A 57671-nucleotide genomic window follows, 5' to 3' on the forward strand; every position below is an offset into this window, starting at 1 on the left:
TTAGTCAAAGGAAGAAAACTTGCTTATTTTGATGTATGTGGCATGTGGTTGGCTTTGAATGAAGAAGTAGATATTCCGAGAAATGAGATTCATCAATCGTATACACATCTTGCATTTTCTGTTGAGCAGAGTGATTTTAAGCAGCTATTACAGCGTCTTGCAGAGAATGAAGTACATATTTTACAAGGGCGAGAGCGTGATGTGAGAGATTGTCAGTCTATTTATTTTATTGATCCAGATGGACATAAGTTTGAATTTCATTCAGGTACATTGCAAGATCGTTTGAACTATTATAAAGAAGCGAAGCCACATATGAAGTTTTATTAACGAGTACATAAGCGGAAGGAAGAGTATGCATGCGCTAATTATTGGTGGAACTGGGATGCTAAAGCAAGTATCTATCATAGAGTTATATTAGGATTCGTTTTACAAGACAAACATTCAAGATGGTTGACCCATGAAGAAATTGCAAACGGAGTAACAGCAGGAATTCAAAGTAAAAAAAAGCGAATAGATTGTAGGGACTTTAGAACCATGGGAATTACGGCCTAGTTGGTAAGGAGGAATAGAGGATGAAAACGACATTATATGTAACGCGTCACGGAGAAACAGAGTGGAATGTAGCAAAGCGCATGCAAGGAAGAAAGAACTCTAATTTAACAGAGAAAGGTATGCTACAGGCAAAGCAACTAGGGAATCGAATAAAAGATATACCGCTTCATGCAATATACAGTAGTCCGAGTGAAAGAACACTCCATACGGCACAGTTAATTAAGGGTGAACGTGATATACCAATAATAGCCGATGAACACTTTTATGAGATTCATATGGGCACATGGGAAGGACAAACAATTGCTGAATTAGAAGAGCAATACCCGAAAGAATTAGATTTGTTTTGGAATGAACCACATCGATTTGTATCAACTTCGGGAGAAAATTTTGCTGTTGTAAATAAACGAGTTATAGAAGGAGTAAACCTTATTTTAGAAAGACATAAAGGCGAAAGTATATTAATTGTTTCGCATGCGGCAGCGGCAAAATTACTTGTTGGACATTTTGCGGGTGTTCCAGTTGAAAAAGTATGGGCGGATCCGTTTATGTATAGTGCGAGTCTGAGTGTCATAGAAATAGAAGATGACAAAGGCATTGTTAAGCTCTTTGCAGATACAAAGCATTTTCAAGAAATATAGGCAAAAAAATAGACTGCATAAAGCAGTCTATTCATAAAATGGCTAAGATTAATCGTTACGTTTTTTATACCAAAAATGATCGCATTTTTTCTTTTTGCGTAACGTAAGTTTATCAATATCCCAGTTAGGGCATGATGGATGTTTGTGATTATTCCAATTATGACAGTGTGATTTCTTGCCATCATCGCATTTGTGGTGGCGTGATTTCTTGTCATCATCGCATTTGTGGTGGCGTGATTTCTTGTCATCATTGCATTTGTGGTGGTGTGATTTCTTGTCATCATTGCATTTGTGGTGGCGTGGACGCTTGTCACCATCACATTTGTGGTGGCGTGAACGCTTGTCACCATCACATTTGTGGTGGCGTGAACGCTTGTCACCATTGCATTTTGTAACAAATGTACGTTTTTTTACACGAGTACATTTTGTTTTAGGACGTTTGTGATCTTTTTTACAATGGTCCTCGTCGTCATCAAAAGAAATAGGATCTTGATTTAAAAATTCTTCCATTCCCGCACTCTTGATTTCTTCTACAGCTTTTTGGATATCACGTTTCATAGAAACCCTCCTTAACTTTTATTAGCATGAAAAGGCATCCCTTTTACACTACTTATCATATGAAGTTAGGTTTCCATCTGTATGAGACAAGTGTTTAATTTTGTAGAAATAGATATATAGCGGATGTATGGTAAAGGAAATGAGCATACATTACATGGAGAGAAAAAGAAGGGAAGGGAGAACATGTTACCTTCTTATGATTTTTTTATTCATCCGATGTATCTTGTTGAACTTAGGAAAGATATTTGGTCTGACGGTCCAGTACCTGCTAAATTAACATATGAGAAAAGAAAATATGATATTGATATTGTCTACCGAGGAGCTCATATTCGGGAGTTTGATAAAAAATCATATCGTATTATGTTTTATAAACCGAAACGATTTCAAGGTGTAAAAGAATTACATTTAAATTCGGAGTTTAACGATCCGTCGCTCATACGAAACAAATTATCACTTGACTTTTTTAACGATATCGGTGTGCTATCGCCAAAATCGCAGCATGTTTTTATTAAAATCAATAATCAAATACAAGGCATATACTTACAATTAGAATCTGTTGATGAAAATTTTTTGAAAAGTCGTCATTTGCCAGGTGGTTCTATTTATTATGCGATTGATGATGATGCGAATTTTTCTCTAATGAGTGAGCGCGATCAAGGTGTTAAAACAAATCTCTCTGCTGGTTATGAATTTAAATGTGCAAATGCCAATAGTGAAGAACATGTCAGTGAATTTGTCTATCAACTAAATACCCTTCCCCGGATAGCGTATGAAAAAGAAATTGTGAAATATGTTAATGTTGACAAATATTTAAGATGGCTAGCAGGCGTTATTTTGACACAAAACTTTGATGGATTTGTCCATAATTATACGCTGTATCGTAATGATGAAACAAATTTGTTTGAAGTGATTCCTTGGGATTATGATGCAACGTGGGGGCGTGATGTAGAAGGCAGACCGCTCAGTTATGAATATATTCGTATTCAGGGATATAATACATTGAGTGCAAGGTTATTAGATACACCAGTATTTCGAACTCAATATCGAAACATTCTTGAGGAGATTTTAGAAGAGAAATTTACAGTGCCTTTTATAAAGCCAAAGGTGGAGGGAATGTGTGAAGCAATCCGCCCTTATCTTCCTCAAGATCCTTACATGAAGGATAAAATAGATAACTTTGATCAAGAAGCAGAGCTCATTTTTCAATATATAAAGGATCGTCGGCTATATATACAAGAGCACTTACATGAGTTGTCATAAAATGAAACTTTGATCAGTAGGGGGTTTCTTCATTACCCACTAATCATTAGCCCTCACCAATCGGGCTGAATGAAAAAAGAGATTGAGATGTTATCAATCTCTTTTTTCATTATATAATAAAGTGAAACTATATAAATGCAAATTAAAAAACGACATAAAGCCCTTCTTTTTAGGTGGAAGAGAGCATCCGGCCATGCATAGAAGCGGTCAAATCCTTTTCCTGCCCCAGACATAGTGAAAACAAAGAGAGAAAACGAGTACAGGTCACCTTTTGTTATCCACAGCCGCGGCTTATATGTCGAAAAATCAAAATGAATCTATATAACCAATCGGGTTCTTATGTGCATTTATCCTTTACCTAAACTTCATAGTTTTCTCTGAATTTTGAGGTGGGGGATTTTTGCCCGTTGGAGTGGAATCCATATAAAGTTAAATATATCTTGTAGGATGGTGAGAAAATGGAAACGAAATGGATTGAGTGGGTAAAACAAATACAAGCTATTGCTCAGGCTGGGTTAACGTATTCGAAAGATGTGTATGATATAGAACGTTTTCAACAATTACGAGAGCTTTCTGTTTCAATGATGTCTCATTATACGAAAACAGATTGGGAAGTGGTGGAGAAGTTATTTGCTAGTGATACAGGCTATCAAACACCAAAAGTGGATATTCGGGCTGTTGTTTATCAAAACGGGAAAATGTTATTTGTGAAAGAAAAAAGTGATGGGAAATGGGCACTTCCAGGTGGCTGGGCGGATATTGGCTACACACCAACGGAAGTAGCAGCAAAAGAAGTGTGGGAAGAATCTGGTTATAAAGTAGATCATTTTCGTTTATTAGCTGTATTTGATAAAGAAAAACATCATTCTTCACCATCAGCAATCCATGTTTATAAAATATTTATAGGCTGTGAAATTGTTGGGGGAGAAAAACAAACGGGTATTGAAACAGATGATGTGAATTTCTTTGCAGAAACAGAACTTCCCGCATTATCAATTGCTAGAAATACCGAGTGGCAAATTCAGCAAATGTTTGCTTATATGAAAGATAGCAACAAAAAAACACTGATTGATTGAACAAATGAAGCGCGTAATGTAAGAAAATAAAATTTCTAACTATTTTCTTTTGGAATATTTTTTGATAAGCTATACTGCATGTAGGAATCTTTCACTGCTTCTAAAAATATTCGGTATGTTTATCCCGCATTAACGGACAGTAAAACCCCCACTGATTATATCGTAAACCTTGTATATTTTTACTAGAGGAGTAGTAATATATTGGCATGTGCATAGCTTTGTGTGATAATAGGAGAGTATGTGAACAGAAAAGGAGATAAGGAAATAAAATGCTAGCAAACTTAATAGAGCAATTGTTACAATTCTTTGCGAGTCTAGGATACTTTGGAGTTGCCTTGGGACTTATGATTGAAATCATCCCTAGTGAGATCGTCCTTTCATATGCAGGTTTTTTAGTTGCGCGAGGGGAAATTAACTTCATGGGAGCTGTAATTGCCGGTACAATTGGCGGTACATTAGCACAAATCTTTTTATATTGGCTTGGCTATTACGGAGGCCGTCCGGTCGTTGAGAAGTATGGTAAATATTTATTAATAAACAAGAAACATTTAGATACTGCTGAAGGTTGGTTTAACCGCTATGGTGCTGGGGTAATATTTTCCGCACGTTTCATACCAGTTGTACGTCATGCGATTTCAATTCCAGCAGGTTTAGCGAAAATGTCACTGAAGCGTTTTACAATTTATACAGTACTAGCGATTATTCCGTGGTCTATCCTATTTATTTATTTAGGAGAAAAGCTTGGTGGGAATTGGCGTCATATTAAAGAGTATGCAGCTGATTATACACATTACATAATTATTGGAGCGGTGCTCTTTATTGCTCTTTATTTTGGTTTAAAGGTCTTGAAAAAAAGAAAAACAGTTCGGTAAAGTCAATGATGTTCATTGGCTTTTTTTTATGGATTTCAGTTCTAAAATAAAGGAGTTGTCCATAATGTGTAATAATACAACGTAGCGGGGGAATGAAATGAAAGGGTCACCGTTTTTACGTGGAACACTGTTCTTAACTATGGCAACGATGATATCTAAAATGCTCGGCTTTATATATGTCATTCCGTTTACGGCGATGGTGGGGACAAGTGGATATGTGTTATATACATACGCATATCGGCCTTATACGATTATGCTCAGTATTGCAACGATGGGACTACCTCTAGCTGTTTCCAAAATGGTTTCAAAATATAATGAGCTAAATGATTATCATACGGTAAAACGGGTGTTAAAAAGCGGACTGGTCTTTATGATTTGTATGGGTGTTGTTTCATTTCTAATGTTATATATGTTAGCTCCGTATCTTGCAAAGCTTGTCATTGACGGCAGTGATCAAACGGGGAATAGCATAAAGGCAGTTACATATAACATTCAAATTGTTAGCTTTGCGTTATTGATTGTACCAGTGATGAGTTTATTACGCGGCTTTTTTCAAGGGTTTCAATCTATGGGACCATCTGCATCTAGCGTTGTTGTGGAGCAGTTTTTTCGCGTATTAACAATTTTAATTGGAAGCTTTATCGTTTTGCATCTGTTAAAAGCTCCTGTTTCACTTGCTGTTGGTGTTTCAACATTTGGAGCATTTATTGGTGCTGTAGCTGGATTAACGGTTCTGATTGGATATTACATGAGAAGAAGGAAGTACTTGAAGAAAAAAGAAATAGCAAGTATTCCACAAACAACGCAGTCTTTTTTTTCACTATATAAAGAGCTCTTTACCTATTCGATTCCGTTTGTCGTCGTTGGATTAGCAATCCCGATGTATCAAACAATTGATACGTTTACAATTAATAAACTATTAATGCAGATAGGTTATGTACAAAGTGAAGCAGAGAAAATCAATGCAATCATCGGACTCGTTCAAATGGTTGTGCTCATTCCTGTATCTGTCGCAACAGCTTTTAGTATGTCACTTGTTCCTGAGATGACAAGAGCTTACACAGCGGGAAATGTACAACTACTATACAAACATTTTACAAAAACAAATCTACTTGTTGTTGGCATTACCATACCAGCGGCGATTGCAATGATAGTATTGGCTAAGCCTGTATATACGTTATTATTTGGAGTGGGAAATGACCCGAATATGGGTAGTGTCATTTTACAGTATTATGCACCAGCATGTATCCTATTTTCGCTGTTTGCTATTACTGCTGCGATGTTACAAGGAATTAATCAACAACGAAAAACGGTACTTGGTTTAATTGTGGGTGTTATAGTTAAAATTGTATTAAATCTCATGCTATTACAGCACTTTGATTACACAAGTTTTATTATCGCAACGTATGCAGGCTATACGGTTTCTGTTTCATTTAACTTGTGGATGCTTTCTAAATATGTTATAAAGGCAACATGAGCTTTTGAAAAGACAGAGCAATCTCTGTCTTTTTCTGTTTGAAAAAAATTATGAAGAAAAGCGTTTTCAAAATAATTTCCTATTGAAATTTGAACGTTTGTTTCATATGCTGAAAATGGCGGTTCAAAAACTGTTGTTTAAGTGAGGTAGATTCCCACATGTAAAAAGAATCGGGGTGATAGTATGTTAAATATATATTTAACAGACCGAAACGGAAAACTACAAGAAATAGAAGAGATTCAAAAAGGGTGTTGGATTAATGTACTTCATCCAACAGAAGAAGAAATTCAATTTCTGGTGCAAACATTGAATGTAGAATTGGATTTCATTAAAGACCCTTTGGATGATGAAGAACGTTCGCGTATTGAAAAAGAAGATGATAATGCCTTAATTATCGTGGATATCCCTACAGTAAGGCATGATGAAGAGGGGAATTCGATATACGATACGATTCCAATTGGTATGATTGTAATGCCAGAATGTTTTGTTACAATCTGTTTAGAAGAGAATCCGATTTTTGAGCGCTTTATTAACCAACGTATTAAAGAATTTTATACTTTTAAAAAGACGCGTTTTGCGTTGCAGCTCTTATATACAATTTCTACTTATTATTTACGTTACTTAAAACAAATTAACCGAAAAACAATCGACTTAGAACATCAATTAAATAAGTCGATGAAAAATAAAGAAATTTTCACATTGCTAGGTCTTGAAAAAAGTTTAGTGTACTTTACGACATCTTTAAAAGCAAATAAAATCGTGATTCAAAAATTAATGCGTAATAATACCTTTATAAAAATGTATGAAGATGATCAAGATTTGCTAGAAGATGTATTGATTGAAAATAAACAGGCTATTGAAATGGCTGAAATATATAGCAATATTTTAAGTGGTATGATGAATACGTTTAGTTCGGTTATTTCAAATAACTTAAATAGTGTCATGAAGCTGTTGACTTCTATTACCATTATTTTGTCATTGCCAACGATGGTTTCAAGCTTTTTCGGAATGAATGTGACGATTCCGTTGCAGGATAATCCACATGGTTTTGTAATTGTTATGATTATATGTATAATGTTATCTTGCACTTTAGCCTTTATTTTTTGGAAAAAACGTTATTTTTAAAGAAAAAGAAAGCTGCTCTAGCATAGTTATAAAACTACGCTAGAGCAGCTTTTTTATTATAAATAAAGGCTTTTTATATACGAAATATGTATTGTTAACAATTCAGATACCATTATTTTGAAATTATATAAGACTTGTTCAAATTGTTATTTGACGTTAAAATTACATATTGTTAATGAAAAAATGGAGGAATACATCATGGAAATGTTTCAGTTACCGAAAGCATTCCTGCAAATGAATACGATTTTTATCTCAATTTTAATTGAAGCACTACCATTTGTGCTAATTGGTGTATTTATTTCAGGATTCATTCAAATATTTGTGACAGAAGATATGGTGGCAAAGTGGATGCCGAAAAATCGATTTCTGTCAGTATTATTAGCGACTTTTCTTGGCATGATGTTTCCAGGGTGTGAATGTGGAATCGTTCCAATTGTGCGCCGTCTTATTGGGAAAGGTGTACCGCCTTACGCTGGAATTGCATTCATGTTAACAGGTCCGATTATTAATCCGGTTGTATTATTTGCAACGTATGTTGCATTTGGAAGTAGTATGCATATGGTTTGGTATCGATCAATCGTTGCCATCATTGTAGCAATTATCGTTGGACTTATCTTATCGTTTATGTTTAAAGATCATCAATTACGTAATGAACAGTTTCCAGAGGTGGATAATCAACGTCCATTGCGAAAAAAAATGTGGGATGTTTGTACACATGCGGTCGAGGAATTTTTCTCAATGGGTAAATACTTAGTAATGGGGGCATTAATTGCAGCTGCCGTCCAAACGCTCGTACAAACGTCAACATTACTCGCAATTGGACAAGGACCGTTTTCTTCATCAGCGGTTATGATGGGACTTGCTTTTATTTTATCTCTATGTTCAGAAGCGGATGCTTTCATTGCATCTTCGTTCCAAAGTACGTTTTCAACAGCATCACTTGTCGCGTTCCTCGTATATGGACCGATGGTGGATATTAAAAATATGTTTATGATGCTTGCGACATTTAAAACGCGATTCGTAATCGTTGTGACAGTTACTGTTACACTCGTTGTTTATGCAAGCTCACTACTCATTTATGCGATGGGGTGGTAGGTTATGTTTCGAGCATACATTTTACTTGGTTTTACAATTTTAATTGCACAGCTCCATATTTCGGGAAATATTACGAAGTATATTAATATGAAGTATGCATATTTATCAAAAACAGCAGCGATTATTTTAGGTTTTTTAACAATTATTCAGATCATTGTTGTTTTCCAAAAAGAGCACCAAAAGGGAAAAGAAAAAGAGCAGCACACTTGTGGTTGCGATCATAGTCATTGTGGACATGATCACTCGAAAGATGAAAACACATGGTGGAAACGTATTTTTGCTTATACGTTATTGAGTTTCCCTATTATTTCAGGACTATTCTTTCCGATTGCGACGCTAGATTCGGATATTGTTAAAGCAAAAGGGTTCCATTTTCCGGTTGCACAGGCAGAAAGCACAGATCCATTTATTACAAGGCAGTTTCTAAGACCAGATACAAGTATTTATTACGGAAAAGAAGGCTATCGTGGTGTGATGGAAAAAGGAAAAAAACAATATGTAACAAAAGATAACATTGCTTTAAAGGATGAAGACTTCTTAAAAGGAATGGAAACAATCTATAATTATCCTGGGGAATTTACAGGGAAAACACTATCCTTTAAAGGGTTTGTGTTCCGAGATGATTCTTCTAAAAAAGAGCAATTCTTCTTATTCCGATTTGGTATTATACATTGTGTAGCCGATTCAGGAGTGTATGGTATGTTAGTGAAAAAGCCAGAAGGAGTAGAGTGGAAGAATGATGATTGGGTTGAAGTAGAAGGTACAATTGCAACTGAATTTTATCAACCATTCCACGCAAATATTCCAGTTTTAGAAGTAACAAAGTGGAATAAAGTAGAAGAGCCAAAAGAACAATATGTATTTAGAGGAGCCGATTGATCACAATCGGTTCTTTTTTATGGACGGAAAGTTCGGAAAATTGTTAATATATAACATGTAGTTCACTTGGTGTAATTGTTTTTATTGCAAGATGAACAAGAAAATAGGAGGAACTTGCCTAAATCAACAGCCACTAGATGTCCATGAATTATAGAAGGGGTGAAGGAAATGGAAGAAGCAAAGGGGAAAACTGTAAACGAATCAAGGGTTTTTAAAACGAGTCGTGTCTTTCCAACAGATTTAAACGACCATAACACATTATTTGGAGGGAAGATATTAGCTGAAATGGATATGATTGCATCCATCTCAGCAACGAGGCACTCGCGAATGGAATGTGTAACCGCATCGATGGACTGGGTCGATTTTTTACATCCAGTACGCTCGACAGATTGTGTGAATTATGAGTCATTTGTCATTTGGACGGGGAGAACATCGATGGAAGTGTTTGTAAAAGTGGTAGCAGAAGATTTAATTTCAGGCGCAAAACGGATTGCAGCAACATCTTTCGTTACATTTGTGGCGCTTGGGAAAGAAAATAATCCAGTTCCAGTTCCTCATGTGATTCCGGAAACAGAGGGTGAAAAGAAACTGCATGAAATTGCTGTTTTACGTGCGCAGCAACGTCATATTCGTAAGGCGGAAAGTAAGAAAATTGCTACATTATTAACTTTATAAATAGTAGGAAATGAAAAGCGGACACCTAAAAATAGGTGTCCGCTTTTATAGTTTTTTCATCTGCATATCGTTATTGGATAGCTAACTAGCAAAAGCAAGCAGCACCGACGATAATTAAGAGGATAAATAATACGACAAGTAACGCAAATCCATTGCCATGTCCGAAACCCATTGTTTTTTCCTCCTTTAAAATTAAGATACAAGATACAATATGCAACTCAGCTATTGTTTGACAGGACATATATCACGATGTTCATGACTTTTTTGTATGTTAATTTGAAAAAGAGGGAAAATATAGAAATAGTGACTTTTGAAGGAAGGGTTATATCAGTGAAATACTTTATCCTCATCTTATTATGGATCATAGGTGTATTTGTATGGATGAAAGTTGATGTAGAGACGGGGAGGAAAATGATTAATCAACAGGAAACATCGCAAATTCGAGTTGGGAATTTTCAATTATATACAAATGGTGAAGACTTGTATCAACATTTGTTTGAAGATATAAATCGTGCGGAAAAGTTTATTTATCTTCATTTTTATATTGTAGGTAAAGATAAAGTGAGCCGCGATTTTTTGCAACTATTAGAGCGAAAAGCATCGAGTGGTGTGGATGTGAAATTATCAGTGGATCGAGTTGGTGGTTTTAAAATAAAGAAAAAAGTGATAAGGCAATTAGAAAAGAAAGGTGTCAAATTCACTTTTAGTAATAAACCTAAGCTGAAAAATCTTTTTTATTCACTACATCATCGCAATCACCGCCGCATTGCAGTGATTGATGGGGAAATTTCCTATATAGGTGGTTTTAATATTGGAGAAGAATACCTCGGAAAAGATCCTAAGTTCGGAAAATGGCGTGATTATCAAATGCGTATTGAGGGAGACGGGGCAGAAGATATGGAGCGTCAATTTGCGAAAGATTGGTACGCGGATACAGGTGAAAACCTTTCTTTACATAAAGGTTCATTTGTACAAGGAGACTTAAAGTATCAATACGTATTTTCTGAGGGGAAAGGGTTATGGCAAGAATATAGTGGGTTATTAAAGAAGGCAAAACGGTCAATTGTCATTGCAACGCCATATTTTGTACCAAGTCAAGAAATGATGAACGGTTTGCAAGAGGCACTACGAAGAGGAGTTGACGTAAAGCTTCTCGTCCCCTTTAAAAGTGATGCACTGTTACTAAAGCAGGCTGCTTATCCGTATTTAAAGAAGATGCTGGATTCTGGTGCAAAGATCTATCAATACCGGGATGGCTTTTTTCATGGAAAGGTAACAATAATTGACGAGAAAGTTGCCGACGTAGGAACAGCTAACTTTGATAATCGTAGCTTTTATATTAATGATGAGTCAGAATGTTTTATATATGGAGAGAAAGCTGTTATGGAAATATGGCAACGAGTGCAGAAAGATTTTCATGATTCTAAACAATTGACAGATAAGGATTTTGAAAAAATTGGTAGCTGGGACTGGTTTCTGGCAAAGATAGCAAATGTTCTGTCGTTCTATTTATAGCATATATTTAAAGAAGAAAGGAGGACTGTAATATGAGATGTATGCATGAGTTAATGGATTGTAGTTATGAAATGATATATAGGATTGGTGAGTATATGAAACAGGTGCAAGATGAAGAGTTGAGAGATTTATTGCAGCAGCATTTACCATACATTTTACAAGCCTACAATGAACAGGTGAATTTTCAAGAGGGTGAAAATGTACAGCATATGATCGGTGAACAACTTGCTTCTCCTTTTTTTCAAATCGACATAGCGATGCGAAATACGAATAAAAGTGATATTGAAATCGCGATTTCCTATATTTCGCATTTGAAAAAAATAACTCTTGGCTATGCCCAAGTTGCTGTGGAAGTTGCGAATCCAGAATTTCGGTCTTTTTTGGAAAACTGCTTTGTTAAGATGAATCGTTATGCATATAGTGTGTGGCAATATATCGTGAAAAAAGAATATAAGATAGAAAATATATACGAAGACGAGAAATTTGCATAGAATAAAAAAACAAGACGGTATAGGAGCCGTCTTGTTTTTTTATTCATAAGCTTTTAACCATACCACCATCAACGAGGAAAGATTGTCCTGTCATATATGTATTTGCATCCGATGCAAGGAATGCGGCGAATGTTGCGAATTCACTTGGATGGCCGTAACGACCAAGTGGTATAATAGCTTCAAATTGCTTCTGTACATCCTCTACGGCAATGCCTCGTTTTTCAGCAGCTATTTCATCTAAAGAAGCAATGCGGTCCGTTGCAATGCGTCCTGGTGCAATTGTATTAATTAAAATATTATAGGGAGCAAGTTCGGACGCTAATGTTTTTGATAAGCCTGTAATTCCTACGCGGAATGTATTCGATAATAGTAAACCAGGAATTGGTTCTTTAATAGACGACGAAGCAATATTGATGATTTTTCCGCCTTGCTGTTTCATATGTGGAAGTACTTCACGGATCATACGAACGTAGCTTAATAAATTCAGTTCAAATGAACTGTACCAATCATCGTCTGTTAATTGTTCAAATGTGCCTGGTTTTGGTCCGCCAGCATTGTTAACTAAAATGTTGATCGTTCCAAAGGTTTGTACGGTTTGTTCTACAGCTTGTTTTATGTTTTCTTTATTTGTAACATCACAAATTGTATAAGCGATAGTACCTTTGTTAAGGGCAGTAAGTTCTTGTTGTAAGGATGCGAGCTTCTCTTCATTACGGCTGAGCAGCATTACATTTGCTCCTTCTGTTACAAGCTGCGTAGCAATTGCTTTTCCTAAACCTTGACTAGAAGCAACGATAAGGGCTGTTTTTCCAGCTAATCCAAGTTCCATATGTATCAACCTTTCTCTCGTAGATTACTTTTTATTATAAATGAAAATGTGCAAAATAAAAAATATACGGTTTATCCCGCTATTCGCGAGCAGTAATATCCCACCTCAAAGTTCGGTGTAAATTGCCCGTAAAAGCCCGATTGGTGAGGGCTAATAATCAGTGAGGGATGAAGAAAGCCCCATTGATTAAAGTTCCACTTTATGTTGTCAGAAAATTTACAAACATTTACCGTTTCTTTACTCTTTTCTCATATTTACTTCAAGAAAGAGAAGTAATATGAGATTGTACATATTCTATCAAAAGGGGGATAAGCAAATGAATAAATGGGTTAAATCTTTAACTACTATGGCACTTGCGAGCTCTTTGTTTATGGTAGGTTGTAGTAATAGTGATGACAAGAAGACGAAAGACGAGCCAACGCAGCAAGATGAGGAAAAGAAAGATAAGGAAACAAGCACAGATAGTAACTCTTCTGATTCAAAGGAAAAGAAATAATATCGTTCATAATGTGGCTTCCTCGGTAGATGAGGAAGCTTTTTTGTTGTTTATTTTTTTATTTTGCGGAACAATAGAGAGGGAAGTAGAAAGGAGAGATAATATGAAAATATGTTTATTTGGAGCAACTGGAAGAGTTGGATCCCAGTTGCTGAAACGAGCATTGCAAGATGCACATGATGTAACAGTATTAGTCCGTGATAGAAAGAAGATTGATGTGCAGTGCGAGAATCTACATGTAATAGAAGGAAATGTATTACATGAGAAAGATGTGAAGGCTGCTCTAAAGGGAAATGACGTCGTTATAAGTGCTCTTGGGACAGATGGGAATGGAACTTTATCAAAAAGTATGCCGGAAATCATTCAATATATGCAAGAGGAGGAGATAGAAAGGATAATTATGGTTGGAACAGCTGGTATTTTGCAGGCAAGGTCTAATCCGAAAATATATCGATTTCAATCAGAAGAATCAAGAAGAACAACAACAACCGCTGCAGAAGATCATGTAGCAGCATATGTAGTTTTAAAAGATAGTCTAGTTACATGGACAGTTGTTTGTCCCACACATTTAATTGATGGGGAAGAAACAGGAGAGTATCGGACAGAGTCTCATATGTTACCATTAGAAGGATCAAAAATTACAGTAGGAGATACTGCACATTTTACTTGGTCTTTATTATATAAAAATGAATATGAAAATAGTCGCGTAGGTATTGCATACTAAAAAAACCATCCCTCTAGAGGGATGGTTAAAAAATAATATAACAAACAAAAATGATAATCATAATGATTTGTAAAATCGCTTTTGCTACGGTGCTGCTTAAAAAGCCAACAACTGTAGCGATTCCGACCATAAACGCTTCTTTTGGTGTTTTTTTATGCATAAGTTCTGTCACAAAAACAGACAGGAACGGAATAATAATCAGACCAAATGGTGGAAAGAAAAAGGAACCGACAATAATAGAAACCATACCCACTCGTTCGCCCCATTTTGTACTTCCATATTTTTTTAAGAAGTAGCTATTTGCGATAAAGTCAGCCAAGAAAATAATCGCAGTAAAAATGATTTGAATGATCCAAAAAGTCGTTGTTAGTTCCGCTCCGTTTATGCCAAAATGATAAATCAAATATCCAGCCCATAATGCGAATATTCCTGGGATAATCGGGTAGATAAACGCAATGAACGAAATAATAAAACAAGCAATTATACAAAGTGTTAATAGAACAGTCACTTTATATCTCCTTTTTAATATCTAGTTTTTGTACAGCAATTTTCTTAATTTGATGTCCATCAATCACTAACGCCTTGAATTGGAGACCACCGTATTCAATTGTATAGCCAGGTTCAATATTTAAATCGATTGCTTGAGAAAGAAGCCAACCACCGATTGTATCTAAATCACTTTCATCAATATGAATACCAAACATATCATTCACTTCAGAAATGAGCACTTTTCCATCGAGTACTGTAAGCTTCGGTGTACGCTTTTCAATCATTGGTGATTCATCTGCATCGAACTCATCTTGAATTTCACCGATAATTTCTTCGATAATATCCTCCATTGTTAACAGACCAGCTGTTCCGCCGTATTCATCCATGACGATTGCCATTTGAACACGATTTTTTTGAAGGTGAATTAATGTTTTTCGAATTGGAACGGTTTCAAAGACAGTTAAGACAGGATGTATGTATGCTTCTAACGGTTTATGAATACCTTTTGTTTGATCATGAAAAATTTCTTTTGTATTCAGCATGCCGATAATGTCATCCTTATCTTTTTCAATAACAGGATAGCGTGTGAATTTTTCTGATGCGACAATATCCATATTTTCTGCCAACGTATTTTCAGTAGATAAACAAATCATTTCTGTGCGTGGCACCATAATTTCTTTTGCAACGCGATCATCGAACTCAAAAATATTGTTTACATATTTATATTCGGTTTGGTTAATTTCACCGCTTTTATAGCTTTCACCTAAAATAAGTCGTAGTTCCTCTTCTGAGTGAGCAAGTTCGTTTTCTTTTGCTGGTTCTAAACCAAACAGTTTCGTAAAGAATAAAGCGCTATGGTTTAGTAACCAAATGAAAGGATACATGATCTTATCAAACCAAATAAGTGGTTTGGCAAACTTTAACGTAATCGCTTCTGCTTTTTGAATCGCAAATGATTTCGGAACGAGTTCGCCCAGCACGACGTGGAAAAAGGTAATGATGCTAAACGCAATAATGAAAGATAATGTATTAGCCATTGCTCCGGTTACGTTTGCTTTTTCAAATAATGGCCTTAATAAATGTTCTACAGTCGGTTCACCAAGCCAACCCAGTCCTAAAGATGTAATTGTAATACCGAGCTGACAAGCTGATAAATATACATCTAAGTTAGATACAACGCTTCTAGCAGCTAGCGCTTGTTTATTTCCTTCGTTTGCTAGCTGGTCAATTCGACTTTTTCGTACTTTTACAACTGCGAATTCTGATGCAACGAAAAAGCCGGAAACGAGGATAAGTACAAAAATGAGAAAAATATTTAATATGTCCAAGTGTGTTCTCTACTCCGAAGTGGGAATAAAGATGTCACCTCCTGCAAGTATGTTATACTTTTATAATAAATCGAAACCAAAATAATAGTCAAAGAAAATGAGTAAATAATGGCATGTTTTGTTAATTGTTCATAATTTTGTTTTTATTTTGCCCTGTATGAACGGGTAATAACCCCGCAACTTAAACTTTAAAGGTGGGGGGTCACTGGTTAATAATAGTGAATGATTGTTACTTTATCCCGCTATTCGCGGGCAGTAATACCCCCACCTCAAGATTTAGAGAGAAACAAAGAAGATAGGTGGAGGATAAACTGCCCGTAAAAGCCCGATTGGTGAGGGCTAATGATCAGTGGGGGATGAAGAAACCCCCCCACTGATCAAAGTTTCACTTTATCATTGTTCTTGTGAAAGCGTATGTCTGTTGTTTCGAATTGTTTGTTGTCCAAACCGATTGAAGAAGGGAGAGAATCATGTAAGGAATATATAAAAGCAATAATCCGATTGCCACAACGGTCGGTGAGCTTCCTCCAAATTGAATGATAAATTGCAGCAATCCTTTCGTGTGAAAAGTACATTCCATATAAAAGAATGAGATAATGATTGAACCTATAATAGATTTATGATTGGTGAGCAGTGCAATAAACAACGTATTGATCAGAAAGGATGGGTCATTTATTGCTTGGTCTTCCGTTTTATATAAAAATGGTAACCATTTCTTTATGGCTTGTATGACGATAATCATAGAAGTACTACATATGATGATAAGAGAAGAGAAGAATGGTATCGTTATGTATTGAGCGACGTATAGAGAGAGTAAAACAATGGAACATTGCATGATAACAGTACTCAATGAGTATGGAATCCAGCGTAGTAGTAAGACGTACTTTTTTAAATGGCTGGATGATTTTAAGAAAGAGCGTCCGATTGCGAAACTAATGAAAAATCCGGCCGCAAGAGTGAAAGTAAAACGAACCATTGATAAAAAATACACCTCCCATAAATAAGGAAATAACAGTGTGGAATGGCCTGGTACATGTAGTGCGGTTGTGGAACTTACAATCGGTTGGGAAGAGAAAAGAATGGATTCATGTATCCAATCAATCATTGGGATGGAAATGGACGGTATATGAACCAAGTTGTGAAAAATCCCAAGTAATCCTTTCAAATAAGATGATTCATGGGTTAATAATATAGAGGGAATGGGGCTTATGATAAGAATAATGAAAAAGCCAATAAACAAGTGATATGTGTAAGAGCGAATTAAAGAAGTCATACTTATTCACCTACTCTTATAAAATTCAGAAAATTCTTATTATTATTATTATTATTGTATCGTTTTTTTAGGAAAGTTACAATCTCTTTTTCGTCCCATATTGTCTGTAGCTGTGGCACTAAGAATCTTTATCCCGCTATTTGCGAGCAGTAAGACCCCTACTTCAAAGTTCGGCAGGAAGCAAAGAAGTTAGGTGAGGGGTGAAGAAACCCCCTACCGATTAAAGTTTCACTTTCTCTAGAGGGGTATTTATATAAATCCATTTTGATTTTTCGACATATAAGCCGCGGCTATGGATAACAAAAGGTGACCTGCACTCGTTTTCTCTCTTTGTTTTCACTATGTCTGGGCAGGAAAAGGATCTGACCGCTTCTATGCATGAACGGATGCTCTCTCCCACCTAAAAAGAAGGGTCTTATGTCGGTTTTTTAATTTGTATTTATATAGTTTCTTACTTTGTATAGAATAGAAATCTACTAAACTTCTAAAATTGAATGATTCATGAATAAATCATGACAATACTATGAAAAATAAAATAAGTATTTATTTTATTCTGAAAATATTATATAGTTATGGCACAGAAAGTATTTCAACATAAGGAGGGTTTTTATGAGAATAAAAGGAAACTATGTGCCCAAAAAAGAAGTTTTATATTGTTCAGAGTCACTTACAATTGGTGAAGCGTTAGATCATTTAAATAAAACAGGATATCGCTGCGTACCAGTTTTAGATGAAAAACAAGAGAAATTTCTAGGCAATGTTTATAAAGTAGATATTTTAGAATATAAAGGTTCATTAGAAGGTAAATTATCAGAAATATTAAATAATAAAGATGGATATGTAAGAGAAGATTCTTCGTTTTTCAAAATATTCTTTGCGATAAAGAAACTTCCATACTTATCAGTAGTGGATGAAAAAGGGGTATTTCTAGGGATTTTAACCCATAAAAAAGTATTTGAGTTATTGGAGGATGCGTGGGGTGTTCAGTCTAGCATCTACTCTGTTATGGTTGGAACCCAAGACTATAACGGAGCGATTCAAAAGCTATCAACAGTACTGAAAAAATATAGCGGCATTCAAAGTTTAATGACGTTCGATAATAATGCGTTATTAATACGTAGAATAATGTTTACGTTAGGTGAAGAATTTCAAGCGGAAAAATTAGATTCGCTTTTAAAAGACTTAGAAGATAGCGGATTTCGCGTTGTGTACGTAGAGGAAATGAATAACCCACGTGAAGTGGAGACGATAGAATAGAAGACAGAAAAGCCATCTATACGATTTAGATGGCTTTTTTTAATCAGCTGATGGCGGGAGATTGCACTTTATAATATATATAGGAAAGGGTTTGATAAAGATATTTTCGAAAAATGAAATGCAAGTATGACTTTTTCTCCTAAAATGTTTTAGTAAGAGAATATAATGAAAAACGAGTGCGTAATATTTTGTTTTTCGAAAAATTCACTATAAAAAATATATTTTTATTTTTCAACTAAATATGTTACTATATGGATGACTGAAGTGAAGAGGTCTGACAAATAAAACTCCATATTTATAGCGTTCTAATGTTTTGAAAATTCAAAAAAATCAATTATTGAACAGGCTGAGTAAGAAAAAGGGTTAAGGGAGAAATTATGGAGAAAAACATTGCTTTTTGAGGGGTATATAAAATCACCATGAACAGAGAGGAGGATGCATAGCATTATTGTGAAAGAGATAAAAACAATAGGGAACATGCTATGCAAATGAGAAATGAAGGGACGATTAAGGCCAGGAGACACATTAGCAATTGGTTTAATGTTGTTTGCACTATTTTTAGGAGCAGGGAATTTAATTTTCCCACCAGTATTAGGACAACAAGCAGGAGAAAATGTTTGGGTTGCTACAATTGGATTCCTTGTAACGGGAGTCGGGCTTCCCCTACTTGCTGTAACTGCTGTAGCTTTTGTAGAGGGAGACCTGAAAGCGCTATCTTCTAGAGTGCACCCTATATTTGCATTTATTTTTCCACTGATTAGTTATTTAGCGATTGGACCATTCTTTGCAATTCCACGTACAGGGGCTGTTTCATTCGAAATGGGAATGAAGCCATTTCTATCGGATGCAATGGCAACAGAGTGGTATATGCTGCTTCTTTACACAGTGATCTTCTTTGGTATTACTTGGTATTTATCATTAAACCCGTCAAAATTGATAGATTGGTTTGGGAAATTTCTTACTCCTTTATTAGTATTAATCGTTGCTGTAATCGTTGGTAAAGCGATGATTGATCCGATTGGAGCACCTGCTGCACCGTTAGAAACGTACAAAGATAATGCATTCTTCGGCGGATTTATTCAAGGATATTTAACGATGGATGCGATTAGTGCACTTGTCTTCGGTATTGTTGTTGTACAAGTTATTCGCTCAAAAGGTATAAAAGAAAGCGGACAAATTGCGAAAACAACAATTATATCAGGGGTTATTGCAGTAATCGGATTAACGTTAATCTATTTATCACTTGCTTATCTTGGTTCAACAAGTACATCTCTTGGAGTTTCTGAGAATGGTGGTCTTATTTTAACAAATGTAGTAAATGAGCTATTTGGAACAAGCGGGAAAGTATTATTAGGTCTTGTCATCACACTTGCTTGTTTAACAACGTCTGTTGGACTTGCTTCAGCTTGTGCGGAGTTCTTTACAGGTCTATTTCCGAAACTCTCACATAAAACAATTGTAACAATCGTATGTTTGTTTAGTTTAGTGGTATCTAATTTAGGATTAACACAACTGATTGCAGTAACATTACCAGTATTGATTATTATTTACCCTGTTGCGATTGTTCTGATTGTACTTTCGTATTTCCATAAATGGATAGGACAGCGAAACACAATATATATAGGGGCGATTTTAGGGGCATTTATAATCAGTCTGTTTAACGGTTTAGAAAGTGTTAATGTGAAGTTTGAAGAACTATCAAACTTACTACAACTGCTTCCATTATATAAAGAAGGAATTGGTTGGTTATTGCCATCGTGTATTGGTGGGGTTGTTGGCTTCTTCCTATATAAACCAAAAGAATCAAGTGAGTTACAAAAGAAAGGTGCGTAAGCATCTTTCTTTTTTTAGAGGAAATTGATATCTTATGTCTAAATGATAGGGGGAGGAGTGATAAAATGGCTAGTTTTGAAGATTTTTTACAGTTAGATATTCGTATTGGAACGATTCGGCAAGCGGAAATTTTTGCAGAAGCACGCGTACCTGCAATTAAGTTAGAAATTGATTTTGGTAAACTAGGTATCAAGCAATCAAGTGCTCAAATAACACAGAGGTATACGCCAGAAGATTTAATCGGCAAACAAGTTGTAGCGGTCGTGAATTTTCCGCCAAAGCGTGTTGCTGGTTTTAAATCCGAAGTGCTTGTGCTAGGAGGGGTTCCTGAAAAGGGTGATGTAATCTTGTTACAGCCTGATATAGAAGTACCAAATGGAACGTCCATTAGTTAGTACATAGGAGGATGTAAAATGGATGTTGGAAAAGCCTATTTACAGTGTGCAATTACAAACTTTCAGGCGATTCAAAAACAAGGAGAGCGGACGCTTTCTCAATTATCATATGAACAAATATGCTGGGCGCCTCATGAAGAAGCCAATAGCATTGGGATTATAATCAAACATTTGCACGGAAATATGCGCTCTAGATGGACAGATTTCTTAACGACAGATGGAGAAAAAAAGGATCGAAATCGCGATGCTGAGTTTGAAGGTGGATATGCGTCAAAAGAAGAGGCATTGATAGCCTGGCGTAAAGGTTGGGATTATGTTTTTCAAGCAATGGAGGCATTAACACCACAAGATATTTTAAAGAAAGTTTATATTCGTGGTGAAGATCAGACTGTTATGCAAGCAATTGAAAGGCAAATTGTTCATTATGCTTCTCATATTGGGCAGATGATTTATATCGGAAAATTACAACAAGAAAAAGAATGGGAGTGCTTAAGTATTCTAAAAGGACAGTCCAATCGCTATCTTCAAAAATAACGTTCAATTCTATAGTAAGATATGAAGCGATACAGTGCTGGTACCAGAGTGGTAAAGGTTCAGTAATCAGTAGAATACTTCCAGCACACACTGTATAGCAAGTGAAGTATAATCCCAAAAGCGCGTTAATGCGGGATAAAATTTTTGTTCAAAACAGTGGTAGTGAAATAAATTGATTCGAATGAAGAGCGTAGCTGTAATAAGACCTTGCCTCTTTACAACCTGTTTTCTACATACATGACATGTGAAAGTATGTTTCATTTTATTACCACATTTTAATAGGAACAGCTATATTTTCCTTATGTTTGTAAAGAGTTTGAAGAGAATAAGATATAATAAATAAACACCGATGTATGCACCAGTGATAAGGAAGAGTGGGTTTATTAAAATACGATGAACAGTCGTCGTAAAGACCATGTTATGTACTAACACATCGTATACTGTGAAAGCAATAATGGTACCAAATCCGTATAAAGAGAAGTATGCACATACGTCTAAAAAGATACGGAATTTAGGATGGGCTGTGAATAAGAGAAAAACAAATGATATAACAATCGGAAGTAAGCTAATGATAAGCTTCAATTCTTTTCACCTCAATGACAATATAGCCGAAATTTAGGTGGTCTATTCTCTACAGCTTGTACATAAGTTGAAATAGAGAGGGTGATGTTATGAATCGAGGCTTTTTCTATGTGAAATTAACAAGTTTCCCAAAGCTTATTTTGGTTTTTTTGGCTACAATGTTAGCTACTTTTTTTCTGATTAGCATGATGGTGACTTCATTGAAAGAGACGAAGTCAGCCTATTTATATAATTGGTTAAACGAGCTGTCTATGACCGGATATATGTATGTTGTTGGGATGGAAAACCATTACTTTACGCAAGAATATCGAAACTTAAATCAAGATTTTTCTATTTCATCTTTTCTTTTTTCGACAGCAACTAATATTCGTTTTGATGATGTGCGCAGTTTTGTTGGAAAAGAGCTTCCTGGATTTGGAAAGTATGATGCGGAAATTCTGATTGCGGGTGAAGGAACAAATTATTCTAACTTACCAATCGAGTCAAGTGTTCCGCTAGAAGAAGTAGTGAAAGAACGGACAGGAGAAACAGGACAAGTGCCTAAAGCAGACAAGAATAAAGAGAAGAAACAGCCTTCACAAACAACGGGCAATAGACAAGTTGCATTTATTTATCATTCTCATAGCTGGGAGTCTTATTTGCCGTTATTAAATTTAACAAATGATCCGAATCCGAATAAAGCTACGAGCTCTGTCACGAATATTTCTATATTTGGAGAGCGATTGCGTGAACAACTAGCAAACGATGGTATCGGTGCTGTCAATGATACAACAGATGTCGGGAAGAAGTTAATTAGTAAAGGGCTCAACAGTAATAGCTCTTATAAAGAGTCTCGTGAAATTGTACAAGAGGCAATGGCCAATAATAAAGAATTACAATACTTTTTTGATTTGCACCGGGATAGTGCTCGCAAAAGTGTAACAACAAAAACGATTGAAGATCAATCTTATGCAAAGCTTGCGTTTGTCGTTGGAAAAGGAAATAAAAATTATGCAAAAAATCTACAACTAGCCACTGCACTGCATGAAGCAATTAACAAAAAATATCCTGGAGTAAGCCGAGGGGTTATTCAAAAAGGATTTCAAACAGGTAATGGTGTATATAATCAAGACTTGTCTGGGCAAGCGATTTTAATTGAGGTGGGCGGTGTAGATAATACCACTGAGGAACTAAATCGTTCCATTGATGCACTTGCAGCAGCTTTTAGTGAATATTTCTGGCAAGCTGAAAAGGTAAATGGCTGAACGTAAGTGAGATACTTACGTTTTTTTATGTCCAAAAAAGAAAAAATAGGAGCTAATCTTTTATTACTACAATTTTTCTTCATTATGTTACTATCGAAATTTGTCTATTTCTCCTAGAGAAAATAGACAGGAATTTCATAAAATAATAGCGAAAATCTCTTTATAAAGAAAAATTTTATACTATAAAATTGACAGGATGATAGGGATGATTCGAGAAATTTTAGTAGAGGATGCAGCAGCATTTTTACAATTAGGAAAACGATTGGATGAAGAAACGACTTTTATGCTATTAGAACCAGGGGAACGGAATACAACAGTAGAGCAGCAAGCGAAGATGATCCAACGTTTTATAGAAAATAATAATTCTACAATATTTGTAGCTACTCATGAAGAACAAGTGGTGGGATTTATTTTAGTTAACGGTGGTAATGTGCAAAGAAAAAAGCATGTTGCAACAATTGTGATTGGAGTTTTACAAGAATATAGTGGCCAAGGTATTGGGACAGCTTTGTTTAAAAAAATGGAAAAATGGGCAAGATTACATGATGTATGGCGTTTGGAATTAACAGTAATGGCCCACAATACAAGAGCGCAGGCACTATATAAGAAAGCAGGGTTTGAACAAGAAGGTGTCAAAAAAGCTTCTCTTATCATCGATGGAAAGAATGTCGATGAGTATTATATGGCCAAATTATTAAAATAAGAGGTCGTTTTATGAAAAAAAGATGGACACTTCTTAGTGTCGTAGTAGTTGCAATTATTATTGGAGTGGCAGGCATTAATTATAAAATGTATAAAGATAAGCAGGCGCAAGAAGTCAATGCTAGTGTAGCATTTCCAAAAGAGCAAGAAACTATTGCTAAAATGGAAGGAGATATCGCAGTTGTTAATAATCCTGATTCCATACTTGTACTTGTAAATAAACACAGACGGTTATCAGATCTCTATAAACCGCAAGATCTAGTCATTCCGAAAGTGCGTTACTCGAATGAAGGAGATCGAGAGAAGAAGAAGATGCGGAAAGAAGCAGCGCAAGCACTTGAGAAAATGTTTGAGCAAGGAGATCAGGAGCGGATTTTTCTCTTTGCAGTCTCTGGCTTTAGGTCTTTTGATCGGCAAAAAGCATTAAATACAATGTATAAAATCCAAGATGGAGAAGCGAAAACAGCGATGTCTAGTGCGGTTCCGGGAACGAGTGAACATCAAACGGGACTTGCAATGGATATTACATCACAATCTGCTAAATTCCAATTAGAGTCTATTTTTGGAGATACAAAAGAAGGGAAATGGCTTGCCCAAAATGCACATAAATTTGGCTTTGTTATTCGGTATACAAAAGAGAAGGAGTCTATTACTGGTTATCGATATGAACCATGGCATGTACGCTATGTAGGAAATCCACAGGCAACCTATTTATATGAAAATCAACTCACCTTAGAAGAAGCAATGAAGTAAACATTTGAGGGGAGACGCCCAAATGACGATGTTATATAAGAAAAAAGTATATGCATATATTACGAGGAAAAAAGATGGTGTTATGCAATTACTTGTTTTTACACATCGCGATATGCCAGATGCAGGTGCACAAGTCCCAGGTGGAACAGTTGACGAGAGAGAAACATTGAAAGAAGCAGTATTACGCGAAGTTTTTGAGGAAGCGGGACTCAGTCATATTTTTATCGAACGTTTTATTGACGATTACATTATTTATGTAAAAGAGAAGCAAGAATATGAAAAACATCACTTTTTCCACATTACGTTATTAACGGATATAAAGGACACCTGGGATCATGCGGTGAGCGCAGGAGAAGAAGATCAAGGTCTTGTGTTTTCTTATAAATGGATCGATGTGACAAAAGCTCCAATTTTAGCAGGAAAACAAGGTGAGTTTGTTCATATGTTAGAAGAAATGTATGTATAACAAGAAAAGGATGTTTCTTACAGAGAAACATCCTTTTCTTGTTATTTCGTGTGCTTTAATAGAAAAAAAGATAAACAAGTGGATAATAAAATAAGAAAAGAAGCAATAACATATATGATGCAGACACCGAAAAAATCAGTGATAATACCGATACTTAACATAGATAGGCCAGAAACAGTGGAAGTAAGTGTGCCATGAGCTGTATACATTTTGCTGTAGCTAAATCAAACAGAACGCTTGGACGTTCTGCTGAAACCCAAGCACGCGTATATAACCAACGTAATAATCTCTAATGATGTGGTTGTTCTATAAAGTCTTGATAACCATAAATTTGCTTAATTTCTTGTGCATGATTACGAGTAGTTCTTTCATTTTTATATAAAGCTAACATGTTTTCATTTATATCAAGTTGTTAGGAGACATATAAAGATACATTTTTGGGTACATCAGTTGGATGAGATAAGAAAGTTCCTAAAAATCTTACAGTTCCTAATTGGATAGCAAAACCTAATTGATTATGCTTGCCGCGCATTTGAAAAATAATAGAACGATCTTGATCATCGGACCAGAAGTATTTATTTAATTGTTCAGGTGTTGGGTTCTCGGAAAATTTTCCATAATTAGCTTTCTGTTCACGAGTCAAAAATTCAACAGGCATGATATCCCCCTTATCAAAAACAACGGTTTTTGATAATTATATTTTTTATAAATGATAAGATTGTGGCTTTCTTTTTATTTGTCGAAATCATCTCATAAATTTTTTTAATTATATAAATATAGAGGCTTCCGTAATAGATAGCCCCTACATGAGTTAATTTTGATTATACGATCTTCATGCGCTAATACTTATTTTTCTAAGTAACGATAAACAGTGGTTCTGGATATTCCCCACATATTTGCAATATCTTTAATAGGTGTTCCGTTTTTAACTAGTGTTTTGAGCATGTCCATATCTTTATTATCGAGTTTCTCAGGTCTACCGCCCAAGCGTCCGCGAGCTCTAGCGGCTGCTCGACCGGCTGCCGAACGCTCTTGAATTAGATTTCTTTCAAATTCTGCAAATGCCGCAAAAAGGTGAAACATTAATTGTCCTGTTGCGCTCGACCGATCCATTGTAATGTTTTCTTGCAAGCTATGGAAACTAATGCCTCGATCATTCAATTCATTCACAATATGAATTAAATCTTGCATATTTCTACCAAGCCGATCTAATCTCCAGACAACCAATGTATCACCTGGACGCACAAAACGAAGTACTTCTTCTAATCCAGGTCGTTTATCTTTTGCCCCACTAATTTTATCTGTAAAAACTTCACTACACCCATAATTCTGTAAAGCATTTAATTGTAAATCTAAATTTTGAATTGCGGTTGATACACGTGCATAGCCAACTTTCATAAAACTACATCCTCTCTTTCACTAATAGTGTAACATAACTTCAGATACGGAGTGATAACTGAACATAGATTTTGTTATGAGTTTTTGAACACATTTAAATCTTAGTAGCCTTGAAAATAGTTTATATTTTTATGTCTCCAGAAAATAGTGACTTTCTGGACGGTGTTAAAGTTTATTTTTTACTTTTCTTAGCTTTTATTTCCTCCAAAATCAAAAATGATACAGCCAATGGGAATAACTATTGATTGTATTAATCTAAGCTTTTTTATGTTTTTTGACTATTTTTTCACCTTCATTTTTATAAGCTTCGAAAAATAATCATAATATATAGTTCTGATGCGATAATTGGACATTATAATACGTGGTACATAAAGAGAGATATGAGCAAGAGTTCCTTTTCAAAAACTACTTATAAGCATATTAGGTCTTTGTACTCGAACTTAATTATATTAGTTTTAATACAAAATGGAACAAACGAAACGTTTACCTTGTCTATATATTGAATCAAGTATAAAAAGAGAGGGAAAGTTTTTATGTATATTCAAATCAGTTTGAGGTGTCAAGATGGAACATAAGGTTATGGAAAATTGTAATCATGATGAAATTGATTATATTATAAAAAAACATTGGCAAGATGTATGGAATTATTCATTTATTATTACGAAAGACACACATTTATCGGATGATATAACACAAGATGTATTTATAAAAGTATTTAAAAATTGGCATTCATTTCGAAATGAATCATCTGTTAAAACATGGTTATTAAAAATTACAAGGAATACCGCACTAAATCATTTGAAATCTTCCTATTTTAAGAGGGTTTCTTTAGTAGGATTTTTTAGGGAGGATAAGGAGTATCCTTCAGCAGAAGAAGAATTTTTTAACAAAGAGGACATAGATGTAATTTGGAATATTGTACTAAAATTACCAAAAAAACATCGTGAAATATTAATATTAGATGCTAAATATGAATTATCTTATGATGAAATAGCCGAAACATTAGGAGTGTCTATTGGAACTGTGAAATCTCGGCTACACCGAGCTCGTGTACGAGTTTCAAAAGTATTAGGGGAGGATAAAAATTATGAAAAATGATAGAAAGCCTGGTTGGTATAAAGAATTAAAAAATGGACCAATGAAACAGCGTAAAGATGAAGAAGAATTTATTTATAAAATAAAGCAATCCATAAACCAAAATCAAGAGGTAGATTCCCCTAAATATAGAAGAATGTTTCCTAAAAAAACACTAACTATTACAGTTGCTCTCGCTTGTGTTTTTATCTTGTTTGCTATTCAACCACTTTGGTTTGATAAAAATAAACCACCTGTACAAAGCAGTACTCAAATTGAGGTTAAAACAAAGGATGAGTCTTATCAAGATCCATCACTAAAACAATTTATGAGTCAATTATATCAGAGCACAAATTTTAAAAATAAGAATGATTTATATAAATCATTAAATGATGAGTTTGTTTTTAAGGGGAGAAAGTATAATAAGGATGAATGGAAGATTGATGAAGATATTTTTCATGATCTGCAAGTCGCTCTTACAATGGGGGGAGAATTTGTCAATGCTACTAAAACACTATATAAAATACCAAGTGGCTTGACAGAAAGTAATCAAACAAAACAGGGACATTATATATATGCGACTGTTACTGGAAAAGAAACAAAAATTTTAGCTGAACCAAAACCTGAAGCCGAAGTTTTATATCACGTATCTAACGAAATAGTAAAAGCTTGGATTCCAGAAAAAGTGGAGAATGATGGATATATAAAAATAACTACAATTAATGGTAATACAGGTTATGTGAAAAAAGATTATATTTTAAGTGACATTGAGTATTCTTTCATTTTTGAAAAAGGTAATGATGGCATGTGGAAAATAAAGAGTATAGATTCTATATGGTAAAAGAGGCAGGTTCATTTTATAGAACCTGCCTTTTATTATTTATTCTCTTTTTGGAGACTATCCCAAACCTTTAATATTTCTACTGCAACAACAGCTGCACTATTTGTTTTAGAATCACCACCAGGAATAATAACAGAAATAGCAATTTGCGGATCCTTGGTAGGAGCATATGCAATGAAAAGAGGATGATTTATAACTCTTTCTTGTTCGTTTGGAGAACCTGTTATTCCTGTTTTACCAGCAACGTCAAATGGCAAGTTTTTAATTTCTTGTATATTATGACTCATTCCATTTTGTAAGACGCTCCAAAAACTTGAAGGATAACGATTTGAACTTTCTAAGATTGGTTTGAATTCTTTCTTTCTTTTACCATCATTATCAATGATAGCATTTACGATTTGAGGTTTGTATTTTTCCCCTTTCCTTGCAAGAGTTGCTGCGTATTGAGCGAGTTGGAGAGGAGTATGTACTTCGTTTCCTCCCCAAGAGGCATTTAATAAAGCTGAAATCCCGCTTTCAAACTTACTAGATGGATGTAATTGATATTGTCCTTCTTCTTCAAAGGGTAAATCAATGCCAGTTTTAGAACGGAGACCGAATTGTTTTAAATAATCTGTCCAGATAGTAGCTACTTTTTCTATATTCCCATTATTTTGGTTGAATAAGGGAAGCGCTACTTTTGCTGTCATAAATGTATTCGATGAATTAATGATAGCTTGACTCGGTGTAATTTCACCGGTTGGAGTCCCAGCAGCATTGGTAATGTTATTTTGATCATTATATTGGAATTTACCTGTATCCAAATATGTATCAGCAGGTTGAAAAAGCTTTTCGTTTAATCCAATCAAAATAGTAAGAGGTTTTATTGTTGATGCCATATTCACATAAGAGTCACCATACTTTAATTTTCGAATTGTTTTATTTTGAGAAAGTAATATCAAATTTTCTTTTTCAGTTGATGATAATTGTGGATTTAGTATATTAGGATCGAAGATTGATGAGTTAGCCATTGTTAATATCTTACCGGTCTTTACATCAATCACTATAGCATATCCACCATCAGCATCAGGTATGTTTTTAATATTAGATCTTAGTACCTCTTCTATTTTATGTTGTAGTTTATAATCTAGTGCTAAATGAATATCCTTCCCTTTTTGTGCCTTTTGGATGTCCCAAGATAATTTTTTATTGTTTATTTTAAATATAAGAGTTTTTCCTAAGGTACCTTTTAAGTCCCTTTCATACTGAAGCTCAATTCCATCCCTCCCGGAAGAAACATCATTAGAATAAGTGGTTAAATCTGTATATCCAATGACCTGTGATGCAATTTCATGTTGTGGGTAAAATCGTATCCATTCGTTTTTTACTATTATATTTTTGTTTTTATTTTTGGCGAAAAATTCAAACTCACTATCATTTAAGTCTGAATATAACAGTATTTCATCTTTATCCTGTTTTTTACAAGAATTTTGTAATTCTAACTGTACATTTTTCAAAGAAATATCATGATGAAATTCTGATGAAAATTGTTTTAAAAAGCTTAATAAGTTCTTTATATCAAGTTTATTTGAACAATCATCATTGTAAGTATAATACAAGGATTTGACCTCTTTATTTGTAGCCAGTATTACCCCATTTTGATCAAGAATTTTACCTCTTTCAGCTAAAGAAGTAGTGATAGTAACTGAAATGAAATTTATTTTAAATAAAATTATCAAAACAACACTAATAATGATAACAATCGCTAAATATATCCGTTTCTTTTGTTTTGTAAGAATCATAAAATCCTCCCTTTTTGAACTCTACTTAATCTTAAATTTAATTTTTTTTTTTGTAAATATGGAACTATTTCATTACTTACATTGTCTATTAAGTGTTACAACATTTTTTAGCTAATATGTTAAGAAAGGAATAATCATTATGAAAAATAGTGTTAAAAGTAGGTATAAGTATAACTCTTTTAGAAGTAAGTCGACTTACCAATGTAGCACTTCCAGTGAAAACTGTAGAAAAAATAGAGCAGGCTTCCAATATAAATCAAGCGAAGGATGTTTCTATCTCACAAATGCATCCATAGGGGTATAGATGCATTATACCGATTGAATAAACTATTATTTTTATGTTTTTCACCGTATTTAATTGATAAGTTTTGGCTAATGCAAGAACTCCATTTAAATTAGTCATTTTCAACCGGAATGGAAAGCATGTAACAAATAAATAGTGAAACAACAGCAGGAAACGCATTAAAGATACAAATGGAGGATATATGAAAAAGCAAATAGAAAAGAAAAAGTCACCATATATACCTTTCCGATTAAACATTTTGTTTGTTTGTATATTTTTATTATTTTCAGCTATTATTGTTCAGCTAGGAAAAGTACAAATTGTTGATGGAGAGACTTATAAAAATGAAGTGGAAAAAAATAATAATAAAACAATAGGTCTTCCAGTACCTCGTGGGAAGATTTTTGATCGAGAAGGGAAACCAGTCGTTGATAATCGCCCCCTTCGTTCTATTACGTATACAAGGTTAAAGGGGATAAAACTTGAGGATATTTTAAAAACGGCGAAAGATTTAGCAAATGTACTTGAAATTCCGGACGAAGACATAAATAAGTTAACTGAGATAGATAAAAAAGATTTCTGGATGCAATTAAATAAGGAGCAAGCCAAAGAAAAAGTTACTAAACAAGATGAAGAAAATCTGAGAAAGAAGGGCATAGAAGGGAAAGAGTTATACAAGAAAATTGAAGAGTTAAGACGAAATCGTATTACAGAAGAAGAATTAGCAGAATTAACGCTGCAAGATTTAAAAGTGTTAGCGATTAAAAGTAAGATGAGTTCTGGTTATCAAATGACCCCTCAAATTATTAAAAGAGATGCGACAGAACAGGAGTATGCACGAATAAGCGAAAACTTAGCAGATTTTCCAGGTGTAGACGCAACAGTTGACTGGGAACGTAATTATGTAAATGGTGATTTATTTCGTTCTGTATTAGGGAATATAACAAGCACGGATGAAGGATTGCCTAAAGAACACTTAGCTTCGTATTTAGTGCGTGGATACAATCGTAATGATCGGGTTGGAAAAAGTTATATTGAACAAAGATATGAAGATGTATTACATGGTACAAAAGAAGAAGTGAAAAATATTACTGATAGATCAGGAAATATTATTAAAACAGAAACAGTGTCGAAAGGGAAAAGTGGTAATAATTTAACATTAACAATTGATATGGAATTGCAAAAGAAGGTGGAAGAAAGTATAGAAAAAAATTTAAGAGCTTTTAAAGGTTCAGAACCATTAATGGATCGTGCTTTTGTGGTTATGATGAATCCGAAAAATGGGCAGATTTTATCTATGGCTGGTAAGAAGTTTGTGGAAAAAGATGGGGATGTAGAAATGGAAGATTTTGCATTAGGTAACATGGTAACTTCTTATGAGTTAGGATCAGCTGTAAAAGGTGCCACCTTATTAACTGGATACCAAACAGGAGCTATAAAGCCAGGAGATGAATTTTATGATGCACCTATGAAATTTAAAGGTACGCAAGCTAAAAAGTCATGGAATGTATCTGGCTTTGGGAACATTAATGATTTAAGAGCTTTACAAGTATCATCGAATGTATATATGTTCCATACAGCGTTACAAATAGCTGGGGTTAATTATGTACCGAATGGTACATTGGATATCAAACAAGATGCATTTGACACAATGCGTTATTATTTTAAACAATTTGGTTTAGGAGTTCCGACAGGGATTAATTTACCGAATGAAACAATAGGACAAACAAGACAGAAAGATACTCAGCCTGGATTTTTACTGGATTTCTCCATAGGTCAGTATGATACGTATACGCCACTTCAATTGGCACAATATATTTCTACAATTGCAAATGATGGATATAGAATGCAGCCACAGATTGTACAAGAAATACGTGAACAAACAGTAAAAAAAGAAGATATTGGTAAAGTAGTTCAATCTATAGAACCTGTTGTATTAAATCGAGTTGATGTGAAGACAGAATACATTGAACGAGTAAAAGAAGGTTTTAGATGGGTATTTCAAGAAGGTGATGGAACTGGTGTAAGGTATTTCAAACAAGCTCCATATAAACCAGCTGGTAAAACTGGAACAGCTCAAACGGTATATGGGGGGGAGAATCCAATTGGTAGGAATGGAAAAGGTGAACGCATTGAGTGTTACAATTTAACATTGGTTGGATATGCTCCATACGATAATCCAGAAGTAGCTTTTTCTGTAGTGGTCCCATGGGTTCATAATGATAAAGGTGGTATTAACTCATTAATTGGAAAAGATATCTTAGACGCATACTTTGATTTGAAAAAGCAACGTATAAATGGTGAAACTACCAATACCGATAGCTCTAATCAGAAACAGTAAAATTTTTGCATATCTCTACCTAGTAAAGATATTGATTATCAGGATTTAAGAGATCCTGTTTAGATCAAAATCTTTACGGACAGGAGAATAAAAGACAGTAGATTTAATGCGTGAAATAGCAGCTATTAGAGTTGTTATTTCACATTTTTTTTGATAATACCTTTTCTAACAAACTATATAAAATTAGCATATCTTAGATTTTTATGGGCCAGTGAAGAGCCAGTAAGGATATTATTTTTTATATTTTATTACCGTTTCTGTTCCGTTACTATACAAATCCTAAATTCTACCTTATCTTAAATTTAATTTTTTTTTGTAAATGTGGAACAAATTTATTACTTAGATTGTCTATTAAGTGTAATCCTAAAAATTAGTGCCCAAATTGGATACAATGTATCCCGTTTGACATCTATTTTAAGTATTGCAAAATATGAAAGGACTGATCATTTTGAAAAGTACAAGGATGTTAAAAATAGGGATGTGTGTTGGAATACTAAGTTTAAGTCTTGCAAGTGTAAAACTTTTTACAGGTGAACCGTTGCAGGTGGAAGCAAAAGAAAAAGCAGAGAAAACTAAACATGCAAATCATGCGACTCATCGAGAGTTCGCGCAACTCGAGAAAAAGTTTGACGCTCGACTGGGTGTCTATGCTATCGACACCGGGACAAACCAGACAGTAACTTATCGACCTAATGAACGGTTTGCTTACGCATCTACCTACAAAGCTCTAGCTGCAGGAGCAGTGCTACAGCAAAATTCAATTGACAAACTCGATGAAGTTATCACCTATACAAAAGATGACCTAGTCGAGTATTCACCAATTACAGAGAAACACGTGGATACCGGTATGACTCTTGGGGAAATTGCGGAGGCTGCTATTCGTTACAGTGATAACACTGCGGGGAACCTTTTATTCAAGAAACTAGACGGACCTAAAGGATTTGAAAAAGCGCTTAGACAGATTGGTGATAAGGTTACCATGGCTGATCGCTTTGAGACAGATTTGAACGAAGCTATTCCGGGAGACATTCGTGATACAAGTACAGCAAAAACACTTGCTACCGATCTTAAGGCTTTCACGGTCGGAAATGCGCTCCCAACTGACAAACGTAAAACCCTTACGGATTGGATGCGTGGAAACGCTACAGGAGACAAACTCATCCGCGCTGGCGTACCAAAAGATTGGGAAGTCGGTGATAAATCTGGAGCCGGAAGCTACGGAACACGAAATGACATTGCCATCGTTTGGCCACCGAATAGAGCACCCATTATCATCGCAATTCTGTCCAGCCGAGATAAGGAAGATGCTACCTATGATAATGAACTAATCGCGCAGGCTGCCAAGGTTACAATCAATGCTCTCAAGTGAGGGCATTGATTGTACCTCAGCTTTCTGATTCCCTATATTTAATACCATCTATAGGATAAAACTAGAAGCCGATTCTTTTTTATATTAAAAGAATCGGTTTTTTTACATTCTTATCATTACGATTATGCTAACAAGAACCATTATATTAGACGGGTGGTCCAAATCGTTGGATACTTACCCTTACCTCAAATTAAAGGATGATATAGCAAGAATCCCACTTTCTCGTTAAGTAGATACGGGAAGCATTACGTACGGTACCCTCTGATAAGAACTAATTTAAAGGGAGTCTGTCCTGTAGGAAACCATCTATTTCATACTGTAGTTGTATTAGAATGGCCAGAAAGTAAGTTAACAGTTTCAATGCAATGCAAAGACGAATGTTATTACTTAATATATCCCTATTGCCGTTTCTGTTCCGTTACTACACAAACCCCTAAGACAGTCGTTGAAAGAATTTTATTTTTTGTAACTTTTATACAGGAATTTTCATGTATAATAAAGAATATATTAATATATCATTTTAATGATTTATTTTGTAAAACAGTGATTATGAATGACCGCTTTTATTGAAACGCTTCATATTTAAATATGAGAGCGTGATAAACAACTCCTTTTTTCATATACATATAGAAAATAGAAAAGTAAGTGAGGGCTGCATATGACTGTATGGGGAATTTGGTTTATCATAGCCGGTATTTTATTTATTGCAGAAATGCTATCAATTACGTTCTACATGCTATGGCTTGGAATTGGGGCGGTTGTCGGAGGTCTTATTGCATTATTTGTTCCAGATGCAGTATTTTTACAAGTTGCTGTAGCAGCGATTGTGAGTTTAACGTTGACTTTCTTTACAAAGAAAATTTCAAAAAACTTTCGAGAAGCAAAAGGATTTACAGATACTGTGGATAAACTCGTTGGTAAAAAGGGGATAATCGTGCAAGCGGTTACGAAAGAAGAAAATGGTATTGTAAAAGTTGATGGTGATATGTGGACCGCTATTTCTAAGGGACCAATCCCAGATGGAGAACGAGTTATTGTTGTAAAGAGAAGCAGCACTGTTTTACATGTGAAAAGGGAGAGTGAATAAGAATGGTTGGTATAACTTTAACTATTATTTTTGCGTTAATTATCATTGTATTTGTTGCTTTAACAATTAAAATTATTCCACAGCAAAAAGTGGGCGTTGTTGAGAGATTTGGGAAATTTCAGCGCATTATGCATCCAGGTTTAAATATGTTAATTCCAATTGTGGATCGCGCCCGTGTTTACCATGATTTACGTATTCAACAAACAAATGTACCACCGCAAAAGGTGATTACAAAAGATAACGTGCAAGTAGAAATTGATACAATTATTTTCTATCAAATTGTTGATCCAGAACTTGCAACATACGGTATCTCTAACTATGAATTTGGTGTTCGTAACATTACCTCTGCAACAATGCGTCAGATTATCGGGAAACTGGAGCTTGATGAAACGTTATCTGGCCGTGAAAAAATCTCAACAGAAATCCGTTTAGCACTTGATGAAGCAACGGAAAAGTGGGGCGTTCGTATTGAACGTGTTGAAGTTGTTGATATTAACCCACCAAAAGATGTGCAAGCAGCGATGGAAAAACAAATGAAAGCAGAGCGTAATAAACGTGCTATTATCCTAGAAGCCGAGGCAGCAAAGCAGGATAAAGTTCTTCGTGCAGAAGGAGAAAAACAAAGTAAAATTTTAATGGCAGAAGGGGATAAAGAAGCACGTATTCGCGAAGCAGAAGGTTTACGAGAAGCAAAAGAATTAGAAGCGTACGGGGAAGCTAGAGCAATTGAAACAATTGCGAAAGCGGAACAAAATCGAATTGAATTACTACGTGCAGCAGATTTAGATGAGCGCGTGCTCGCATATAAATCATTTGAATCATTGATAGAAGTTGCAAAAGGACCAGCAAATAAAGTCTTCATCCCATCAAATGCAATCGAAACACTCGGCACACTTGGGGCAATTGGAGAAATTTTCAAAGAAAAACAAGTAAAGAAATTGCCTTCTTCTGATACACCAAAAGAACAATAAAGTGAAACTTTTCTCAGTGGAGGCTTCATCTTTCACTGAGAATAAGCTCTCACCAATCGGACCTTTACGGGATAACGACGAGAAAGAGAAATGGGCCGCCATTTCTCTTTCTTTTTTTGAGGAGGAAGTGATGAAAGATACGATTTTTCATTCTATATAAATCCATTTTGATTTTTCGACATATAAGCCGCGGCTATGGATAACAAAAGGTGATCTGCACTCGTTTTCTTTCTTTGTTTTCACTATGTCTGGGTAGGAAAAGGATCTGACCGCTTCTATGCATGGCCGGATGCTCTCTCCCGCCTAAAAAGAAGGGCTTTATGTCGGTTTTTTAATTTGAATTTATATAATATGAATGATTCAGTTGAGATGCACCGGTGGTATAAGACAAATAGTAAATGTTTACATGCTTACTCTTTTTAGCGGTCGTATTGAATGTAACGAGAACTGTTAAAATGTATATTACATAAAGCTTGTACATATCCATGTATAGAGAGGGTGATACATTGAAAAAGTATACAACTCACATACATGGGAAGAAATTGATATTTTTAATAATGTCATATGTGTTTGTAATGATAGTAGCGGCGTCTATGGTGACTTCGCTTTTACATACGATGAAGTCATATTACGCAAATCAATGGTTTGGAAGAGTATCCATACAAGGATTTATGCAAATGATTGAGACAGAAAATCGTTATTTTGCAGCTGATTTTTTTGAAACAAACAAACGTGAGTCTGTTGGTAGATTGCTTTTTTCGCTTGCAACCGATCTGCGCCTGCAAGATTTACGTACGTTTGTAGGAAAAGAAGTACCAGGTATGTCAAATTATTATTCTGATATTTTAGTAGCTGGAGAAGGTACAGACTATACAAATGTTCCGAATGAATCGAGTGTACCGTTAGAAGAAGTGACGAAAGAACGTGAGGTAGCAAAGAATAAAGTGGCAGAAGCTGATAAAAAGAATCCGGTGCAAAAAAATAGGAACGGGATTAAAGGAGAAAGCGCGGTATTTATTTATCATACGCATAGTTGGGAATCATTTTATCCTTTATTACCTGGAGCTACAGATCCATCCAGTCCAGATGTGAATGTATCGCTACTAGGAGAGAGGTTGAAGGAGCAACTAGAGGGAGAAGGAATACCGGTCTTTCATGATAAAACAAATATGGGAGATTTGTTAGCAAATAAAAAGTGGCAATGGCATCAGTCATACAAAGCATCGCATGGGTATGTGAAAGAAACGTTGGCACAAAATAAAAAAATCATGTTTCCGATTGATATTCACCGAGATGATCAGCGGAAAAAGGTAACGACGAAAGTGATAAATGGTAAGTCATATGCCCGATTATATTTCATCATTGGGATGGAAAATGAAGGGCGTACAAACAATGAGAAAATCGCTCGAGCAATTAACTCATATTTGGACAAAAACTATTATGGATTAAGCAGGGGAATCTTTCCAAAATATAAAAACAGTGGCAATGGTGTATACAATCAAGATTTATCAAAAAATGCAATGCTCATAGAAGTTGGTGGGGTCGATAATACGTTAGAAGAGCTCTACAACACAATTGACGTGTTAACTGAAGCGTTTAGTGAATATTATTGGGATGCGGAGAAAGTGAATCAATAATGGAAAAGGAACGGGGAACCGTTCTTTTTTTATGTGAATCGGACGAATGAAAATCCCATTATTTTTTTAAAAAATTGATAGGATTTCATAATGTGAAATAAATATGTTGTTTCAAAGGGGGAATCTTTTTATAATAATTAAAAATTCAGTCTCTTTTTAAAGGGAGGGATATTTCGTATTTCGAAACTTATTTGTTTATTAATTTTTGAAAACGTATACATTGGAGGGGTTATGTGTGGCGATTCGAACAGGGGCTCAATATATTGAAGGGTTAAAAGAGAGGAATCCAGAAATTTGGATAGGTGGTAGAAGAGTAACGGATATTGTGAATGAAGATGTCTTTCGAGAACCAATTTTACAAATTGCGAAACTATATGACATGCAGCATGATCCAGCGTATAGTGAGAAAATCACACATATTTGCGAAGAAACGGGAGAGAGGGTTTCTAATGCATTTTTAGTACCAAGAAACTATGAAGATTTAAAAGCACGCCGTGAACTGTTTGAAGTATGGGCAAAAGCTACTTTTGGTTTAATGGGAAGGACACCAGATTTTTTAAATGTTACAGTGACTTCAATGGCAAGTAATGCTTGGTTTTTTGAAAAGTTCGATCCTGAGTGGGGAGAAAATATCAAAAACTATTATAAACATATACGTGATAAAGATTTGTTTTTAACACATGCAATTATTAACCCACAAAACGATCGAAGTAAGGCGTCTCACCAGCAAGAAGATGCGTCGATGCACTTAGGTGTTGTAAAGGAAACAGAAGAAGGAATGTATGTGAGCGGTGCAAAAATGTTAGCAACGCTTGCTCCAATTACAGATGAAGTTATTATTTATTCCTATCCAAGCTTTAAACCTGGTGATGAGCGCCATGCGATTTCATTTGCGGTTCCAATTGATGCACCGGGGTTACGTATTCTTTGCCGTGAGCCAATGCAAGATGGAAAACGCTCTTTATTTGATCATCCGCTCGCATCAAGGTTTGAAGAAATGGACGCACTGTTAGTATTCCACGATGTGTTTATCCCATGGGATAAAGTTTTTATTTATCAAAGTGTTGAGGCTGGAAATCAGCTGTATCCTAAAACAGGGATTGGTCATCAGCCTGCGCATCAATCAGGAGTAAGAGGTCTTGTGAAACTGTCATTTGCAGCGGAAGTGGCAATTAAGCTAGCAGATTCTATTGGAGTAGATGGTTTTTTAAATGTACAAAATCAATTAGCGGAACTCATACAAGACGTGGAAACAATTCGTGCTTTGCTTCAAGTTGCGGAATATGAGCATGAAATGAATGCATATGGTGAAGCAGTACCGGCAAGATTGCCACTGGATACGATTCGTAGCTTATTACCAAAAATGTATCCACGTGCAATTGAAATTATCCAAACGATTGGTGCAGGTGGTCTTCTTATGTCACCAACAGAGGCAGATTTTATGAATCCTGAGATTGAAGATGATATGCATAAATATTATATTGGCCGTGAGGGAGTATCTTCTGAAGAACGCGTAAGGTTATTTAAGTTAGCTTGGGATTTATGTGGTGAAGCGTTTGGACAACGATTATTACAATATGAGCGTTATTACTCTGGTGATCCAGTTCGAAAAATGGGCATGTTTTATAATGCGTATAAGAAACAACAATCGCTTTCGTTAGTGGAAGAAGCTTTACAAGGAGCTAATTCATCCGAAAGTGCAATAAAATAATTTTTATTATTGATTACGCTTACATTTTGAGCGGAAGAGGAAGGAGCAATAAGTGAATAGCAAGAATTTTACTGTTAGGATGTAAAACTTCTTACGAGTTTTAGCTATGTATCAACCGAATTATATATGTAACTGAAATAGAGGAGGTAACGTATTTTGATAGCGTCCGTCAGTAAAATTTGTAAAATTCTAAATTGTTTCACGAGTGATGAACCTGTACTAGGAAATGCTGAAATCGCGGCAAAACTGAGTATGAATGCAAGTACAGTTCATCATCTTGTTCGCACATTATGTGAAGAAGGAATGTTAATTCAAGATGATCAAAGAAAGTACCGTCTAGGTTGGAAATTACTAGAGTGGGGCAATCAAGTGATGTTTCAACAAGAAATTTATAGCGGGGCAATTCCAATTGTGGAAGATCTCGTACGAAAATTTAATGGAACGGTGCATATTGGTATGTATGATCGAGGAGATGTTGTCTTTATTCTGAAAGTATCGTCAAAAGATTCTATCCAAATATCTACACATGTTGGATCAAGAACGCCAGCATACTGTACGAGTACAGGAAAAGTACTTCTTTCTTTTAATCCTTCTTTTCTAGAGCATACTGCGGGAAATGGTCTTATACCACGTGCACCGAACACGATTACCTGTATGAAACAATTTCAAGAAGAGCTACAGATGATTCGCAATCGTGGTTATTCCATTAGCGATAACGAAAATGAACACGGTTTATATGGAATTGCTGCTCCTATTCGTTCTTATACAGGGAGAACAATTGCTGCTCTTAATATTGTTGGTCCGATATCTTATATGCAAGGAAGAGACCGTCAAGTCATTATTCAAAGTGTAATGAACACAGCACAAACGATTTCAAAGGAGTTTGGTTACTTAGATATTTGATTGTAATTTCATCAAAGAGATGAGGAGGTGCGGATCATTTATATACATGAGGAAGGTGTACTAGAATTACAACAATCAGTTGTCGCAATCGGTGCTTTTGATGGTGTGCACAAGGGACATCAAGCTGTAATTCGAAGTGCGGTAGAGAAAGCGAAAGAGTTAGAAGTTGTAAGTGTCGTGTATACATTCGATCCACCGCCGCGCTCGTACTTCCAAGGAGCACGCGTGTTAACAACACTTCCAGAAAGGTTACATCGATTCAATGAATTAGGTGTACAGCATGTGGTCGTTGTACATTTTGATGAGTCATATGTAACAAGACAAGCTCATTGTTTCATTCAAGAGTTACAACGATTGCATCCGATTGAAATATGTGTTGGAGAAGATTTTCGGTTTGGAAAAAATCGTGAAGGTGATTTAAATTTACTTGCAGATTACTTCACTGTTTCTATCGTTGAAGCAGTTTGTTGTGAAGAGGGAGAACGTATTTCTTCGACAAGAATTCGGGACCAATTATTTAAAGGGGAATTAAAACGATCTCATTCTTTATTAGGATGGCCGATTGAAACGATGTGAATGTGATATATAAATACAAATTAAAAAACCGACATAAAACCCTTCTTTTTAGGTAGGAGAGAGCATCCGGCCATGCATAGAAGCGGTCAGATCCTTTTCCTGCCCCATACCAAGTGAAAACAAAGAGAAAAAACGAGTGCAGGCCACCTTTTGTTATCCATAGCCGCGGCTATATGTCGGAAAATCAAAATGGATTTATATAGAAAACGAGGAGGAATAAGTATGTCAAAAACATTACAATCTTTTAACCTATTAAAATGGATTGATGAAAATAAGGAATTATTAAAACCGCCGGTGAACAACAAAGTCATTTGGCAAGATTCAGAGTTTATAGCAATGATTTTAGGTGGACCCAATAGAAGACGTGATTTTCATGTGGATCCTTCAGATGAATTCTTTTATCAAATTCAAGGTGAATGTTATGTGGAATGTATTACGGAAGAAGGAAAACGTGAAGTTGTTACAGTGAAAGAAGGCGATGTGTTTATGTTGCCAGCCATGATTCCACATTCACCGCACCGCGTTGCTAACACGTATGGATTAGTGATTGAACGAAAGCGTAACAAAGGTGAACTTGAGGACTTTGTGTGGTTCTGTGATGAGTGTAATCATGAAATGCACCGTGTTCGTGTGCAATTAGAAGATATCGAAAAACAAGTGAAGCAAGCTATTCATAGTTTTAATTCAAATAAAGAAGTTCGGGCATGTAAAAATTGCGGACATATTATGCCAGAAGAAGTGGAGGAATGGAAGTGCGAATAGATTTTCATACGCATATTATCCCTGAAACATTCCCGGATTTTGAAGAGAAGTTTGGTGGTGGACGTTGGCCTATATTGAATCGTACTTGTACATGCGGAGCTGCCATTATGGTTGGCGGTAAGAACTTTCGTGATGTGACAGATCAAGTATGGAGTCCAGAAAAACGAATTGAAGATATGGATCGTGAAGGCGTCGATATGCAAGTTTTATCGCCAATTCCCGTTACCTTTTCATACTGGGCGAATCCAGACGAAGCCGAGCAAATGGCACGTATTCAAAATGATTTTATTGCTGAAACAGTTGCAACATATCCAAATCGTTTTGTCGGATTAGGGACGGTTCCGATGCAAGATGGGCCTACTGCAGTTCGTGAAATGGAGCGATGTATGACCGAGTTGAAACTACATGGAATTGAAATTGGTACAAATGTAAATGGGAAAAATTTAGATGATCCGTCTTTTATAACGTTTTTTCAAATGGCTGAAAAGTGGCAAGTACCAATCTTTATCCATCCGTGGGAGACACTCGGGCGTGAGAGAATGCCCCATCATAATTTTATGTACACAGTTGGCATGCCGAGTGAAACGGCACTTGCAGCAGCTACTCTCGTATGCAGTGGAATGATGGAGAAGTTTCCAAGGTTAAAGATTTGTTTTGCACATGGCGGAGGCTCGTTCCCATATATTCTTCCTCGGTTAGATCAAGGATGGAAAGTATGGCCACACTTGAGACTTACAACGCATCCACCAAGCCATTATGCGAAGAAATTTTACTTTGATTCTTTAAACTATGATCCGATGAATATCAAATATATGATGGAGCGCTTCGGTCATGAGAAAATTTTCATGGGTTCAGATTACCCATTTTTACTTCGTGAAATTCATCCAGGAAAAGTAATTGATGAGACATTGGAATTAACGGAGAAACAAAAGGAAGATATGCTTGGTGGAAACGCAGCGCAGTTTTTAAATATTGATATGAAAAAAAGAGGTGTGGTATATGCAGAAAGTACAAATACCAGAGAGTAAGCTAGCTGAAATGGGGCTCACATTACCAGCTGTTCGTCCGGCAGTCGGTAACTATGCAAGTTGTGTAAGAGTAGGAAATTTATTGTTTACTGCTGGACAAGGTGTTGATCAATATCATGGGAAACTAGGTAAAGATGTTTCGGTAGAAGACGGATATAAGGCAGCAAGGCAGTCTATGTTGAATTTATTAAGTGTTGTGAAACATGAACTTGGAGATTTGAATCAGGTAAAACGAGTTGTGAAATTACTTGGTTTTGTAAATAGTACAGAAGATTTTACAGAGCAGCCAAAAGTGATGAATGGTGCATCTGATTTATTAGTAGAGGTTTTTGGGGAAAAAGGAAAGCATGCTCGTTCCGCTGTTGGGATGGCACAATTACCGAATAATACAACGATTGAAATTGAAATGATTTTAGAAATTGCAGAGTAGGAGGTATGTGGTTTGAATAAAGAACTGTTAGCCGAAAAAATGAAGGTAAAAGATGCAAAGCTATTTATTGATGGACAATATATCGATGCAATTTCGGGCGAGACATTTGATACACTGAACCCAGCTACAAATACGAAGCTTGCATCTGTTGCACAAGGTAGTGAAGAGGATGCAAAGCGTGCAATAGATGTTGCACAGCGTACATTTGCAAGCGGTGTTTGGAGTAAAATGCCTGTGGAAGAGCGTTCGGAAATTTTGTGCAAAATGTCTGATTTAATTATGGAGAAAGTGGATGAACTAGCGTATATAGAAACGCTTGATGTTGGAAAACCAATTAAAGAGAGCCGTGGATTCGATATTCCACGTTCTGCACATAATTTTCGTTTTTTTGCCGAGATGGCAAAGTATATGGTACATGAACATTATGATAAACATAACTTTATGTCGTATGCGAAATATGCCCCTGCTGGTGTAACAAGCTTAATCATCCCTTGGAATTTACCATTTATGCAAATGACATGGAAAGCGTCAGCTGCATTAGCCGCTGGTAATACTGTTGTTGTAAAACCAGCCTCTTATACACCACTAAGTGCAGTCATGCTCGGTGAGATTGCCAATGAAGCGGGGTTACCTCCTGGAGTGCTCAATATCATTACGGGTCCAGGTAGTACAGTTGGAACGAAAATGACGACGCACCCTTCTGTAAGACGAATCTCATTTGTGGGAGAAAGTAATACAGGGAAAACAATCATGCGAAATGCTTCAGAAAACTTAATACCGGTTTCATTAGAATTAGGCGGAAAGTCAGCTAATATTGTATTTGAGGATGCAGATATAGATGAGGCTGTACAAGGATCAATCGAAGCGATTTATCGTAATCAAGGAGAAATTTGTTTAGCTGGTTCGAGACTGCTTGTGCAAGAAGGTATCTACGAACAGTTTCTTGATAAGTTTGTGACAGCTGTGAAAAAAATAAAGGTTGGAAATCCACTAAATGAAGAGACAGATATGGGAGCACTTGTCTCAGAGTCGCATTTAGAAACGGTTGACAAATATGTAGAAATTGGCCTTTCTGAAGGGGCAAAACTAGCTTGCGGAGGAAAAAGAGTCGAAAGTTTAGTGGAAGGGAATTTTTACGAGCCAACTGTTTTATATGACGTAGACAATAGTATGCGTGTAGCTCAGGAAGAAATCTTTGGTCCTGTTTTAGTTGTGATCCCGTTTAAAACAGAAGAAGATGCGATTCGCATAGCCAACGATTCCATTTACGGTTTAGCAGGTGTTGTTTGGACAAATGATCTCAGAAGGGCACAGCGTGTTGTTTCGCAAATTGATTCGGGTTTGTTATGGGTGAATTGTTGGTATGTTCGTGATTTACGAACACCATTTGGTGGATCGAAGGCAAGTGGAATTGGTAGAGAAGGTGGGCGTCATAGTTTTGAGTTCTATACAGAAGCAAAGACAATCACAATGAAATTGTAAAGTGAAGCTTTCATCAGTGGAGGGTTTACTGCCCGTCAATGTAAGGTGAAAATCAGAACCCATTATATAGAGGAGTTCTAAAAAAGAGGTGAAACACATGCAAGTGTTGATAAAGAAATTGGCGGATGAACTATTGCAAGCAGAAAACTCATGTGAATCTATTTTACCATTTACAGAGCGTTATCCAGATTTATCTGTTTCAGATTCCTACCACATTCAATTAGAAGTAGTAAATCAAAAGCTAAAACAGGGGCGGAAAGTAATTGGGAAAAAGGTTGGACTCACAAGTATGGCGATGCAACAGATGCTTGGAGTAAATGAACCGGATTACGGACATTTATTAGATGATATGAAAATTGACAGTGGAAGTGAGACTTCGATTGATTCATTCGTATCTCCAAAAGTAGAAGCAGAAATTGGGTTTATTCTAGCTGAAGATTTAAGTGGTCCTAATGTTACATATGTGGATGTGTTAATGGCGACAAAATATATTGTGCCGACACTTGAAATTATTGATAGTCGTATTGCTGATTGGAAGATTAAACTTGCTGATACAGTGGCAGACAATGGCTCTTCTGCAAAAGTAGTTGTTGGCGAAAAGCTTTCTATTGTATCCGAAGTCGATTTACGTACAGCCGGCATGGCGCTTTATAAAAATAATGAATTGATTGCTACAGGGGCAGGAGCGGCAGCGTTAGGGCATCCAGCACAAGCGGTTGCTTGGCTAGCGAACAAGCTAAGTGAATTTAATATTTCATTGAAAGCTGGGGAACTTATTTTACCAGGGGCGTTATCTGGTGCTGTGGCAGTGGAACGTAATGATGTAATTTCTGCACAGTTTGGCCCCCTTGGTTCAGTGTCTGTAACATTTTCATAGTTTTAAGGTGTGTAAGAAGGAGGGAACAGGCGTGGTGAAAGTGAAAGCAGCCATTATTGGTTCTGGAAATATTGGCACCGATTTAATGTATAAGTTGAAAAGAAGTGATGTAATTGAATTGACAGCTATGATTGGTATTGACCCCGAATCAGACGGATTGAAGCGAGCAGAACAAGAAGGATACGCTATTTTTGATAATGGTATACAAGCAATTATCGAGAATCCTAACTTAGCAGACATTGTATTTGATGCTACTTCAGCAAAGGCACATATTCGTCATGCACAAGTGTTAAGGGAGCTCGGAAAACTAGCAATTGATTTAACCCCAGCGGCATGTGGTCCATTTATTTGTCCAGCAGTAAATTGTGAAGAACATGTTGAAGCACGAAATGTCAATATGATTACATGCGGCGGGCAAGCGACAATACCAATTGTCTATGCGATTAATGAAGTAGCGGATGTGTCATATGGAGAAATTATTGCAACCATTTCTAGTTTAAGTGCAGGGCCAGGGACGCGAGCCAACATTGATGAGTTTACGATTACAACAAGGCGTGGAATTGAAGATGTGGGCGGAGCAGATTGCGGAAAAGCACTGATCATATTAAATCCAGCTGATCCACCAATCTTAATGAGAGATACAGTGTATTGTGAAGTGAAGCAGATGGATGAAACAGCTATTCGACAAGCGATTTATAGCATGGTTGAAGTGGTTCAATCATATGTACCGGGCTATTCATTGAAACAAGAACCAATGTTTGATGGGAATCGTGTGACTGTCTTTTTAGAAGTAGAAGGAGCAGGAGACTATTTTCCTTCCTATGCGGGTAATTTAGATATTATGACAGCAGCAGCTCTGAAAGTCGGAGAAGATTATGCACGTCGCATGATTGCGTTAAAGGAACGAGGTGTTATGAAATGAAACGAAATAGTGAAGTACCTATTAAACTAACAGAGGTTTGTTTACGTGATGGTAGTCATGTGATGAGACATCAATTTACAGAAGAGCAAGTTCGTTCAGTAGCAGGTGCGTTAGATACAGCTGGTATGCATTATATTGAAGTAAGTCATGGAGATGGATTAGGTGGTTCAACACTGCAATATGGAAAATCACTGGTAGATGAAATGAAGCTCATTGAAGCGGCAGTTGAAGAATGTAAACAAGCCAAGGTAGCTGTGTTGCTCATTCCTGGTATCGGTACGGTCCATGAATTAAAACAAGCGCAAGGCATCGGTGCAAGACTTGTACGAGTGGCAACGCATGTGACAGAAGCAGATGTTTCTGCACAGCATATTCACTTTGCACGTGAGTTAGGTATGGAAGTGTGCGGATTTTTAATGATGGCACATTCCGCACCTGTCGAAAAACTAGTAGAACAAGCAAAGCTAATGGAACATTACGGGGCACAAGCTGTGTATGTAACAGACTCAGCGGGAGCTCTATTGCCACATGAAGTACGTGAACGAATTAGGGCATTGCGCCAATCATTAAACATAGAAATTGGCTTCCATGGTCACAACAATCTTTCCGTTGCAGTTGCCAATACAGTTGCAGCGATTGAAGAAGGAGCGACGCGTATTGATGGTAGTGTTCGCTGCTTAGGAGCAGGGGCTGGAAATGCACAAACCGAAGTGTTGCTTGCAGTCTTGGATCGTATGGGATGTGATGTTGGCATAGATTTATATAAAATGATGGATTTAGCAGAAGATATTGTTGCTCCCATATTACCAGGACCACAAGAAATTCAAAAAGGCAGTCTTGTGATGGGGTACGCTGGTGTGTACTCGAGCTTTTTATTACATGCGGAACGAGCGGCTAAGAAATTTGGCGTTGATGCTCGTGATATTTTAATAGAACTTGGCAAACGCAAAATTGTTGGGGGCCAAGAAGATATGATTTTGGACGTAGCGGCTGAGTTAGCAAAAGCAAAAACGGGGGTGTAAGATGTGGTGCTAGTTAAAGGGATAGGTACAGAAATTATTGAATATTTACTGCAAGCAGAGCGAGATAGAAAAGAAGTTGTAAAAGTGACAGACAGGCATCCTGATTTAACGGTAGAGGATGCTTATGTATTGCAAAAACAACTTGTGCAGCAAAAAATGGCGGAAGGGTCCAAACGAATTGGAGTAAAACTTGGGTTAACAAGTAAGCCAAAACAACAAATGATGGGGATAAATGAAGCAATTTACGGATATCTAGTTAGCGACATGTTAGCGGTTGAATGGGAACCACTAAAGTATGAAACATTGATTCATCCAAAAGCAGAACCAGAAATTGCATTTTTAATGGGAGAGGATTTACAAGGTACAAATATTACAGCGGACGATGTACTGAAAGCGACGAAATATGTTGCTCCAGCTTTGGAAATTATCGATAGTCGCTATTTAAATTTTAAATTTACATTGCCTGATGTAATCGCTGATAATTGCTCCTCTGCAAAATTCGTATTAGGAAGCAAATGGGTGAATCCAGAGGAAATGGATTTAGCGAATGTTGGAATGGTTATGTCGAAAAACGGTAAAATGGCAACAGTAGGAACGGGAGCGGCTGTTCTTGGGCATCCAGCTGCTGCAATTGCTTGGGCAGTAAATAAGCTTGGTTTACAAAATGAAGGATTGAAAAAAGGAGATATCGTATTAAGTGGTGCTTTATCCGAGGCAATTGCTTTTCAATCTGGAGATGCGATTATCGCTCAGTTTGAAGGATTAGGTAGTGTATCGATGTTTTGCGAATAAAGAGTAAAGCGAGAGATGAGTATGCCAATCGTACAAATTCAAGTGATTGAAGGAAGAAAACAGGAACAAATTCAATATCTCATTTCGAATGTTACAGATGCGGTAGCAAAAAGTTTAGATGTTGATGCTGAGCGTGTGCGAGTGTTAGTGAATGAGATTCCAGGTTCCCATTGGGGTGTTGGAGGAAAGGTAAAAGGTATTGTGGAAGGAAAATAGTTTAATAGGAATGTGGTTATATAAATACAAATTAAAAACCCGACATAAAACCCTTCTTTTTAGGTGGGAGAGAGCATCCGGCCATGCATAGAAGCGGTCAGATCCTTTTCCTGCCCCATGCCAAGTGAAAACAAAGAGAGAAAACGAGTGCAGGTCACCTTTTGTTATCCATAGCCACGGCTTATATGTCGAAAAATCAAAATGGATTTATATAGAATAAAAAGCTATTCTTATTGATGAAATAAGAATAGCTTTTTGATTTTAAAAGGATACCCTCCATGTTAAAATTTTCTTGTTGGTCAAAATTATACAAGGGGATTTTAAATAAGGGAGGAGAAATGTATGCAGATACTATTAATTAGGCACGGGGAATCAGAAACTATGTAATATGAACACCTGTTTCCTTGTGTTTCATTTAATTAAGAAAGAAGATAATTATTCAAATAAAGAAACACAAGGATCGGCTACATGTTCAACTAATAAAATATGAATTTGTCCACGATGGTGATAAACGTGGGCGACGATTTCAAGTAACCATTCGAACCGTGAATAAGAAACACCCCAGTAGGCTGGCATTACTTCGGTTAGTTCCGTTTTTGAATAGGATTGAAATGTTTGGGAGAGAAGCTGAAAGCCTTGGTGCAATGTTTGTTGCAATTGATCAATTGTTTGCGGTGTTTGTTCCAAATAAAAGTTGTCTAATTCTTTTTGTGTAGCGCCGTTCAAAATAAGAAGATCTGCATGACAAATAAGAGAAAGATGGGCATACATTTCAAATAATGACCGTTTATTTTGTATCGGCTTACATTGTAAATCTTCATCTGTGAGTTTTTTTAGCATTTCTATGGCTGAGTTTATGGAAACTTCAAGTTGATGCAGTGCGGCTCTAACAAACATTGTAATTCTCCTCATCTCCGTATATAATAGTTTCTTAAGAGCATTATACCATATTCAAAATTCCGAAAATTCTAGTAGTTTGACTAGGAAAATGAAAAGTATTATATTATTTAAGTTCCAATTGAATGATAATAGAATGGAAAGCAATTATTGAGTTAGGAGTTTAGACCAATGAGTTCGAGATACGGAAGAGATACAATTGTTGAAATTAATTTAGATGCTGTGAAACATAATGTGAGAGAATATAAAAAACGTGTAAACGATAAAAATATTGCAATGATGGCAGCAGTAAAAGCAAATGGCTATGGACATGGGGCAATTGAAGTCGCAAAATCAGCGATTGAGGCTGGTGTGAATCAACTTGCTGTTGCATTTGTAGATGAAGGTATTGAACTGCGCGAGGCAGGGATTACTGTGCCAATTTTAATTTTAGGATATACATCAGTAGAATCGGCTGCAGATGCGATTCAATATGACATTATGATGACGATATATAGAATAGGAGATTTAAAAGGTATCGACCAAGTAGCAGAACGTTTAGGAAAGAAAGCCCGTATTCAAGTGAAAATTGATACAGGAATGAGCCGTATTGGTTTACAAGAAGAAGAAGTGGTACCATTTTTAGAAGAACTGAAAAACATGAAGCATGTGGAAGTAGAAGGTATGTTTACGCATTACTCCACTGCCGATGAAATAGATAAAACATATACAATGATGCAAACAACTCTATTTGAGAAAGCTGTAAATGCGGCCAAAGAGCTAGGGATTCACATTCCGTTTATTCATAGTTCAAACAGTGCCGGATCGATGGAGCTAAGTAATACGTTTCAAAATATGGTACGTGTTGGAATCGGAATTTATGGCATGTATCCTTCAAGAGAAGTGGACCATACAGTTGTTGCGATGCAGCCAGCTTTATCATTAAAGTCAAAAGTAGCACATATTAAACATGCCAAAAAAGGTCGCGGTGTTAGTTATGGTAATACGTATGTAACATCGGGTGAGGAATGGATTGCAACGGTTCCAATTGGCTATGCAGATGGGTATAACCGTCTACTTTCAAGTAAGGGACACGCATTAATCAACGGTATTCGTGTACCTGTAATTGGCCGTGTTTGTATGGATCAATTAATGCTCGATGTGACGAAAGCAATGCCTGTACAAGTAGGAGACGAAGTTATTTTCTACGGTAAACAAGGTGAGGAAGAAATTACAGTAGAAGAAATAGCGGATATGTTAGGTACAATTAACTATGAAGTGACTTGTATGCTAGATAGAAGAATTCCGCGTGTATATAAAGAGAACGGTGAAACGGTTTCCGTTGTGAATATATTAAGAAGAAACTAAAAAAGCAACTCGCTAAAAATTTTTAGCGAGTTGCTTTTTTAGTTATATATAGATACGGCTGATGGTAATGACGTACAAATGATCGTCTGTTCAGTGATATGCAGCGTAAGAGATGGGGCAAATAAATTGTAGAAAATATTATTGATGTAACAAATTATAATAATCATGGCTTGCAGTAATTTCAAATCCACATTGTTTGTAAAGTTTGAGTGCATTTTCATTTTTTGTTTCCACATCTAGCCCGATATTTTGGTGTCCTTCATTTACTAATTTAAGTACGATATGTTGTAATATATTTTTTCCAAATCCTTTTCCTTGGTAGGAGGGACTGACAGCAAATCCTGATATAGAAACGAACTCCTTTTTTATAGATATTGTTATCGTCCCTACTGCTATCTCGTTGAAGACAGCAACATATACTTGATGAGTAGGAGATGACATTGTTTTTTGTAGCCACGATGAGGTGTCTGTGACTGAATCACCAAAAGCTTTACTAGCAATTTCTAATAGAGCAGGGAAGTTTTCGGTAGATGCAGGAGTAAGTTGGATTTCAACATTTTGTTTTGTTTGCAATTTCACACCTGCTTTAAGCAACATACTATACTCGCTACATACATATTGGAATTTAGCCTTTTGGGCGAATTCTTTCCCACTTGTAGACGCTCCGTTTATGATTAATAAGACTTCATTGATGTTCCGTTTTTGTATTTCTTCCATAGCTTTTTGTACAAGAAGGCTCCCAATTTTTTGTTTTCTGAAATCAGGGTGAACGAACCCTAATAATTCAAGTTTCGTGGGTCTCTCAAACTCAAACATACTTAATAAACCGATTAATCTGTCGTCCGTATAGAAAAGAAAATCGTTTATTTGATTTTCTTTTCTATTTTTAAGGATATCTACATGTAAATTTGATTGATATTCAATTCTATCATTTTCTTCACAAGTGTGAACTAATTCGATAATTCTTTGAATGTCATCCATTGTTAATGTTTTCTTTTTTTGAATATGCAAGTGGTCACGCTCCATTTTATGTAGTATGCAACTCTTACTATTGAAATCTTTTTTCTAAGTAATATTGTGTATGACCTTGCGGGAAATCTTCAACAATACCATACACTGTAAAACCATGTTTCTTATAAAATTCAGGTGCTTGGAAGCTAAATGTATCTAGTTTTATCAGTCTGCATTTCTTTTCTTTTGCAATTTTTTCGGCTTCCTGTAACAATTTGCTTCCATAACCGTGATGACGTATGTTCTCATCAATCCATAAGATATCAACGTGTAAACATTGCCAAAAGATGACACCGGTTAGTCCAGCGACAATTTCTTCATCTTCATTCTTAATTGTTAAGCAAACATCTTCAGTAGGTGAATTGGCCTTTGGAGGGACTTTTGTTTGATTAAATGAGATTAATTGTTTTCTAATATAATCTCTATCTTTTGGATTCCATTTATTTTGAATTTGCATGTTTTATTCTCCTAATGAGTAAGTATGGTAAAGCGATTAAAAGAAAGCAGGCTGATGTAACCATTCCTCTAAATCTACATGCCTTTGGACAGATAGTAAGCGATACACATATCGGTATGCTTCTTTGCACTGCTCTAAATCAGGAATGGGCATACTTATGTACATTTCTTGGATCGATCCCGAATAGTTGCTTGCATCCCCACCAAAAATCATTATTAAGTTCTCCCTGCATTTTGGAAGAGCAGACAATTACTTCTTCAGCTTCTGTTTTTACGAGCCAGACGTCGCTTGCGTGATCTTCATAGCCAGGATGTAATGTTTGTATAGATAGAATAGGGGAAGAAAACAGTTTTTGTAACATGGACAACCTCCTTTTTTCTAAAAATTCAATAAAAATAATTATATACTATATGGGGAAATAATGCGTAAAAATTTCCAAATTAGTGTCAAATTTGTGTAAATAAAGCAATTTCTTTGCGTATAAAGTGAAAATTCGATATGATAAAACTAAGAAAATATATCTGTTTTGGGGGTAATGAATGAAGAAATTATTTGAATATGTGTTGTTGACAATTGGAGCGATTATTGTAGCTGGTTCGTTAGAGCTTATTTTAGCACCAAACGGATTGGTAGATGGCGGGGTAACGGCTATTGCGATTATGGCGAATAAGGTTGCAGGATTACCGCTTTATGGCGTGTTTTTAGGTTTGAATATTCCTATCTTATTATTCACAGCAAAGGTTATGGGGAAAAAGTTTTTCATACGAACGTCTTATGCGAACGTTATAACTACGCTCGGTTTAATTTATTTAAAACCGTTTCCAGCTATTACAACATCTGAATTACTCATTGTATTATACGGTGGTGTATTGTTTGGAGTAGGGGTTGGGATTGTTGTGAAGATGGGTGGTGCCATTGACGGAACAGAAATGCTAGCGGTCTGGATGAATAAACATTTTAAAGTACCAATTAGTACATTTTTAATGGCTGTGAATGCCGTTATTTTCGTATTTGTTGCTATTTTGTTCTCAATCGAGCAAGCGATGTTCTCGTTAGCGATTTTCTATATCGTTACAAAAATGATTGATTTCATATTAGATGGTATTAATCAAGGAAAGAGCGTAATGATTATATCAGGTAAGAATGAAGAAATTGGCGAGCTGCTTATGAAAGAGCTGCAACTTTCTGTTACGTATCTGCACGGAGAAGGTGGTTTTTTAGGAGAGCAGCGGAAAATTATTTATTGTATTACAAACCGCTTTATTTATCCAAAGATGAAAGATCTCGTTCTCTCTGTAGATCCAAGTGCCATAATAGAAGCTTCTTTCTCAACTGAAACAACAGGTGTTAAACGACCAGGTATCTCCTCTCGTTCAGGGCAGTCACCAACTTAAACGGATAGTTAGAGTATGTAAATAAAAAGAGCTTTCACCATCAATCTTTTTGATGATGGAAGCTCTTTTTTTATTAAGAAAACCATGCCTTTCTTAATAAATGTACGACAGTTGTAATTTCATCTTCCGTTAATCCACCAAATCCTAGTAAAACATAGGATTCCTTCTGTAGTTCATTTACTGAATCGTAAATAGAAATGGGATAAACCTTTACGTTTTTTTCAGCAGCTGTTTGAATCAGTTCTCGTTCGTTCATACCGTTATGAACATGTAACACAATATGAAGCCCAGATTGATCTCCGAGTATATCAACGTGTGTCCCCATCTGTTCGTGCAATGTTTTTATTAATCGTTGGTGCTTCTTTTTATATAATGTACGAATCCGGTTTACATGTCGATTCCAATCGCCTTTTTTAATAAATGTAGTGAAAGCAAGTTGCTGTATTTTTGAGACGGTTTGCTTAAAAATTGTGCCGTGCTTTTTATATATTTCTAATAGATGATTCGGAAGTACGATATAACCCATTCGTAAAGAAGGTAAAAATGATTTTGAAAAAGTTCCCATGTAGATAACACGCTCATTTGTATCTAAACCTTGCAAAGAAGGGATAGGCTTTCCAACATAGCGAAATTCCCCATCATAATCGTCTTCAATGACATAATTTTTATGATCATTTGCCCATCTTAATAATTCCAATCTTCGTGATAATGGCATAATCATGCCATAAGGGAATTGATGCGAAGGAGTGACATAGGCAACATTTGCATCACAATTATACAGAGCTGGAACATGAATGCCTTTCTCATCTAATGGAATAGGATGGATAGCAAGTCCGCAGCTTTGCATAATTGCTTTTACACGGTGAAACCCAGGGTTTTCGACCGCATATGTTTTGTGATGTCCAAGTAGTTGGATGAGTAACCAGAGAAGCGGCTGTGTACCAGCTCCAATAATAACTTGATCTGGTGAACAATGAACGCCGCGTGCATGATACAAATAATGAGAAATGTGAGCTCGCAGCTCATATTCTCCTTGGGGGTCTTCTTTTGTAAATAAGTCATTTTCGTTTTCTAATAAACAATCCTGTAGAGCACGTTTCCAATTGGTGAGTGGGAAAGCGGTTTGGTCTACACGTCCTTGACTACAATCAAAAACCTCATCTTCCTTTTGTGTTATTACGAGAGGAAGAGATGAAACAGGCTGTTTGGTTGGCATAATATCAACATCTACTTCAGCAACAAAGATACCACGTTTCTGCTTACTTTCAACATAACCTTCTGCCGATAACTGTTGATAAGCGGATTCCACTGTGATTCGGCTTACGCCTAGCTGCAGTGCTAAGTTACGATGAGAAGGAAGACGTGTTCCAGTGAGAATTGTTCCTTTTACGATTTCTTGTTTTATAAAGTTATAAATTTGTACGTAAAGAGGAATTGTACTTTCTATTTGTAACGGAATAATTAAATCCATGGCATTCTCTCCTGAAAATCTGGCCTTATAAAAAAGAAATAAACTGCCACTTAAGAAAAGGGCACATTCTTTTTATACTGATAATATATAACATTTTGAAAATTTCATAAAGTGATAGGGGAGAAAATCGATGAACGTTCAAGAAATAAAAACAGTAGGGCAATTTCGTGAGGTATTACCGATTTTGCAACAGTTACGACCTGCACTTACAAAAGAGGAAGCACAATCGCTATTGCATAAGATGAGAGAAGAACGGTATCAATTGTTTTCGTTATTTAATGAGGAAGGGGAAGCGGCTTGCCTTGCCGGAGTGGCGGTTTGTACAAACTTTTACAACAAGAAACACGTCTTTATATATGATCTTGTAACTGCAGAATCTCATCGTTCAAAAGGATATGGAGAAGCATTGCTATCGCATATAGAGGGGTGGGGGAAAGAACAGGGGTGTACTTGCGTGGTCCTTACGTCCGCTTTCCCACGTGTAGATGCGCATCGTTTTTATGAAAGAGAAGGGTATGAGAAGGTGAGCTATGCATTTCATAAGGAATTAAAATAAAGAAGAGGCATGCCTCTTCTTTATTTTTGATATTGCATTTTTCTTAAAAATTCGCAGAAGAACGCTTTGCATCTTTTGGAGAAACAAATGAAAAAGAATCTTTATTTGTTTCATTTGTTTCATTTGTTTTTTGATCTTGAACTTGCTGGATTGCTAGTACTTGATTATTTCTAGTTGCGAGTGCGTCTTGTATTCCTTTTGTCATAAGTTTAATGAAGAGAATCGTGATAAAGAATGTAACGAGTGTATAAAAAATAATCCACATCGAAAGATTCATTTCATAATAATTTAAACCAATTAGACCTGCCCAATCGTTAGAGAGAGAGGCGTACTTAATTTCGCCATGACCCATGTCTCTTTGCTGCACGCCACCGATAATAATTTGGAATAATGCTAAATGAATAACAAGTATGAGTGTTTGGACAATTTGTTCCATAAATAATATAAATAAACGGTTAAGTAATAAAACTCGTAAATGTTTTTTTATAATATGAAAACGGCTGGCGCCCATTAATTGTGAGCTTAATATATAGTCACGTTGCATAAACTCATCAACTTCTGAAGAAATATATAAAGTAAGTGTTGGGAGTGCAACGAAAATGAGTACAATAGCTTGATAAAAGGCAAACGAAATATTTGGATTTAAGTCATCCGCATTAGAAACCATCCTAATATTGACTGGTGCTATGAGTATAAAGGCAATAAAAACAGTTGGAATATAATAAAAGATTTCTGAGCATGCTCGTACAAATTTTTTCAGACGTGCTGTGTATAAACTTAGTAGAACACCTAAAAATGTTCCGAATACAATGCGAAGAAAACTAATTGCAATGGCAAATAAAATTGTGAATTTCGCACCTTCTAAAATTTGAAGGGAAATAGCCTCTCCAAAACGATCAGAGCCAAAGGGGGGCATCAGTGTTGGTGAAAAAGGCGCCTTCCCGAGAAGTTCGTGATTATCGTTGTAAAGAAGTCGAGGTGCTATAGTAGTATCATCTTTAAAGAACCAGCCGTAAATGAAACTTGCAGAAACAAGAATGACAAGATAGGTAAAGCCGATAACAAACCGTTTCGATCTCCAGATAGACTTCATACTGTTTCTCCTTTCACTTGTTTTTGCCATCTATTCATCATGTAAGAAATGATTTGGAAGAGTATATAGAATGGTAGTAAGATCATTATGAGCAAAACGAATGTAACGGAAGCAGAAAATGAGCCCATTCTAAATAAAAATTGAATAATCCCGCTCATATTAAATACAAATTCTAAAACGAATAAATTAGAAAGTAAGAAAACAAAAATCGTTTTTAAATGGTGAAAGAAATGAATAGATATATTCTTTAATAAATGTATACACAGTATATAACTTGACGAAAGTCCTTTTCCGTAAGCTACTTCTACATAGTGCTTTTCATGTTCTTCTTTTATGTATAAAACCATCATACGAAACATTTGTAATGTAGGTAAAACTGTTAAAGATAAAATAGGGAGCAAATATGCACGGTTTTCTCTAAACGAAATAATTGTAACAGGAGAATCACCAATTTGTTTTATAATCCAAATGAAAAACATCTGCAAACAAATCATGATCATCATATCAGGAACAGCTTCTAATACAAATACCATTCTATCAATCCATTTTTTTATATTTTTCTTTGATAAGAAATATAAAAATGCCATACTGGATGAAATGAATAGAGCGAGAAAAAAGGCGGCAAATAAAATAGTAAATGAATAGATATAAGGATCAAAAACGGTTGGGAACAGAGGTATCGTTTTGAAACTACCAATGCTTGGTATGTGAATAGTCAACGATTGTAAGGAAGTAATTTCTTTTAACATGGTAGTGAAATGTTGGATAAACTGATTTGGTTGAAACGAAAATTCACCTTGATTCATAAATAAATAAGGTATGTT

60 protein-coding genes and 4 pseudogenes (2 of these 64 only partly in view) are annotated in these 57671 nt (G+C 35.8%); 45 read left to right on the forward strand and 19 right to left on the reverse strand.

What is annotated here, in order from left to right:
* From fosB to QUF99_RS13390, 3 genes and pseudogenes are all read left to right on the forward strand, one after another.
* Positions 1-327 carry the 3' portion of a FosB/FosD family fosfomycin resistance bacillithiol transferase gene (fosB, locus tag QUF99_RS13380; protein WP_289370664.1) on the forward strand. It extends 90 nt beyond the left edge of the window, so 327 of the gene's 417 nt are visible here — the last part of the coding sequence; its start codon lies off the left edge, out of view; the stop codon is at positions 325-327.
* Positions 328-396: 69 nt separating this feature from the next.
* Positions 397-559 (forward strand): annotated as a pseudogene (locus tag QUF99_RS13385) (short-chain dehydrogenase); the annotation flags it as partial.
* 13 nt (positions 560-572) lie between these two features.
* Complete coding sequence (locus tag QUF99_RS13390; RefSeq protein ID WP_289370666.1) at positions 573-1190, forward strand: phosphoserine phosphatase 1; 618 nt, start codon at positions 573-575, stop codon at positions 1188-1190.
* 48 nt (positions 1191-1238) lie between these two features.
* Here the strand turns inward: QUF99_RS13390 and QUF99_RS13395 are convergent, their stop codons facing one another.
* Positions 1239-1748 (reverse strand): CotG/ExsB N-terminal domain-containing protein, encoded by a 510-nt coding sequence (locus QUF99_RS13395; protein ID WP_289370667.1) that lies wholly within the window; start codon positions 1746-1748, stop codon positions 1239-1241.
* A 183-nt stretch (positions 1749-1931) separates the two neighbouring features.
* Here QUF99_RS13395 and QUF99_RS13400 point away from each other — a divergent pair, with 183 nt between their 5' ends.
* The 8 genes from QUF99_RS13400 (at position 1932) to QUF99_RS13435 (ending at position 10207) form a co-directional block, all read left to right on the forward strand.
* Positions 1932-3008, forward strand: coding sequence for a CotH kinase family protein (locus tag QUF99_RS13400; RefSeq protein WP_289370669.1), 1077 nt, complete (start codon positions 1932-1934; stop codon positions 3006-3008).
* Positions 3009-3466: 458 nt separating this feature from the next.
* On the forward strand, positions 3467-4084 hold the full coding sequence (locus tag QUF99_RS13405) for an NUDIX hydrolase (RefSeq protein WP_289370671.1): 618 nt from the start codon (positions 3467-3469) through the stop codon (positions 4082-4084).
* A 269-nt stretch (positions 4085-4353) separates the two neighbouring features.
* Complete coding sequence (gene uptA / locus QUF99_RS13410) at positions 4354-4956, forward strand: undecaprenyl phosphate transporter UptA (RefSeq protein WP_289370674.1); 603 nt, start codon at positions 4354-4356, stop codon at positions 4954-4956.
* 97 nt (positions 4957-5053) lie between these two features.
* A complete protein-coding gene (locus QUF99_RS13415; protein ID WP_289370675.1) occupies positions 5054-6433 on the forward strand; it encodes a putative polysaccharide biosynthesis protein in 1380 nt (459 codons plus the stop codon).
* Positions 6434-6616: 183 nt separating this feature from the next.
* Positions 6617-7558, forward strand: coding sequence for a magnesium transporter CorA family protein (locus QUF99_RS13420; protein ID WP_289370677.1), 942 nt, complete (start codon positions 6617-6619; stop codon positions 7556-7558).
* Between the two features lie 198 nt (positions 7559-7756).
* Positions 7757-8653, forward strand: coding sequence for a permease (locus QUF99_RS13425; protein WP_289370679.1), 897 nt, complete (start codon positions 7757-7759; stop codon positions 8651-8653).
* Positions 8654-8656: 3 nt separating this feature from the next.
* Positions 8657-9532: a TIGR03943 family putative permease subunit gene (locus tag QUF99_RS13430; RefSeq protein WP_289370680.1), complete on the forward strand. Its 876-nt coding sequence runs from the start codon at positions 8657-8659 to the stop codon at positions 9530-9532.
* A 168-nt stretch (positions 9533-9700) separates the two neighbouring features.
* Entirely contained in the window at positions 9701-10207 is a 507-nt protein-coding gene (locus tag QUF99_RS13435) for an acyl-CoA thioesterase (protein ID WP_289370681.1), read from the forward strand.
* A gap of 85 nt (positions 10208-10292) precedes the next feature.
* Here the strand turns inward: QUF99_RS13435 and QUF99_RS13440 are convergent, their stop codons facing one another.
* Entirely contained in the window at positions 10293-10379 is an 87-nt protein-coding gene (locus QUF99_RS13440) for a YjcZ family sporulation protein (RefSeq protein WP_286125239.1), read from the reverse strand.
* Positions 10380-10588: 209 nt separating this feature from the next.
* On the opposite strand from QUF99_RS13440, the gene cls reads away from it, so the two are divergent.
* Both cls and QUF99_RS13450 read left to right on the forward strand, forming a co-directional pair.
* Positions 10589-11722 carry a cardiolipin synthase gene (gene cls, locus QUF99_RS13445; RefSeq protein WP_483298628.1) on the forward strand — a complete coding sequence of 378 codons (1134 nt, stop codon included), beginning with the start codon at positions 10589-10591 and terminating at the stop codon, positions 11720-11722.
* Between the two features lie 32 nt (positions 11723-11754).
* Entirely contained in the window at positions 11755-12213 is a 459-nt protein-coding gene (locus QUF99_RS13450; RefSeq protein WP_289370683.1) for a spore coat protein, read from the forward strand.
* 43 nt (positions 12214-12256) lie between these two features.
* On the opposite strand, the gene QUF99_RS13455 is transcribed toward QUF99_RS13450, so the two are convergent.
* Positions 12257-13042 (reverse strand): SDR family oxidoreductase, encoded by a 786-nt coding sequence (locus QUF99_RS13455; RefSeq protein WP_289370684.1) that lies wholly within the window; start codon positions 13040-13042, stop codon positions 12257-12259.
* 316 nt (positions 13043-13358) lie between these two features.
* Between QUF99_RS13455 and QUF99_RS13460 the strand changes: the two genes are divergently transcribed.
* Positions 13359-13538, forward strand: a complete 180-nt coding sequence (locus tag QUF99_RS13460) for a hypothetical protein (RefSeq protein WP_289370685.1) — start codon at positions 13359-13361, stop codon at positions 13536-13538.
* A gap of 103 nt (positions 13539-13641) precedes the next feature.
* Positions 13642-14262: an NAD(P)-dependent oxidoreductase gene (locus tag QUF99_RS13465; RefSeq protein WP_289370686.1), complete on the forward strand. Its 621-nt coding sequence runs from the start codon at positions 13642-13644 to the stop codon at positions 14260-14262.
* 25 nt (positions 14263-14287) lie between these two features.
* Here QUF99_RS13465 and QUF99_RS13470 read toward each other — a convergent pair whose 3' ends face one another.
* The 3 genes from QUF99_RS13470 to QUF99_RS13480 form a co-directional block, all read right to left on the reverse strand.
* Positions 14288-14770 carry a DUF456 domain-containing protein gene (locus tag QUF99_RS13470; protein WP_289370687.1) on the reverse strand — a complete coding sequence of 161 codons (483 nt, stop codon included), beginning with the start codon at positions 14768-14770 and terminating at the stop codon, positions 14288-14290.
* Position 14771: 1 nt separating this feature from the next.
* Positions 14772-16079 (reverse strand): hemolysin family protein, encoded by a 1308-nt coding sequence (locus tag QUF99_RS13475; protein WP_289370688.1) that lies wholly within the window; start codon positions 16077-16079, stop codon positions 14772-14774.
* Between the two features lie 385 nt (positions 16080-16464).
* On the reverse strand, positions 16465-17352 hold the full coding sequence (locus QUF99_RS13480; protein ID WP_289370689.1) for a hypothetical protein: 888 nt from the start codon (positions 17350-17352) through the stop codon (positions 16465-16467).
* A 609-nt stretch (positions 17353-17961) separates the two neighbouring features.
* Here QUF99_RS13480 and cbpA point away from each other — a divergent pair.
* From cbpA to QUF99_RS13500, 4 genes are all read left to right on the forward strand, one after another.
* Positions 17962-18609, forward strand: coding sequence for a cyclic di-AMP binding protein CbpA (gene cbpA / locus QUF99_RS13485; protein ID WP_289370690.1), 648 nt, complete (start codon positions 17962-17964; stop codon positions 18607-18609).
* Between the two features lie 495 nt (positions 18610-19104).
* Positions 19105-20442 (forward strand): branched-chain amino acid transport system II carrier protein BrnQ4, encoded by a 1338-nt coding sequence (brnQ4, locus tag QUF99_RS13490; protein WP_289370691.1) that lies wholly within the window; start codon positions 19105-19107, stop codon positions 20440-20442.
* A 65-nt stretch (positions 20443-20507) separates the two neighbouring features.
* Positions 20508-20837, forward strand: a complete 330-nt coding sequence (csaA, locus tag QUF99_RS13495; RefSeq protein WP_289370692.1) for a chaperone CsaA — start codon at positions 20508-20510, stop codon at positions 20835-20837.
* 18 nt (positions 20838-20855) lie between these two features.
* Positions 20856-21371: a DUF1572 family protein gene (locus QUF99_RS13500; RefSeq protein WP_289370693.1), complete on the forward strand. Its 516-nt coding sequence runs from the start codon at positions 20856-20858 to the stop codon at positions 21369-21371.
* A 288-nt stretch (positions 21372-21659) separates the two neighbouring features.
* Here QUF99_RS13500 and QUF99_RS13505 read toward each other — a convergent pair whose 3' ends face one another.
* Complete coding sequence (locus tag QUF99_RS13505; RefSeq protein ID WP_289370694.1) at positions 21660-21953, reverse strand: hypothetical protein; 294 nt, start codon at positions 21951-21953, stop codon at positions 21660-21662.
* An 89-nt stretch (positions 21954-22042) separates the two neighbouring features.
* Here QUF99_RS13505 and spoIIP (QUF99_RS13510) point away from each other — a divergent pair, with 89 nt between their 5' ends.
* The 4 genes and pseudogenes from spoIIP (QUF99_RS13510) (at position 22043) to QUF99_RS13525 (ending at position 25118) form a co-directional block, all read left to right on the forward strand.
* Entirely contained in the window at positions 22043-23197 is a 1155-nt protein-coding gene (spoIIP, locus tag QUF99_RS13510) for a stage II sporulation protein P (protein WP_289370695.1), read from the forward strand.
* A gap of 62 nt (positions 23198-23259) precedes the next feature.
* Positions 23260-23900, forward strand: a pseudogene (locus QUF99_RS13515) (GNAT family N-acetyltransferase).
* An 11-nt stretch (positions 23901-23911) separates the two neighbouring features.
* Positions 23912-24652: a M15 family metallopeptidase gene (locus QUF99_RS13520; protein ID WP_289370697.1), complete on the forward strand. Its 741-nt coding sequence runs from the start codon at positions 23912-23914 to the stop codon at positions 24650-24652.
* A 22-nt stretch (positions 24653-24674) separates the two neighbouring features.
* The gene (locus tag QUF99_RS13525; protein ID WP_289370698.1) at positions 24675-25118 is read left to right on the forward strand and encodes an NUDIX hydrolase; all 444 of its coding nucleotides are present in this window, start codon (positions 24675-24677) and stop codon (positions 25116-25118) included.
* A 41-nt stretch (positions 25119-25159) separates the two neighbouring features.
* On the opposite strand, the pseudogene QUF99_RS13530 reads toward QUF99_RS13525, so the two are convergent.
* The 3 genes and pseudogenes from QUF99_RS13530 to QUF99_RS13540 form a co-directional block, all read right to left on the reverse strand.
* Positions 25160-25333 (reverse strand): annotated as a pseudogene (locus tag QUF99_RS13530) (MFS transporter); the annotation flags it as partial.
* A 197-nt stretch (positions 25334-25530) separates the two neighbouring features.
* On the reverse strand, positions 25531-25776 hold the full coding sequence (locus QUF99_RS13535; RefSeq protein ID WP_289370700.1) for a DUF4158 domain-containing protein: 246 nt from the start codon (positions 25774-25776) through the stop codon (positions 25531-25533).
* A 188-nt stretch (positions 25777-25964) separates the two neighbouring features.
* Positions 25965-26516: a recombinase family protein gene (locus QUF99_RS13540; RefSeq protein WP_289370702.1), complete on the reverse strand. Its 552-nt coding sequence runs from the start codon at positions 26514-26516 to the stop codon at positions 25965-25967.
* A gap of 564 nt (positions 26517-27080) precedes the next feature.
* Between QUF99_RS13540 and QUF99_RS13545 the strand changes: the two genes are divergently transcribed.
* Together QUF99_RS13545 and QUF99_RS13550 are read left to right on the forward strand one after the other, a co-directional pair.
* Positions 27081-27614, forward strand: coding sequence for an RNA polymerase sigma factor (locus QUF99_RS13545; RefSeq protein WP_289370704.1), 534 nt, complete (start codon positions 27081-27083; stop codon positions 27612-27614).
* Complete coding sequence (locus QUF99_RS13550; RefSeq protein ID WP_289370706.1) at positions 27604-28431, forward strand: SH3 domain-containing protein; 828 nt, start codon at positions 27604-27606, stop codon at positions 28429-28431. The genes QUF99_RS13545 and QUF99_RS13550 overlap by 11 nt, the downstream gene beginning before the upstream one ends.
* Positions 28432-28466: 35 nt before the next feature.
* On the opposite strand, the gene QUF99_RS13555 is transcribed toward QUF99_RS13550, so the two are convergent.
* Entirely contained in the window at positions 28467-30212 is a 1746-nt protein-coding gene (locus QUF99_RS13555; RefSeq protein ID WP_289370708.1) for a peptidoglycan D,D-transpeptidase FtsI family protein, read from the reverse strand.
* A 485-nt stretch (positions 30213-30697) separates the two neighbouring features.
* Here QUF99_RS13555 and QUF99_RS13560 point away from each other — a divergent pair, with 485 nt between their 5' ends.
* The 17 genes from QUF99_RS13560 (at position 30698) to QUF99_RS13640 (ending at position 48621) form a co-directional block, all read left to right on the forward strand.
* Positions 30698-32836, forward strand: a complete 2139-nt coding sequence (locus QUF99_RS13560; RefSeq protein WP_289370709.1) for a peptidoglycan D,D-transpeptidase FtsI family protein — start codon at positions 30698-30700, stop codon at positions 32834-32836.
* A gap of 430 nt (positions 32837-33266) precedes the next feature.
* Complete coding sequence (bla, locus tag QUF99_RS13565) at positions 33267-34205, forward strand: class A beta-lactamase (protein ID WP_289370710.1); 939 nt, start codon at positions 33267-33269, stop codon at positions 34203-34205.
* A 658-nt stretch (positions 34206-34863) separates the two neighbouring features.
* Complete coding sequence (locus QUF99_RS13570; RefSeq protein WP_289370712.1) at positions 34864-35292, forward strand: NfeD family protein; 429 nt, start codon at positions 34864-34866, stop codon at positions 35290-35292.
* Between the two features lie 2 nt (positions 35293-35294).
* The gene (locus QUF99_RS13575; protein WP_289370714.1) at positions 35295-36263 is read left to right on the forward strand and encodes an SPFH domain-containing protein; all 969 of its coding nucleotides are present in this window, start codon (positions 35295-35297) and stop codon (positions 36261-36263) included.
* A 485-nt stretch (positions 36264-36748) separates the two neighbouring features.
* Positions 36749-37900 carry a stage II sporulation protein P gene (gene spoIIP / locus QUF99_RS13580; RefSeq protein ID WP_289370715.1) on the forward strand — a complete coding sequence of 384 codons (1152 nt, stop codon included), beginning with the start codon at positions 36749-36751 and terminating at the stop codon, positions 37898-37900.
* Positions 37901-38135: 235 nt separating this feature from the next.
* Complete coding sequence (locus QUF99_RS13585; protein WP_289370716.1) at positions 38136-39611, forward strand: 4-hydroxyphenylacetate 3-hydroxylase family protein; 1476 nt, start codon at positions 38136-38138, stop codon at positions 39609-39611.
* Between the two features lie 156 nt (positions 39612-39767).
* Complete coding sequence (locus QUF99_RS13590; RefSeq protein ID WP_286124707.1) at positions 39768-40514, forward strand: IclR family transcriptional regulator; 747 nt, start codon at positions 39768-39770, stop codon at positions 40512-40514.
* 27 nt (positions 40515-40541) lie between these two features.
* Positions 40542-41090, forward strand: a complete 549-nt coding sequence (locus QUF99_RS13595; RefSeq protein ID WP_289370717.1) for an adenylyltransferase/cytidyltransferase family protein — start codon at positions 40542-40544, stop codon at positions 41088-41090.
* 222 nt (positions 41091-41312) lie between these two features.
* Positions 41313-41852 (forward strand): 3-hydroxyanthranilate 3,4-dioxygenase, encoded by a 540-nt coding sequence (gene nbaC / locus QUF99_RS13600; RefSeq protein ID WP_286124709.1) that lies wholly within the window; start codon positions 41313-41315, stop codon positions 41850-41852.
* Positions 41837-42880 carry an amidohydrolase family protein gene (locus QUF99_RS13605; protein ID WP_289370718.1) on the forward strand — a complete coding sequence of 348 codons (1044 nt, stop codon included), beginning with the start codon at positions 41837-41839 and terminating at the stop codon, positions 42878-42880. Before nbaC ends, QUF99_RS13605 begins: the two co-directional genes overlap by 16 nt.
* Positions 42852-43310 (forward strand): RidA family protein, encoded by a 459-nt coding sequence (locus QUF99_RS13610; protein ID WP_289370720.1) that lies wholly within the window; start codon positions 42852-42854, stop codon positions 43308-43310. Before QUF99_RS13605 ends, QUF99_RS13610 begins: the two co-directional genes overlap by 29 nt.
* A gap of 12 nt (positions 43311-43322) precedes the next feature.
* Positions 43323-44792 carry an aldehyde dehydrogenase gene (locus tag QUF99_RS13615; RefSeq protein ID WP_289370722.1) on the forward strand — a complete coding sequence of 490 codons (1470 nt, stop codon included), beginning with the start codon at positions 43323-43325 and terminating at the stop codon, positions 44790-44792.
* A gap of 97 nt (positions 44793-44889) precedes the next feature.
* Complete coding sequence (locus QUF99_RS13620; protein ID WP_289370723.1) at positions 44890-45669, forward strand: 2-keto-4-pentenoate hydratase; 780 nt, start codon at positions 44890-44892, stop codon at positions 45667-45669.
* Positions 45670-45700: 31 nt separating this feature from the next.
* On the forward strand, positions 45701-46591 hold the full coding sequence (locus tag QUF99_RS13625; RefSeq protein ID WP_289370725.1) for an acetaldehyde dehydrogenase (acetylating): 891 nt from the start codon (positions 45701-45703) through the stop codon (positions 46589-46591).
* Entirely contained in the window at positions 46588-47613 is a 1026-nt protein-coding gene (gene dmpG / locus QUF99_RS13630; RefSeq protein ID WP_289370727.1) for a 4-hydroxy-2-oxovalerate aldolase, read from the forward strand. Before QUF99_RS13625 ends, dmpG begins: the two co-directional genes overlap by 4 nt.
* A gap of 3 nt (positions 47614-47616) precedes the next feature.
* On the forward strand, positions 47617-48405 hold the full coding sequence (locus QUF99_RS13635) for a 2-keto-4-pentenoate hydratase (RefSeq protein WP_289370729.1): 789 nt from the start codon (positions 47617-47619) through the stop codon (positions 48403-48405).
* 15 nt (positions 48406-48420) lie between these two features.
* The gene (locus QUF99_RS13640; protein WP_289370730.1) at positions 48421-48621 is read left to right on the forward strand and encodes a 4-oxalocrotonate tautomerase; all 201 of its coding nucleotides are present in this window, start codon (positions 48421-48423) and stop codon (positions 48619-48621) included.
* 435 nt (positions 48622-49056) lie between these two features.
* On the opposite strand, the gene QUF99_RS13645 is transcribed toward QUF99_RS13640, so the two are convergent.
* Positions 49057-49518 (reverse strand): DinB family protein, encoded by a 462-nt coding sequence (locus QUF99_RS13645; protein WP_289370731.1) that lies wholly within the window; start codon positions 49516-49518, stop codon positions 49057-49059.
* Between the two features lie 171 nt (positions 49519-49689).
* On the opposite strand from QUF99_RS13645, the gene alr reads away from it, so the two are divergent.
* The gene (alr, locus tag QUF99_RS13650) at positions 49690-50865 is read left to right on the forward strand and encodes an alanine racemase (RefSeq protein ID WP_289370732.1); all 1176 of its coding nucleotides are present in this window, start codon (positions 49690-49692) and stop codon (positions 50863-50865) included.
* Between the two features lie 138 nt (positions 50866-51003).
* Here the strand turns inward: alr and QUF99_RS13655 are convergent, their stop codons facing one another.
* The 4 genes and pseudogenes from QUF99_RS13655 to QUF99_RS13670 all read right to left on the reverse strand — a co-directional run.
* Positions 51004-51876 carry a GNAT family N-acetyltransferase gene (locus QUF99_RS13655; protein WP_289370733.1) on the reverse strand — a complete coding sequence of 291 codons (873 nt, stop codon included), beginning with the start codon at positions 51874-51876 and terminating at the stop codon, positions 51004-51006.
* Positions 51877-51913: 37 nt separating this feature from the next.
* Positions 51914-52333 carry a GNAT family N-acetyltransferase gene (locus QUF99_RS13660; protein WP_289370735.1) on the reverse strand — a complete coding sequence of 140 codons (420 nt, stop codon included), beginning with the start codon at positions 52331-52333 and terminating at the stop codon, positions 51914-51916.
* 36 nt (positions 52334-52369) lie between these two features.
* Positions 52370-52546 carry a hypothetical protein gene (locus tag QUF99_RS13665; RefSeq protein WP_289370737.1) on the reverse strand — a complete coding sequence of 59 codons (177 nt, stop codon included), beginning with the start codon at positions 52544-52546 and terminating at the stop codon, positions 52370-52372.
* Positions 52488-52694 (reverse strand): annotated as a pseudogene (locus QUF99_RS13670) (nitrate reductase); the annotation flags it as partial. The pseudogene QUF99_RS13670 and the gene QUF99_RS13665, both read right to left, overlap by 59 nt.
* 178 nt (positions 52695-52872) lie before the next feature.
* Between QUF99_RS13670 and QUF99_RS13675 the strand changes: the two are divergent.
* Complete coding sequence (locus QUF99_RS13675) at positions 52873-53727, forward strand: YitT family protein (protein WP_289370738.1); 855 nt, start codon at positions 52873-52875, stop codon at positions 53725-53727.
* A gap of 73 nt (positions 53728-53800) precedes the next feature.
* Here the strand turns inward: QUF99_RS13675 and pdxR are convergent, their stop codons facing one another.
* Entirely contained in the window at positions 53801-55198 is a 1398-nt protein-coding gene (gene pdxR / locus QUF99_RS13680; RefSeq protein ID WP_289370739.1) for a MocR-like pyridoxine biosynthesis transcription factor PdxR, read from the reverse strand.
* A 130-nt stretch (positions 55199-55328) separates the two neighbouring features.
* Here pdxR and QUF99_RS13685 point away from each other — a divergent pair, with 130 nt between their 5' ends.
* Positions 55329-55754: a GNAT family N-acetyltransferase gene (locus QUF99_RS13685; protein WP_289370740.1), complete on the forward strand. Its 426-nt coding sequence runs from the start codon at positions 55329-55331 to the stop codon at positions 55752-55754.
* Between the two features lie 43 nt (positions 55755-55797).
* On the opposite strand, the gene QUF99_RS13690 is transcribed toward QUF99_RS13685, so the two are convergent.
* Together QUF99_RS13690 and QUF99_RS13695 are read right to left on the reverse strand one after the other, a co-directional pair.
* Positions 55798-56847: an ABC transporter permease gene (locus QUF99_RS13690; protein WP_289370741.1), complete on the reverse strand. Its 1050-nt coding sequence runs from the start codon at positions 56845-56847 to the stop codon at positions 55798-55800.
* Positions 56844-57671, reverse strand: the 3' portion of a protein-coding gene (locus QUF99_RS13695; RefSeq protein WP_289370742.1) for an ABC transporter permease subunit. 69 nt of this gene lie beyond the right edge of the window; the window shows 828 of its 897 coding nt (coding positions 70-897); the start codon falls outside the window, past its right edge; it ends in the stop codon at positions 56844-56846. The genes QUF99_RS13690 and QUF99_RS13695 overlap by 4 nt, the downstream gene beginning before the upstream one ends.

Origin of the sequence: Bacillus sp. DX4.1 (genome assembly GCF_030348195.1) — a bacterium.
Classification (GTDB): Bacteria; Bacillota; Bacilli; order Bacillales; family Bacillaceae_G; genus Bacillus_A.

What these genes read in the sequence shown, in the direction of transcription:
- QUF99_RS13535 (WP_289370700.1), bottom strand. Translation starts at nt 25,776, where the DNA reads ATGCCTGTTGAATTTTTGACTCGTGAACAGAAAGCTAATTATGGAAAA.
- cbpA (WP_289370690.1), top strand. Translation starts at nt 17,962, where the DNA reads ATGAGAATAAAAGGAAACTATGTGCCCAAAAAAGAAGTTTTATATTGT.
- QUF99_RS13560 (WP_289370709.1), top strand. Translation starts at nt 30,698, where the DNA reads ATGAAAAAGCAAATAGAAAAGAAAAAGTCACCATATATACCTTTCCGA.
- QUF99_RS13520 (WP_289370697.1), top strand. Translation starts at nt 23,912, where the DNA reads ATGAAAAAAAGATGGACACTTCTTAGTGTCGTAGTAGTTGCAATTATT.
- QUF99_RS13455 (WP_289370684.1), bottom strand. Translation starts at nt 13,042, where the DNA reads ATGGAACTTGGATTAGCTGGAAAAACAGCCCTTATCGTTGCTTCTAGT.
- QUF99_RS13395 (WP_289370667.1), bottom strand. Translation starts at nt 1,748, where the DNA reads ATGAAACGTGATATCCAAAAAGCTGTAGAAGAAATCAAGAGTGCGGGA.
- QUF99_RS13620 (WP_289370723.1), top strand. Translation starts at nt 44,890, where the DNA reads ATGCAAGTGTTGATAAAGAAATTGGCGGATGAACTATTGCAAGCAGAA.
- alr (WP_289370732.1), top strand. Translation starts at nt 49,690, where the DNA reads ATGAGTTCGAGATACGGAAGAGATACAATTGTTGAAATTAATTTAGAT.
- dmpG (WP_289370727.1), top strand. Translation starts at nt 46,588, where the DNA reads ATGAAACGAAATAGTGAAGTACCTATTAAACTAACAGAGGTTTGTTTA.
- QUF99_RS13405 (WP_289370671.1), top strand. Translation starts at nt 3,467, where the DNA reads ATGGAAACGAAATGGATTGAGTGGGTAAAACAAATACAAGCTATTGCT.
- QUF99_RS13675 (WP_289370738.1), top strand. Translation starts at nt 52,873, where the DNA reads ATGAAGAAATTATTTGAATATGTGTTGTTGACAATTGGAGCGATTATT.
- pdxR (WP_289370739.1), bottom strand. Translation starts at nt 55,198, where the DNA reads ATGGATTTAATTATTCCGTTACAAATAGAAAGTACAATTCCTCTTTAC.
- QUF99_RS13460 (WP_289370685.1), top strand. Translation starts at nt 13,359, where the DNA reads ATGAATAAATGGGTTAAATCTTTAACTACTATGGCACTTGCGAGCTCT.
- bla (WP_289370710.1), top strand. Translation starts at nt 33,267, where the DNA reads ATGAAAGGACTGATCATTTTGAAAAGTACAAGGATGTTAAAAATAGGG.
- QUF99_RS13540 (WP_289370702.1), bottom strand. Translation starts at nt 26,516, where the DNA reads ATGAAAGTTGGCTATGCACGTGTATCAACCGCAATTCAAAATTTAGAT.
- QUF99_RS13665 (WP_289370737.1), bottom strand. Translation starts at nt 52,546, where the DNA reads ATGATTTTTGGTGGGGATGCAAGCAACTATTCGGGATCGATCCAAGAA.
- brnQ4 (WP_289370691.1), top strand. Translation starts at nt 19,105, where the DNA reads ATGAAGGGACGATTAAGGCCAGGAGACACATTAGCAATTGGTTTAATG.
- QUF99_RS13690 (WP_289370741.1), bottom strand. Translation starts at nt 56,847, where the DNA reads ATGAAGTCTATCTGGAGATCGAAACGGTTTGTTATCGGCTTTACCTAT.
- QUF99_RS13605 (WP_289370718.1), top strand. Translation starts at nt 41,837, where the DNA reads ATGGAAGTGCGAATAGATTTTCATACGCATATTATCCCTGAAACATTC.
- QUF99_RS13465 (WP_289370686.1), top strand. Translation starts at nt 13,642, where the DNA reads ATGAAAATATGTTTATTTGGAGCAACTGGAAGAGTTGGATCCCAGTTG.
- QUF99_RS13450 (WP_289370683.1), top strand. Translation starts at nt 11,755, where the DNA reads ATGAGATGTATGCATGAGTTAATGGATTGTAGTTATGAAATGATATAT.
- spoIIP (WP_289370695.1), top strand. Translation starts at nt 22,043, where the DNA reads ATGAATCGAGGCTTTTTCTATGTGAAATTAACAAGTTTCCCAAAGCTT.
- QUF99_RS13425 (WP_289370679.1), top strand. Translation starts at nt 7,757, where the DNA reads ATGGAAATGTTTCAGTTACCGAAAGCATTCCTGCAAATGAATACGATT.
- QUF99_RS13430 (WP_289370680.1), top strand. Translation starts at nt 8,657, where the DNA reads ATGTTTCGAGCATACATTTTACTTGGTTTTACAATTTTAATTGCACAG.
- QUF99_RS13575 (WP_289370714.1), top strand. Translation starts at nt 35,295, where the DNA reads ATGGTTGGTATAACTTTAACTATTATTTTTGCGTTAATTATCATTGTA.
- QUF99_RS13415 (WP_289370675.1), top strand. Translation starts at nt 5,054, where the DNA reads ATGAAAGGGTCACCGTTTTTACGTGGAACACTGTTCTTAACTATGGCA.
- QUF99_RS13570 (WP_289370712.1), top strand. Translation starts at nt 34,864, where the DNA reads ATGACTGTATGGGGAATTTGGTTTATCATAGCCGGTATTTTATTTATT.
- QUF99_RS13555 (WP_289370708.1), bottom strand. Translation starts at nt 30,212, where the DNA reads ATGATTCTTACAAAACAAAAGAAACGGATATATTTAGCGATTGTTATC.
- QUF99_RS13390 (WP_289370666.1), top strand. Translation starts at nt 573, where the DNA reads ATGAAAACGACATTATATGTAACGCGTCACGGAGAAACAGAGTGGAAT.
- nbaC (WP_286124709.1), top strand. Translation starts at nt 41,313, where the DNA reads ATGTCAAAAACATTACAATCTTTTAACCTATTAAAATGGATTGATGAA.
- QUF99_RS13685 (WP_289370740.1), top strand. Translation starts at nt 55,329, where the DNA reads ATGAACGTTCAAGAAATAAAAACAGTAGGGCAATTTCGTGAGGTATTA.
- QUF99_RS13640 (WP_289370730.1), top strand. Translation starts at nt 48,421, where the DNA reads ATGAGTATGCCAATCGTACAAATTCAAGTGATTGAAGGAAGAAAACAG.
- QUF99_RS13610 (WP_289370720.1), top strand. Translation starts at nt 42,852, where the DNA reads ATGCAGAAAGTACAAATACCAGAGAGTAAGCTAGCTGAAATGGGGCTC.
- QUF99_RS13440 (WP_286125239.1), bottom strand. Translation starts at nt 10,379, where the DNA reads ATGGGTTTCGGACATGGCAATGGATTTGCGTTACTTGTCGTATTATTT.
- QUF99_RS13500 (WP_289370693.1), top strand. Translation starts at nt 20,856, where the DNA reads ATGGATGTTGGAAAAGCCTATTTACAGTGTGCAATTACAAACTTTCAG.
- QUF99_RS13400 (WP_289370669.1), top strand. Translation starts at nt 1,932, where the DNA reads ATGTTACCTTCTTATGATTTTTTTATTCATCCGATGTATCTTGTTGAA.
- QUF99_RS13550 (WP_289370706.1), top strand. Translation starts at nt 27,604, where the DNA reads ATGAAAAATGATAGAAAGCCTGGTTGGTATAAAGAATTAAAAAATGGA.
- spoIIP (WP_289370715.1), top strand. Translation starts at nt 36,749, where the DNA reads ATGTATAGAGAGGGTGATACATTGAAAAAGTATACAACTCACATACAT.
- QUF99_RS13645 (WP_289370731.1), bottom strand. Translation starts at nt 49,518, where the DNA reads ATGTTTGTTAGAGCCGCACTGCATCAACTTGAAGTTTCCATAAACTCA.
- QUF99_RS13480 (WP_289370689.1), bottom strand. Translation starts at nt 17,352, where the DNA reads ATGACTTCTTTAATTCGCTCTTACACATATCACTTGTTTATTGGCTTT.
- QUF99_RS13435 (WP_289370681.1), top strand. Translation starts at nt 9,701, where the DNA reads ATGGAAGAAGCAAAGGGGAAAACTGTAAACGAATCAAGGGTTTTTAAA.
- QUF99_RS13525 (WP_289370698.1), top strand. Translation starts at nt 24,675, where the DNA reads ATGACGATGTTATATAAGAAAAAAGTATATGCATATATTACGAGGAAA.
- QUF99_RS13660 (WP_289370735.1), bottom strand. Translation starts at nt 52,333, where the DNA reads ATGCAAATTCAAAATAAATGGAATCCAAAAGATAGAGATTATATTAGA.
- uptA (WP_289370674.1), top strand. Translation starts at nt 4,354, where the DNA reads ATGCTAGCAAACTTAATAGAGCAATTGTTACAATTCTTTGCGAGTCTA.
- QUF99_RS13545 (WP_289370704.1), top strand. Translation starts at nt 27,081, where the DNA reads ATGGAACATAAGGTTATGGAAAATTGTAATCATGATGAAATTGATTAT.
- QUF99_RS13420 (WP_289370677.1), top strand. Translation starts at nt 6,617, where the DNA reads ATGTTAAATATATATTTAACAGACCGAAACGGAAAACTACAAGAAATA.
- csaA (WP_289370692.1), top strand. Translation starts at nt 20,508, where the DNA reads ATGGCTAGTTTTGAAGATTTTTTACAGTTAGATATTCGTATTGGAACG.
- cls (WP_483298628.1), top strand. Translation starts at nt 10,589, where the DNA reads ATGAAAGTTGATGTAGAGACGGGGAGGAAAATGATTAATCAACAGGAA.